This window comes from Chromobacterium subtsugae (genome assembly GCF_035919665.1).
Lineage (GTDB): Bacteria > Pseudomonadota > Gammaproteobacteria > Burkholderiales > Chromobacteriaceae > Chromobacterium > Chromobacterium subtsugae.
Genome location: NZ_CP142381.1, coordinates 3,559,590 through 3,616,452, shown reverse-complemented (window position 1 = coordinate 3,616,452; position 56,863 = coordinate 3,559,590). Strand labels below are relative to the sequence as shown.

49 protein-coding genes and 1 riboswitch (2 of these 50 only partly in view) are annotated in these 56,863 nt (G+C 67.8%); of the genes, 17 read left to right on the top strand and 32 right to left on the bottom strand.

Annotation, left to right across the window (positions count from 1 at the left end; all coding sequences use genetic code 11):
* From putA to U6115_RS17210, 6 genes are all read left to right on the top strand, one after another.
* Positions 1–1,041, top strand: partial view of a trifunctional transcriptional regulator/proline dehydrogenase/L-glutamate gamma-semialdehyde dehydrogenase gene (gene putA, locus U6115_RS17235; RefSeq protein WP_043574141.1) — the end only. Its footprint begins 2,553 nt before the window's first position; the window shows 1,041 of its 3,594 coding nt (coding positions 2,554–3,594); the start codon falls outside the window, past its left edge; it ends in the stop codon at positions 1,039–1,041.
* Positions 1,042–1,157: 116 nt separating this feature from the next.
* The gene (locus U6115_RS17230) at positions 1,158–2,381 is read left to right on the top strand and encodes a branched-chain amino acid ABC transporter substrate-binding protein (RefSeq protein ID WP_043574138.1); all 1,224 of its coding nucleotides are present in this window, start codon (positions 1,158–1,160) and stop codon (positions 2,379–2,381) included.
* Positions 2,382–2,493: 112 nt separating this feature from the next.
* On the top strand, positions 2,494–2,847 hold the full coding sequence (locus U6115_RS17225) for a DUF1289 domain-containing protein (protein ID WP_230623347.1): 354 nt from the start codon (positions 2,494–2,496) through the stop codon (positions 2,845–2,847).
* A 182-nt stretch (positions 2,848–3,029) separates the two neighbouring features.
* The gene (locus tag U6115_RS17220) at positions 3,030–3,497 is read left to right on the top strand and encodes a GNAT family N-acetyltransferase (protein WP_043574133.1); all 468 of its coding nucleotides are present in this window, start codon (positions 3,030–3,032) and stop codon (positions 3,495–3,497) included.
* Between the two features lie 59 nt (positions 3,498–3,556).
* Complete coding sequence (locus tag U6115_RS17215; RefSeq protein ID WP_043574128.1) at positions 3,557–4,339, top strand: enoyl-CoA hydratase/isomerase family protein; 783 nt, start codon at positions 3,557–3,559, stop codon at positions 4,337–4,339.
* 16 nt (positions 4,340–4,355) lie between these two features.
* Positions 4,356–4,778 carry a VOC family protein gene (locus U6115_RS17210; protein WP_043574126.1) on the top strand — a complete coding sequence of 141 codons (423 nt, stop codon included), beginning with the start codon at positions 4,356–4,358 and terminating at the stop codon, positions 4,776–4,778.
* A 46-nt stretch (positions 4,779–4,824) separates the two neighbouring features.
* On the opposite strand, the gene U6115_RS17205 is transcribed toward U6115_RS17210, so the two are convergent.
* The 22 genes from U6115_RS17205 to cbiB all read right to left on the bottom strand — a co-directional run bounded on the left by U6115_RS17205 (position 4,825) and on the right by cbiB (position 30,770).
* Positions 4,825–5,916 (bottom strand): SGNH/GDSL hydrolase family protein, encoded by a 1,092-nt coding sequence (locus U6115_RS17205; protein WP_160310674.1) that lies wholly within the window; start codon positions 5,914–5,916, stop codon positions 4,825–4,827.
* A 96-nt stretch (positions 5,917–6,012) separates the two neighbouring features.
* Positions 6,013–6,657 (bottom strand): 5,6-dimethylbenzimidazole synthase, encoded by a 645-nt coding sequence (gene bluB / locus U6115_RS17200; RefSeq protein WP_043574124.1) that lies wholly within the window; start codon positions 6,655–6,657, stop codon positions 6,013–6,015.
* Positions 6,654–7,946, bottom strand: coding sequence for a cobyrinate a,c-diamide synthase (locus U6115_RS17195; RefSeq protein ID WP_043574122.1), 1,293 nt, complete (start codon positions 7,944–7,946; stop codon positions 6,654–6,656). Before U6115_RS17195 ends, bluB begins: the two co-directional genes overlap by 4 nt.
* Position 7,947: 1 nt before the next feature.
* The gene (gene cobO, locus U6115_RS17190; RefSeq protein WP_043574118.1) at positions 7,948–8,550 is read right to left on the bottom strand and encodes a cob(I)yrinic acid a,c-diamide adenosyltransferase; all 603 of its coding nucleotides are present in this window, start codon (positions 8,548–8,550) and stop codon (positions 7,948–7,950) included.
* Between the two features lie 34 nt (positions 8,551–8,584).
* Entirely contained in the window at positions 8,585–9,616 is a 1,032-nt protein-coding gene (locus U6115_RS17185) for a FecCD family ABC transporter permease (protein WP_062961530.1), read from the bottom strand.
* Positions 9,613–10,581, bottom strand: a complete 969-nt coding sequence (locus U6115_RS17180; RefSeq protein ID WP_043574117.1) for an ABC transporter substrate-binding protein — start codon at positions 10,579–10,581, stop codon at positions 9,613–9,615. Before U6115_RS17180 ends, U6115_RS17185 begins: the two co-directional genes overlap by 4 nt.
* Entirely contained in the window at positions 10,571–11,371 is an 801-nt protein-coding gene (locus tag U6115_RS17175) for an ABC transporter ATP-binding protein (protein WP_043574115.1), read from the bottom strand. The genes U6115_RS17180 and U6115_RS17175 overlap by 11 nt, the downstream gene beginning before the upstream one ends.
* Before the next feature lie 3 nt (positions 11,372–11,374).
* Positions 11,375–12,481: a CobW family GTP-binding protein gene (locus U6115_RS17170; protein WP_043574113.1), complete on the bottom strand. Its 1,107-nt coding sequence runs from the start codon at positions 12,479–12,481 to the stop codon at positions 11,375–11,377.
* Complete coding sequence (gene cobJ, locus U6115_RS17165; protein ID WP_043574111.1) at positions 12,478–14,022, bottom strand: precorrin-3B C(17)-methyltransferase; 1,545 nt, start codon at positions 14,020–14,022, stop codon at positions 12,478–12,480. Before cobJ ends, U6115_RS17170 begins: the two co-directional genes overlap by 4 nt.
* Positions 14,023–14,682: 660 nt before the next feature.
* A complete protein-coding gene (locus tag U6115_RS17160; RefSeq protein WP_043574108.1) occupies positions 14,683–15,429 on the bottom strand; it encodes a cobalamin biosynthesis protein in 747 nt (248 codons plus the stop codon).
* Positions 15,426–16,229 (bottom strand): precorrin-4 C(11)-methyltransferase, encoded by an 804-nt coding sequence (gene cobM, locus U6115_RS17155; RefSeq protein WP_043574106.1) that lies wholly within the window; start codon positions 16,227–16,229, stop codon positions 15,426–15,428. The genes U6115_RS17160 and cobM overlap by 4 nt, the downstream gene beginning before the upstream one ends.
* Entirely contained in the window at positions 16,226–16,954 is a 729-nt protein-coding gene (gene cobI, locus U6115_RS17150; RefSeq protein WP_043574104.1) for a precorrin-2 C(20)-methyltransferase, read from the bottom strand. The genes cobM and cobI overlap by 4 nt, the downstream gene beginning before the upstream one ends.
* Positions 16,951–18,084: a cobalt-precorrin-5B (C(1))-methyltransferase CbiD gene (gene cbiD, locus U6115_RS17145; protein ID WP_043574100.1), complete on the bottom strand. Its 1,134-nt coding sequence runs from the start codon at positions 18,082–18,084 to the stop codon at positions 16,951–16,953. Before cbiD ends, cobI begins: the two co-directional genes overlap by 4 nt.
* Positions 18,081–19,649 carry a precorrin-8X methylmutase gene (locus U6115_RS17140; protein ID WP_043574098.1) on the bottom strand — a complete coding sequence of 523 codons (1,569 nt, stop codon included), beginning with the start codon at positions 19,647–19,649 and terminating at the stop codon, positions 18,081–18,083. The genes cbiD and U6115_RS17140 overlap by 4 nt, the downstream gene beginning before the upstream one ends.
* Positions 19,646–20,347, bottom strand: a complete 702-nt coding sequence (locus tag U6115_RS17135) for a cobalt-precorrin-7 (C(5))-methyltransferase (RefSeq protein ID WP_043574095.1) — start codon at positions 20,345–20,347, stop codon at positions 19,646–19,648. Before U6115_RS17135 ends, U6115_RS17140 begins: the two co-directional genes overlap by 4 nt.
* Entirely contained in the window at positions 20,344–21,105 is a 762-nt protein-coding gene (gene cobA / locus U6115_RS17130; protein ID WP_043574092.1) for a uroporphyrinogen-III C-methyltransferase, read from the bottom strand. The genes U6115_RS17135 and cobA overlap by 4 nt, the downstream gene beginning before the upstream one ends.
* Before the next feature lies 1 nt (position 21,106).
* Positions 21,107–23,023, bottom strand: coding sequence for a putative cobaltochelatase (locus U6115_RS17125; protein ID WP_043574091.1), 1,917 nt, complete (start codon positions 23,021–23,023; stop codon positions 21,107–21,109).
* Positions 23,020–27,144, bottom strand: coding sequence for a cobaltochelatase subunit CobN (locus U6115_RS17120; RefSeq protein ID WP_043574089.1), 4,125 nt, complete (start codon positions 27,142–27,144; stop codon positions 23,020–23,022). Before U6115_RS17120 ends, U6115_RS17125 begins: the two co-directional genes overlap by 4 nt.
* Positions 27,141–27,470 (bottom strand): (2Fe-2S) ferredoxin domain-containing protein, encoded by a 330-nt coding sequence (locus U6115_RS17115; RefSeq protein WP_043574087.1) that lies wholly within the window; start codon positions 27,468–27,470, stop codon positions 27,141–27,143. The genes U6115_RS17120 and U6115_RS17115 overlap by 4 nt, the downstream gene beginning before the upstream one ends.
* Positions 27,467–28,513, bottom strand: coding sequence for a HoxN/HupN/NixA family nickel/cobalt transporter (locus tag U6115_RS17110; RefSeq protein WP_043574084.1), 1,047 nt, complete (start codon positions 28,511–28,513; stop codon positions 27,467–27,469). The genes U6115_RS17115 and U6115_RS17110 overlap by 4 nt, the downstream gene beginning before the upstream one ends.
* Before the next feature lie 112 nt (positions 28,514–28,625).
* Positions 28,626–28,810: riboswitch (cobalamin riboswitch) on the bottom strand.
* 42 nt (positions 28,811–28,852) lie between these two features.
* Complete coding sequence (gene cobD / locus U6115_RS17105) at positions 28,853–29,839, bottom strand: threonine-phosphate decarboxylase CobD (protein WP_043574082.1); 987 nt, start codon at positions 29,837–29,839, stop codon at positions 28,853–28,855.
* Positions 29,832–30,770 (bottom strand): adenosylcobinamide-phosphate synthase CbiB, encoded by a 939-nt coding sequence (gene cbiB / locus U6115_RS17100; RefSeq protein WP_043574080.1) that lies wholly within the window; start codon positions 30,768–30,770, stop codon positions 29,832–29,834. Before cbiB ends, cobD begins: the two co-directional genes overlap by 8 nt.
* A gap of 133 nt (positions 30,771–30,903) precedes the next feature.
* Here cbiB and U6115_RS17095 point away from each other — a divergent pair, with 133 nt between their 5' ends.
* Positions 30,904–32,370 (top strand): cobyric acid synthase, encoded by a 1,467-nt coding sequence (locus U6115_RS17095; protein WP_043574177.1) that lies wholly within the window; start codon positions 30,904–30,906, stop codon positions 32,368–32,370.
* 1 nt (position 32,371) lies between these two features.
* Here the strand turns inward: U6115_RS17095 and U6115_RS17090 are convergent, their stop codons facing one another.
* Positions 32,372–34,516 (bottom strand): putative bifunctional diguanylate cyclase/phosphodiesterase, encoded by a 2,145-nt coding sequence (locus tag U6115_RS17090; RefSeq protein WP_043574077.1) that lies wholly within the window; start codon positions 34,514–34,516, stop codon positions 32,372–32,374.
* Positions 34,517–34,657: 141 nt separating this feature from the next.
* On the opposite strand from U6115_RS17090, the gene U6115_RS17085 reads away from it, so the two are divergent.
* From U6115_RS17085 to U6115_RS17075, 3 genes are read left to right on the top strand one after another with little or no spacing between them, the layout of a single operon-like run.
* Positions 34,658–38,359 carry a response regulator gene (locus U6115_RS17085; RefSeq protein WP_043574074.1) on the top strand — a complete coding sequence of 1,234 codons (3,702 nt, stop codon included), beginning with the start codon at positions 34,658–34,660 and terminating at the stop codon, positions 38,357–38,359.
* On the top strand, positions 38,356–40,056 hold the full coding sequence (locus U6115_RS17080) for a chemotaxis protein CheB (RefSeq protein WP_146008459.1): 1,701 nt from the start codon (positions 38,356–38,358) through the stop codon (positions 40,054–40,056). The genes U6115_RS17085 and U6115_RS17080 overlap by 4 nt, the downstream gene beginning before the upstream one ends.
* Positions 40,053–42,515: a response regulator gene (locus U6115_RS17075; protein WP_052257999.1), complete on the top strand. Its 2,463-nt coding sequence runs from the start codon at positions 40,053–40,055 to the stop codon at positions 42,513–42,515. Before U6115_RS17080 ends, U6115_RS17075 begins: the two co-directional genes overlap by 4 nt.
* A 10-nt stretch (positions 42,516–42,525) precedes the next feature.
* Here the strand turns inward: U6115_RS17075 and U6115_RS17070 are convergent, their stop codons facing one another.
* The 3 genes from U6115_RS17070 to U6115_RS17060 form a co-directional block, all read right to left on the bottom strand.
* Positions 42,526–43,284, bottom strand: coding sequence for a 3'(2'),5'-bisphosphate nucleotidase CysQ (locus U6115_RS17070; RefSeq protein ID WP_043574072.1), 759 nt, complete (start codon positions 43,282–43,284; stop codon positions 42,526–42,528).
* 109 nt (positions 43,285–43,393) lie between these two features.
* Entirely contained in the window at positions 43,394–44,407 is a 1,014-nt protein-coding gene (locus U6115_RS17065; protein WP_043574070.1) for an alpha/beta hydrolase, read from the bottom strand.
* Between the two features lie 30 nt (positions 44,408–44,437).
* Positions 44,438–44,863, bottom strand: coding sequence for an organic hydroperoxide resistance protein (locus U6115_RS17060; protein WP_043574068.1), 426 nt, complete (start codon positions 44,861–44,863; stop codon positions 44,438–44,440).
* A 111-nt stretch (positions 44,864–44,974) separates the two neighbouring features.
* Here U6115_RS17060 and U6115_RS17055 point away from each other — a divergent pair, with 111 nt between their 5' ends.
* Positions 44,975–45,823, top strand: coding sequence for an AraC family transcriptional regulator (locus U6115_RS17055; protein WP_043574065.1), 849 nt, complete (start codon positions 44,975–44,977; stop codon positions 45,821–45,823).
* Positions 45,824–45,910: 87 nt separating this feature from the next.
* Here U6115_RS17055 and fabI read toward each other — a convergent pair whose 3' ends face one another.
* Positions 45,911–46,696, bottom strand: a complete 786-nt coding sequence (gene fabI, locus U6115_RS17050) for an enoyl-ACP reductase FabI (RefSeq protein WP_043574063.1) — start codon at positions 46,694–46,696, stop codon at positions 45,911–45,913.
* A gap of 214 nt (positions 46,697–46,910) precedes the next feature.
* Here fabI and trxA point away from each other — a divergent pair, with 214 nt between their 5' ends.
* The 4 genes from trxA to U6115_RS17030 all read left to right on the top strand — a co-directional run bounded on the left by trxA (position 46,911) and on the right by U6115_RS17030 (position 49,952).
* Positions 46,911–47,240 (top strand): thioredoxin TrxA, encoded by a 330-nt coding sequence (gene trxA, locus U6115_RS17045; protein WP_197465998.1) that lies wholly within the window; start codon positions 46,911–46,913, stop codon positions 47,238–47,240.
* Between the two features lie 129 nt (positions 47,241–47,369).
* Positions 47,370–48,626: a transcription termination factor Rho gene (gene rho / locus U6115_RS17040; RefSeq protein WP_043574056.1), complete on the top strand. Its 1,257-nt coding sequence runs from the start codon at positions 47,370–47,372 to the stop codon at positions 48,624–48,626.
* A 90-nt stretch (positions 48,627–48,716) separates the two neighbouring features.
* On the top strand, positions 48,717–49,328 hold the full coding sequence (locus U6115_RS17035; RefSeq protein ID WP_043574174.1) for a trimeric intracellular cation channel family protein: 612 nt from the start codon (positions 48,717–48,719) through the stop codon (positions 49,326–49,328).
* A 12-nt stretch (positions 49,329–49,340) separates the two neighbouring features.
* Positions 49,341–49,952, top strand: a complete 612-nt coding sequence (locus tag U6115_RS17030) for a CoA pyrophosphatase (RefSeq protein ID WP_043574054.1) — start codon at positions 49,341–49,343, stop codon at positions 49,950–49,952.
* A gap of 10 nt (positions 49,953–49,962) precedes the next feature.
* On the opposite strand, the gene U6115_RS17025 is transcribed toward U6115_RS17030, so the two are convergent.
* On the bottom strand, positions 49,963–51,840 hold the full coding sequence (locus U6115_RS17025) for a sensor domain-containing diguanylate cyclase (protein WP_052257998.1): 1,878 nt from the start codon (positions 51,838–51,840) through the stop codon (positions 49,963–49,965).
* A gap of 78 nt (positions 51,841–51,918) precedes the next feature.
* The gene (nadC, locus tag U6115_RS17020) at positions 51,919–52,776 is read right to left on the bottom strand and encodes a carboxylating nicotinate-nucleotide diphosphorylase (protein ID WP_043574051.1); all 858 of its coding nucleotides are present in this window, start codon (positions 52,774–52,776) and stop codon (positions 51,919–51,921) included.
* A gap of 130 nt (positions 52,777–52,906) precedes the next feature.
* On the opposite strand from nadC, the gene U6115_RS17015 reads away from it, so the two are divergent.
* Positions 52,907–53,581: an energy-coupling factor ABC transporter permease gene (locus U6115_RS17015; RefSeq protein ID WP_043574048.1), complete on the top strand. Its 675-nt coding sequence runs from the start codon at positions 52,907–52,909 to the stop codon at positions 53,579–53,581.
* Between the two features lie 12 nt (positions 53,582–53,593).
* Positions 53,594–53,977: an MAPEG family protein gene (locus U6115_RS17010; protein WP_043574046.1), complete on the top strand. Its 384-nt coding sequence runs from the start codon at positions 53,594–53,596 to the stop codon at positions 53,975–53,977.
* Positions 53,978–54,014: 37 nt separating this feature from the next.
* On the opposite strand, the gene U6115_RS17005 is transcribed toward U6115_RS17010, so the two are convergent.
* From U6115_RS17005 to U6115_RS16995, 3 genes are all read right to left on the bottom strand, one after another.
* Entirely contained in the window at positions 54,015–54,623 is a 609-nt protein-coding gene (locus tag U6115_RS17005) for an HAD family hydrolase (protein ID WP_052257997.1), read from the bottom strand.
* Positions 54,624–54,706: 83 nt separating this feature from the next.
* Positions 54,707–55,732, bottom strand: a complete 1,026-nt coding sequence (gene murB / locus U6115_RS17000; RefSeq protein ID WP_043574043.1) for a UDP-N-acetylmuramate dehydrogenase — start codon at positions 55,730–55,732, stop codon at positions 54,707–54,709.
* Positions 55,729–56,863 carry the 3' portion of an MATE family efflux transporter gene (locus tag U6115_RS16995; RefSeq protein ID WP_043574040.1) on the bottom strand. The gene runs 263 nt beyond the window's last position, so only the last 1,135 of its 1,398 coding nucleotides appear in the window; the start codon falls outside the window, past its right edge; the stop codon is at positions 55,729–55,731. Before U6115_RS16995 ends, murB begins: the two co-directional genes overlap by 4 nt.

Genomic DNA, 56,863 nt, shown 5'->3' with positions numbered 1-56,863 from the left:
CCGGCCAAGCTCACCACCGATGTCGGACCGGTGATCGACGCGGAGGCGCAGGCCGGCTTGCTGGCCCATATCGAAAAGATGAAGAAGTCCGCGAGGGCGGTGCATCAGACCAGGCTGTCCAGCGAGTGCGAGCAGGGCACTTATGTCGCGCCGACGCTGTTCGAGATCGACAATCTGTCCGAACTGAAGCGCGAGGTGTTCGGCCCGGTGCTGCACGTGCTGCGCTTCGCCGCCAGCGATCTGGACCAGGTGGTGGCCGAGATCAACGCCACCGGCTACGGCCTGACCCACGGCATTCATAGCCGCATCGACGAAACCATCGCCGACATCTGCGGCAAGATCAAGGCCGGCAACGTCTACGTCAACCGCAATATCGTCGGCGCGGTGGTCGGCGTGCAGCCGTTCGGTGGCGAGGGCAAGTCCGGCACCGGCCCCAAGGCGGGCGGTCCGTATTACTTGTATCGCTTGAGCCGCGCCGCCTGGCAGCCGAAGCTGGCCGCCGTTAACGCTGCCGTCGAGCTGCCGGCGCTGGAGGCGTTGGCCGCCGCCGCCAAGGCGCAGGGGCTGGCGTTGGATGGCGCTATCGCCGCGGCGCGCAAGGAAAGCCCATTGGCGCACAGCGTGGCGCTGCCGGGGCCGACCGGCGAGAACAACACGCTGGGCTTCGCCGGCCGCGGCCGCATCGGCTGCGTGGCGGACGACGCGCAAGCACTGGCTGAACAGCTGGCCGCGGTGTTCGCCGCCGGCAACCGCGCGGTATTGGCCAAGGACGGCGCCGGCGCCAAGCTGGCTGCGCAATTGGGTAGCCATGTCGAACTGGCGGCGGACGTGCTGGCCGCCGACGTGGACGCGGTGCTGTTCGCCGGCTCTGGCGCGGAGGAGGCGCGCCGCCGCCTAGCCGCCCGCGACGGCGCGCTGGCGCAACTGATCCTGCGCGACGCGCATGGCTATAATATTCACCGGCTGGTGGTGGAGCGCGCGCTCAGTGTCAACACCACGGCGGCGGGCGGCAACGCCAGCCTGATGAGCATGAGCGAATAATCAACTTGCCAGGCTCCGGCCGCGTTGAAATAATGCGGCCAGAGTTTTTACTTTAAGAGCAAGACTGGAGCCGGCCTGCTGGCTGGTTGTGTTGAAGCAAGAGAGGAACTGAAGAGATGCAAGTATCCAAGCTGTCTACCCTGACTCTGGCGGTTGCCGCCGCTGTCGCCCTGTCCGCCTGCGGCAAGAAGGAAGAAGCCGCTCCGGCAGGCGCCGCTTCGGCTCCGGCCCAGGCGAGCGCTGGCGGCGACGTGGTCAAGATCGGCTTCGCCGCCCCCTTGACCGGTCCGCAATCGCACTACGGCGAGGAATACAAGAACGGCGTGACCCTGGCGATCGAAGACGCCAACGCCGAGAAGCCGACCATCGCCGGCAAGCCGGTCACCTTCGAACTGGACGCCCAGGACGATCAGGCCGATCCGAAAACCGCCACCCAGCTGGCGCAGAAGTTCGTCGACGAGAAAGTCGCCGGCATCGTCGGCCACTTCAACTCCGGCACTTCGATCCCGGCCTCCAAGATCTACTCCGACGCCGGCATCCCGATGATCGCGATGGCGACTTCGCCGGTATTCACCGCGCAAGGCTTCAAGAACACCTTCCGTTCGATGACCTCCGACACCCAGCAGGGCGGCGTGATGGGCAAGTTCGTGGTGCAGAACCTGAAGGCGAAGAAGATCGTCATCGTCGACGACCGCACCGCCTACGGCCAGGGCCTGGCTGACGAATTCGAGAAGTCCGCCCGCGCGGCCGGCGGCGAAGTGGTGAAGCGCGAGTTCACCAATGACAAGGCCACCGACTTCACCGCCATCCTGACCAGCATCAAGGGCGCGAACCCGGATGCGGTGTTCTACGGCGGCGCCGACGCGCAGTCCGCCCCGATGACCAAGCAGATGAAGCGCCTGGGCATCAAGGCGCCGCTGATCTCCGGCGAAATGACCAAGACCCCGACTTTCCTGCAACTGGCAGGCAAGGAAGCCGACGGCACCATCGCCTCGCTGGCCGGCCTGCCGCTGGAGCAGATGCCGGGCGGCAAGGACTACGAATCGCGCTACAAGGCCCGTTTCAAGTCCGATGTGGCCACCTACTCGCCGTACGGCTACGACGCCGCGCGCACGCTGATCCAGGCGATGAAGGACGCCAATTCGGCCGATCCCAAGGTCTACATGCCGGTGCTGGCCAAGATCACCCACAAGGGCGTGACTTCCAGCAACTGGACCTATGACGACAAGGGCGACCTGAAAGACGGCGGCATCACCGTTTACAAGGTGGAAAACGGCCAGTGGAAAGTGCTGGAAACCGTCGGCGGCGGCGTGGCCAAGGACGCATCCGCAGCCAAGTAAGCCAGCTTTCTCCATGACGAACGGCGCGGACTTCCGCGCCGTTTTTGTTTGCGCGCACAAACGGCCAGACGCGCGCTAATATCGACTACGACAATTTCAATGGGAGAGGCGAATGAAACGGACAAGCATGGAAACGCCGCCGCCATCGCCCTGTATCGGCATCTGCCGCCTGGACGAGAGCGGGCAGGTGTGCGTCGGCTGCCGCCGCACGCTGGACGAGATCGCCGGCTGGTCCAGCTATGGCAAGGAAGAGAAGGAGCGGGTCTGGCAGCGCCTGTTGGCCTTGCCTGTGCCGGTGCAGGCCAAGACCTGCGCCCGTTGCGGCGGTGGCTTCACCTGCGGGGGGGGCGGCGAGGCGGGCGGCTGCTGGTGCGCGGATCTGCCGCGGCGCTTGTCGCCAAGCGCGGCGGACAGCGACTGCCTGTGCCCGGCGTGTCTGCAGCGGCAACTGCGCGTCGAGAATTGAAGCCGCCGGGCGTCCGGCGGCGGGATGGCGCATGCTCGCCGGAGGGGGCCGCAGGTTTTGCCGCGTGGTCGTGACGCCGCTTTCTTCATCCGGACGATAAAGATAGTCTGGCCTATCACGCCTATGCTCATGTGCTATTCTGGCGGTGGATCATATCGTCGGCCAACGCGCCGCTTCCCTTCATGCCCGCCATCATCCGCCAAGCCCTTCCTTCCGATCTGGAAACCATAGTCCTGCTACGCATGCGGCTGTTCGACGACGCGGCCGCGCTCAACGGCGTCGGCCCCGACGAAACCATCCGCGCCGCCACCATCGCGTATTTCCGCCAGGCGCTGCAAGGCGGCGATTGCGTCACCTGGGTGGCGGAGGAGGCCGGCCAGGTGGTCGCCATCGGTTCGCTGGCGGTGTTCGCTCGGCCGCCTTATCCGGGCAATGCTGCCGGGCGGGACGCGTATTTGCTGAATATGTACACGCTGCCGGATCATCGCGGCCAGGGCCATGCGCGGGCGATCGTGCGCAGCGCGCTGGCGCTGGCGCAGCGGCGGGGTTACGGCAAGGTCTGGCTGCATGCGACGGAGGCGGGGCGGCCGCTGTATCGGCAGGAAGGCTTTCTCGCGTCCGCCGATTACATGGAGTGGGCGGCGGGCTAAGCGCCGCTTCCGGTTTGACTGACGGCGGATTGGCCGCCGCTTTGCTGCGAGGAGGGCTTATGTTCGAGCAGGATGTGGTGCGTTACCAGGTGGAAGATGGCATTGGCCGGATCACGCTGAACCGGCCCGACTGCCTGAACGCGATGAACCGCCCGCTGCTGCGCCAGCTGCTGGCGGCGCTGGAGCTGGCCGCGGTGGATGAATCGGCGCGGGCACTGATCCTTTGCGGCAGCGGCCGGGTGTTTTCCGCCGGCGCGGACATCCGCTTTCTCAGCCAGGCTCCGGCGGCCGAGGTGAGGGAGCTGGCGCGGCTGGCGGTGGCTGTGACAAGCAGGATAGAGGCGCTTGGCAAGCCGGTGCTGGCCGCGATCAACGGCGACGCGCTGGGCGGCGGCCTGGAAATCGCCGAAGCCTGCATGTTGCGTCTGGCCGCGCCGCATGCCCGTTTCGGCCACCCGGAAGTGAGGATAGGCGCGGTGGCCGGTTTCGGCGGCACCACGCGGCTGCCCAGGCTGATAGGCAAGGGCAGAGCGGCGGAGCTGCTGCTGACCGGCAGGCTGATCGATGCCGAGGAGGCGTGCCGGCTGGGCCTGATCAATCGGGTGGTGGCCGCCGCGGATTTGCTGGCGGAATCGGAGGCTTTGCTGCGCGAGGTGATGGCGCAGTCGCCGGTGGCGGTGCGGCTCACCTGGGAGGCGTTGCACCGCGGCCTTAGCCTGACGGAAGACGAGGCGGCGCGGCTGGGGGCCGATTATTTCGGCCTGGCGGCGCAGAGTGAGGATTTCCGCATCGGCACCCGCGCTTTTCTCGACAAGCAGGCGCCGCATTTCAAAGGACGCTGATCCGGAGGGTAGGCTTATGAAGCCGCGCATCACTTTGCTGACGCTGGGGGTGGACGATCTGCAGCGCGCGCTGCGTTTTTACCGCGACGGTTTGGGGCTGGCAAGCGAGGGCATAGTCGGCGCCGAGTTCGAGCATGGCGCCGTCGTCTTTTTCGAACTGGAAGGCGGTTTGAAGCTGGCGTTGTACCCGCGCGCCAGCCTGGCGCATGACGCGGGCCTGCCTGAGCCGCGGGCCGCCGCCGCCGGCGTGTCGATCGGCCACAATGTTTCCTCCCGGGGGCAGGTAGATGAAACGATGGCGCAGGCGGCGCGCGCCGGCGGCACCATCGTCAAGCCGGCCATGGACACGTTCTGGGGCGGCTATGCCGGCTATTTCCAGGATCCGGACGGCTATCTGTGGGAGGTGGCCTGGAATCCGCAGTGGGAGGTTCGGGATTGACGACGCGCGGGGAGGGCGGGACTGGCCTGCGCTCCCGGGCAGCGGCTTACTTGTCCCAGATATTGCCCAGCGTGCGGATGGCGGCGTCCATCTGGTCGGCCATTTTGGCGTGGTCGGACAAGTTGGGGTGCCAGTTGCAGCCGGTCAGCTCTATGTTTTGCCAGTCCACGTAGGCCACCGTCGTCCCTTGCTGTCTTTCCTCGTCGGCGATGCGGCTGACCAGCGGCCGCATCCGGTCGGCTGGCCAGAGATAAGTGGCGGCCAGCAGGAAGGCGGGGTTGTCGTAGCGCTGCTTCAGGCGGGCGATCAGGCCGTGATAGGCCTGGACGTAGTCGTCGGCCAACTGCTGCTGGCTGCGCTTTTCTCCAGGGCCGACATCGGTGCCGAAATCATTGACGCCGAGCGCGATCACCACCAGCTGCGGCCGCCAGTTGTCGCGATGCTCGGCGTTGTTGCCTGGCGCGCTGGCCGGCAGGTTCTGCAACAGCCGCGGATGATAGCTGCGGTAGTCGACTTCCGGCATATTGCCGCCCCAGTTGCGCACCATGCCCATGCCGGACATGCCGTCGTTCTGAATTTGCGCGCCGTGGCGTTTGCCCAGATAAGCGGCGAAGCTCTGGCTGGCGTCGCTGCGCTCGACGATTTGCTGATCGGTGCAGTCGCGGGTGGTGGACAGGTTGCCGTAGGCCACGGTCCAGGAATCGCCGATGAATTCAATCTGGCGGCGCGGCTTGGGCGGCTGCTCCAGCACTTGGCCCTGGCGCAGCGAAAATCCTTTGAACCAGCCGGGATTGTCCGGAGACTGGGTCAGCTTGAACAGGCGCACGATGTGCGGGCGGCGGTCCGGCAGGTCTTGCCAGAGCGTGCGCTCGCCGGCGGCCGGGCCGATTTTTTGCACCGCCTTGCCATCCACTTCCAGCGCATAGTAGTTGACCGCGTCGTCCAGCGTGACGCCCACCGCCTGGGCGGCGACGCGGACCTGCCAGTTGACGCCGGGCCAGGTGGCCTGCCAGCCGTCGGCGTGGCGGACTTGCCGCCCTTCGGCTTGCACCGCCCAGCGCGGCACCGTCGCATCGGCATGCGCCAGATGGCCGATGGCCAGCAGCCATAGCGCCGCCATTGTTTTTGCAGTTTTCATCGTCTTCTCCATTTAAATGCCATTTGAATTATTGTGCGGTATTAAATAAATTCAATGGATATTTTCATGGGGCGATGGCTGCAATGGCGGGCGCGCTCAGGCCTGGCCGGGCCAGCGGTCGTCGTAGACCAGGTCGGCCAGGTTTTGCCGGCGGGCCCAGTTTTCCTGCTCCAGCATCGGCTTCTCGTAAAACGCCTCGACATGGCCGATGCACAGTATCGCCACCGGCCGCGCGCCGGCCGGTATGGCCAGCAGCGCGGCCAGCTTGGCCGGATCGAAGATGGATACCCAGCCCAGGCCCAGGCCTTCGGCGCGGGCGGCCAGCCACATGTTCTGGATCGCGCAGGCCACCGAGGCCAGGTCCATCTCAGGCAGCGTGCGGCGGCCGAACACGTGCCGCTCGCGGCCGTCCATCAGCGCCGCCACCAGCACTTCGCCGCAATCCAGCAGGCCTTCCACCTTCAGTTTCATGAACTCGTCTTCGCGCTCGCCCAGCGCGCGGGCGGTCTGGATGCGCTCTTGCTCCACCAGCGCGTGCAGCTGGCCGCGCAGTTCGGCGCTGCGGATGCGGATGAAGCGCCACGGCTGCATGAAGCCGACGCTGGGCGCGAAGTGGGCGGCGGCCAACAGCCGCCGCATGGTTTCGGAATCGATCGGGTCCGGCAGGAAGTGGCGCATGTCGCGGCGTTCGCGGATAGCGCGGTAGATGGCGTCGATGTCGGCTTGCGGATAACGGTTCATGACAGGAACAGGCTCGCGGTGGCAAGGGGATTGGACGGAAAGTAGGCGTGGAAATAGCTGGCCAGCAGGCTGCCGCGGCGATACAGCGCCTCGCCCTGGCCGGCGCCGCTGGCGCGCTCGGCGCGGGCGATTGGCTCCAGAGCCGTTTCCAGCCGGGTGTAGTGGAAGGTATGGCCGCGCAGCGCGCCGCCGGGGAAGTCCATTTGCTGCAGGCCCAACCCGCACAGCCGCGCTTGCAGCGTGGCGTGGCCGGGCAGCAGCCCCAGCATCGCCGCGTTGTCGTTATCGCGGTTGGTCAGCCTGTCCAGCAGGTAGAGCATGCCGCCGCACTCGGCGTACAGCGGCTTGCCGGCTTCGACGTGTCCATGCAGATCCGCTTTCAGCGCCGTGTTGGCGGACAGCGTTTCAAGATGCAGCTCCGGGTAGCCGCCGGGCAGGTAGACGGCGTCGCAGTCCGGCAGCGCGGCGTCGGCCAGCGGCGAGAAGAAGGCCAGTTCGGCGCCCAGCTGGCGCAGCGTTTCCAGATTGGCTGGATAGACGAAGGCGAAGGCGGCGTCGCGGGCGATGGCGATGCGCTTGCCCGCCAGCTGCCTGGGCACGGCAGGCTGCGCGATGGCGGGAAAGGCGGCTGGCGGCGGCAGCGCGGCCAAGGCGGTGCCCGCGATCTGCGCCGCCGAACGCTCCAGCCTGGCGTCCAGATCGGCGATCTCCTGCGCCTGCACCAGGCCCAGGTGGCGTTCCGGCAGCCGCGCCGCCTCGTCGCGGCGCAGCGCGGCCAGCAGCGGCAGATGGACGGGCAACTGCTGGGCCAGCATTTCGGCATGGCGCTCGCTGGCGACGTGGTTGGCGACCAAACCGTGCAAGACCAGGCCGGGACGGAAGCTGGCCAAGCCGTGGGCGACGGCGGCGAAGGTCTGCGCCATGCCGGCGGCGTCTATCACCGCGACCAGCGGCACGCCCAGCAACTCGGCCAGGTCGGCGCTGCTGGGGGTGCCGTCGAACAGGCCCATGCTGCCCTCGATCAGGATCAGGTCCGCTTCCGCCGCGGCCTGATGCAGCCGGGCGCGGCAGTCGTCCTCGCCGTTCATCCACAGGTCCAGGCCGTAGACGGTGTGGCCGCTGGCCTGCTCCAGGATGTAGGGGTCGAGAAAGTCCGGGCCGGTCTTGAACACCCGCACCCGGCGGCCCTGCTTGCGGTGATGCCGCGCCAGCGCCGCCGTCAGCGTGGTCTTGCCCTGGTGCGAGGCGGGCGCGGTGAGAAACAGCGCCGGGCAGTGGCGGGTTTCCATCTCAGAATTCCACGCCCTGTTGCGCCTTGATGCCCTGTTCGCGGTAGGGGTGTTTGACCAGCCGCATTTCGGTCACCAGGTCCGCCGCTTCGATCAGCGCTTCCGGCGCGTGGCGGCCGGTGACCACCACGTGCAGGTCGGCCGGGCGGGCGGCGAAGGCGGCCAGCACTTCGTCCAGCGGCAGGTATTCGTATTTCAGCACCACGTTCAGTTCGTCCAGGATCACCATATCGTATTCGCCGCTGGCCAGCATGCGGCAGGCTTCGTCCCAGCCCTTGCGTGCGGTGGCGATGTCGGCGTCGCGGTTCTGGGTGTTCCAGGTATAGCCTTCGCCCATGGTGTGGAAGTCGCAGTTGGGAAAGCCGCCCAGCAGGTCGCGCTCGGCGGTGTGCAGCGCGCCCTTGATGAACTGCACCACGCCCAGCTGCATGCCGTGGCCGACGGTGCGCAGCCCCATGCCGAAGGCGGCGCTGCTTTTGCCCTTGCCGGTGCCGGTGTGGACGATGAGCAGGCCTTTTTCCTTGGTGGCGGCGGCTTTTTTCTTTTCAAAGCCCGCCTTGCGCTTCTCGGCCATGCGTTGGTGGGATGCCGGATCGGTTTTCATGTTTGGCTCCTTGAGGGAATGGCGAAGCGGCGGCTCAGCGCGCGCGCATCAGCCAGATGAAGAAGGCGCCGCCTATCGCCGCGGTGCCGACGCCTACCGGGATGTCCTCCGGCGCGATCAGCGTGCGCGCGGCGGCGTCCACCCAGATCAGGAAAATGGCGCCGGACAGCGCGCACACCGGCAGCAGCCGGCGGTGGTCGGCGCCGACGAAGCGGCGGGCGATGTGCGGAATCATCAGGCCGACGAAGCCTATCGCGCCGCTGACCGCCACCATCACGCCGGTCATCAGCGAGGAGACGGCGAACACCGCCAGGCGCAGCCGCGACACCTGTATGCCCAGCGTGACGGCGGTCTGTTCGCCCGCCATCAGCGCATTGAGCGGGCGGCCCAGCGCGGCCAGCGCCAACAGGCCGGAACCCAGCGCCAGCGCCGGCACCGGCAGCAGTTCCCAGCGCGCCTGGCCCAGGCCGCCCAGCATCCAGAACAACACCGACGAGGTGGAGCGGTGGTCGCCCAGGTAGATCAGCAGATTGGCCAGCGCCATCATGAAGAAGGACACCGCCACGCCGGCCAGCAGCAGTCGTTCGGCCTGCAGCCGGCGCTGGCGCAGCGCGACCGCCATCACCAGCGCGGTGCTGAGCAGCGCGCCGGCGAAAGCCGCCAGCGGCAAGGTGAGGCTGCCGGCCAGGTTGCCGGTGAACAGCAGCACCGACACCGCGCCCAGCGTGGCGCCGGAGCTGACGCCCAGCAGGTGCGGGTCGGCCAGCTTGTTGCGGGTGGCCGCCTGCAGCACCGCGCCCACCAGCGCCAGGCCGGCGCCGACCAGGCCGCCCAGCAGCACCCGCGGCAGCCGCAGCTGCCAGACGATCAGGTCCTGGCCCGGCTGCCAGGCGGGGGCGACCGGCGCGCCCAGCTGATGCAGCAGGATGGACCAGCTATCGGCCAGGCCGACCGGCGCGGGGCCCAGGCCCACGGTCAGCAGCACCGAGGCGGCCAGCGCCGCCAGCAGCGCCAGCAGAATGGGCGGCAGCGGCGCCGGGCCGCGCGCGAAAGCGGGGACGCTCACCGGGCGAAAGCCTGCGGGTGCAGGCCGCGCGCCAGCGCCACCACCGCGTCGGCATTGGCGATGCCCGGCGTCGCGCTGTCATAGGGCAGCACGATGAAGCGCTGGTTCTTCACGCCGTCCAGCTTGCCCAGCGCCGGGTGGTTGCGCAGGAAGGCGATCTTCTGCTGCGCGGTCACCTTGCCGTAGTCGATGATGATGATGGCCTGCGGGTTGCGGGCGATCACCGTTTCCCAATTCACCCGGGTCCAGCTGGCGTCGACGTCGTCCAGGATGTTGCGGCCGCCGGCGGCCTGGATCAGCGCGTTGGGCATCGCCAGACGGCCGGCGCTGAAGGGGCGGTCTTCGCCGCTGTCGTAGACGAAGACCGACGGCGTGGCCTGGCGCTTGGCGACGCGGGCGGACGCGCTGTCCACTTTGGCGCGCATCTCGGCGATGACTTTTTGCGCGCGCGGCTCCACGTCGAAGATGCGGCCGAGGTTGCCGATGTCGCGGTAGACGTCGGCAAGGCTGGCCGCCGGGCGCTTCATCACGTGGGCGCAGGATTCGCTCAATTCATAGACATTGATGCCCAAGGGCGCCAGCGAAGCCGGCGTCACCGGGCCGCCGACGCGCATGCCGTAATCCCAGCCGGCGAAGAAGAAGTCGGCGCGGCGCGCCAGCAAGGCCTCGGCCGACGGGTAGTCGCCGGCCAGCTCCGGCAACGCGCCCAGCGCCTGCTTCAATGGGGCATTCAATTTGTTCCAGGCGCTGATGCCGCTATAGCCGGCCATGCGTTTTTGCAGGCCCAGCGCCACCATCATCTCGGTCATGTTGATGTCGTGGCTGACCGCGCGTTCGGGCGCGCGCTGGAAAGTCACCTGGCGGTTGCAGCTCTGGACGGTCAGCGGGTAATGGCCGGCGTGCGCCTGGACGGCGGACAGGGCGGCGAGGCCGGCGGCCAGCAGCAGGGGAAAGTCAAATCTCATGGCTATGCTCTTCGGTGATCAGGGTGATGCGGGGGTGGCCGGCCAGCGGGTGCGCGTCTATCAGCGCCCGCACGCCGAATACCTCGCGCAGCAGGTCGGCGGTCAGGACTTCGGCCGGACTGCCGCTGGCGACGATGCGGCCCTCTTGCAGCGCGTACAGGCGGTCGCAGAAGGCGGCCGCCAGGTTGAGGTCGTGCAGGGTGGCGACGGCGGCGATGCCCAGCCGGCGCACCAGGCGCAGCAGCGACAGCTGGTGGCGCAGGTCCAGGTGATTGGTCGGCTCGTCCAGGATCAGCAGTTCCGGCTGTTGCGCCAGCGCCCGCGCCAGCAGCGCGCGTTGCTTCTCGCCGCCGGACAGCGTGGCGAAGGGCTGGTGTTGCCGCTCCAGCAGCCCCACCTGGCGCAAGGCGTCGTCGACGATGTCGGCATCGTCCGCTGGCGCGCCGCGCAGCAGCGACTGGTGCGGGATGCGGCCCATCTCCGCGGCCTCGCGCACGGTCAGGCCGAAGTCCTCCGGGAACTCCTGCAGCACCACCGCCACGCGGCGGGCGAAGGCGGCGGCGGACTGGCGCCAGATGTCGGCGCCGTCCAGCCTGGCCTCGCCGGCCAGCGGCTGGTTGAAGCGGAAGGCGCAGCGCAGCGTGCTGGTCTTGCCGCTGCCGTTGGGGCCGATGACGCCGACGAACTCGCCGGGCCGGACGGTGAGCGCGATGCCGCGCAGCAGCCGCTCTTCCGGCGCGCAGCGCGGATCGGGCGACCAGTCCAGGCCGCATAGTTCCAATGCGCTCACCGCCTAGCTCCAGTGCGCGCCGGTGATGTCGCGCAGCAAGGCCACCACGCGCGGGCGGCTGGGGTGGTAGCCGATGAACACCAGCTGCGCCTGGCGCGGCGCGGCCAGCGCCTCGTCGCGGCTCAGTTCGATGCGCTTGCGCACGCCTTGGGCCAGCAGCCGGCCGGGGCCGTCGGCGCAGGCGGCGAAGCCCTTGATGCGCAGCAGCGGCTCCTCGCGGGCGATGGCCTCCAGCGCCGCCGCCAGCTTGTCGGCATGCTGCGGCTCCTTGCTGCGGATCATGAACGATTGCCAGCCTGGGTCCTGCTCGTGGAAATGCTTGTGGGTGGACAGGCCGTGGCTGTGCGCGGCCTGGCCGCCGTGGCTATGGCCATCGAGCAAAGTTTGGTTGGCCAGCGGCCGCATCGCCAGCCCCGGCATGCTGGCCACCGGGCCGTAATGGCGGTGCGCGGCCGGCGCGGCCTCGTGCAGATGCAGGCCCAGCGTCAGCCGGGTGTCCAGCCTGGCTTGATAGGCCAGTTCGATGAAGCGGATCGACGGCGCCTGCCGGCGCACGGCTTCCTCCGCCGCCAGCAGTTCATCTGCGGACAGCGCGTCTATCTTGTTCAGCACCACGATGTCGGCGTGGCCCAGCTGCTGGTCGAACAGTTCCGCCACCGCGTCGGCCTCGCCGCCGTTGCCGGCCGGGGAGAAGTGTCCGGCCAGCAGCAGCGGGGTGTCGACCACCGCCAGCGTCGCGTCCAGCACGAAATAGGGCGCCAGCGCCTCGCTTTGCAGCTGCGCCATCACCGCGCTGGGCAGCGCGAGGCCGGAGGTTTCGATCAGCACGTGGTCGATCTGCTGGCGGCGCTGCCACAGCGCCAGCATGGTGGGCAGGAAGTCGGCGTCGTCGTCGTAGGCCACCAGGCCGTTGGCCAGGTCGTGGATTTCCACGCCGCCGGCGTCGGCGTCGCGCAGCAGGCCGCCGTCTATCGACACCTCGCCGAACTCGTTGACGAGTATCGCCAGCCGGCGTTGCTTGTTGTTTTCCAGCAGCTTGGACAGCAGCGTGGTCTTGCCGGCGCCGAGGAAACCGGTCAGCACGGTGACGGGAAGGCGCGGCGCGCTCATGCCTGGCCTCCCTGCGGCAGGGCCGCCAGAACGGACTCGAAATCGTCGAAAGATTGCGGGTAGTCCAGTTGCGGCCGGTCGATGACGATGAACGGGATGCCCAGCGCCGCCGCGGCCGTGGCCTTGGCGTCGAAACCGCCGGCCTCGCCGCCGTCCTTGCTGATCACGCAGTCGATTCCCCAGTCGCGCCACAGCGCCTCGTTGGCGGCCTGCGAGAACGGGCCTTGCATCGCGCAGATGCGCGAACGCGGGAGTCCTAAGTCCAGCGCCCGCTGCAGGTGCTGCGGGTCCGGCGCCAGCCGCACGAACCATTGATGTTTGTGCTCCGCGTCGGCGGCGAGGAAGCGGTGCAGCTCCTTGCTGCCGGTGGCGAGAAATATGCGGTGTCCTTTCGCCATCGCCAGTCTGGCGGCTGCGTCGCTGTCGGCGCAGCGGATCACCGGATGCGCGCTGCCGCTGGCCGGCCTTTCGTAGCGCAGATAGGGCAGGGCCAGCTCCTCGGCCAGCGCCATCAGCTGCTGCGACATCTCTCTGGCGTAGGGGTGGGTGGCGTCGACGATGGCCGAAGCCCGGCTGCCGGACAGCAGCTCGCGGCGGCGCTCCACGCCCAGCCGGCCGCTGACGGTGGCGACGCCGGGCACGGCCTGCTGCGCTTGCTCGTTGCCGTAATCGCTGGCGCTGCTGACCACCACCGCGCGGCCGGTTTCGGCGATGGCGCGCGACAGCGCGTTGCCGTCGCTGGTGCCGGAAAACACCCAGGCCGCGCCGGCGGGCAGCGCGTCGGCCTTCACCGTGTCGCTGGTGTTGTCCCAGTTGAAGTAGCCGCGCGGGGTGAACATCCAGTTGCGCTTGCGGCGGGTGAAGCGGTTGCCGATGACGATGCTGGTCAGCATGTCGAAGCGGCGGGTGCGCAGCTCGGCCAGGGTGACGATTTCCACCGCCTGGTCTTCGCGGTAGGCGTTGCGGACGATGCCGCACAATGTCTCAGGCTTTTTGTGCTCCAGCATGATGTCCAGGATGCGGTAGACGCCCTCCTGGCGCTGGCGGCTTTGCACGTTGTAGAACACCACCGCCAGGTCTGCCTGGGCGATGTGGCGGGCGCGGGTTTCGATCCACTCCCACGGGCACAGCAGGTCGGACAGGCTCAGCGTGGCGAAATCGTGCGACAGCGGCGCGCCGAGCAGCGACGCGCAGGAGTTGGCCGAGGTGATGCCGGGGATCAGCTGCACGTCGAAGCTATCGTCCTCGCGCATGTCTTCGTAGGCCAGCGTGGCCATCGCGTAGACGCCGATGTCGCCGCTGGACAGCAAGGCCACGGTCTTGCCGGCGCGGGCTTCGTCCAGGGCCAGCTGCGCGCGTTCGCGCTCCTGGGTCAGCGGCAGCGTGCGGATGTCCTTGCCGGCGATCCATGGTTGCACCCAGGTCAGGTAGAGGTCGTAGGAGACGATCACGTCGCTCGCGGCCAGCGCCTGGCGGGCAAGGTCGGGGATCAGTTCGGCGCGGCCGGGGCCGACCGAGACGAGGTAGAGTTTGCCGGTCATGGATGTGTTCTCTTGATTTTGCATTCTGTAATTGTTTTGGCGCTGTTGATGTGTGGTTCCGCCCGGTGGGCGGGTAAGGGGGCTGCGCGGCCAGCCCCCTTACAACCCCAGGCCGCCCCTGCGTCGCGCGAATTTCCGGCAAACATCAGGCTGGCAAGGCGCTGCCGAACTCGCCGCGCGCTAGCGTCGCACGGCTCAAACAAGCGGCAGCTTAAAACCTTGCCAGCCTGATTTTTACCGGCGCGCGCCAAAGGGGAGTGGGGGTGCGCCACCGACATTTCATCCTTTGCTAGGATTGCTACCGTTGCATTTATTTGTGACGCATGAATAGATAAGCGCTGGGTTTGCCCATGTGGACTGCGCCATTGATAACCTTCTGGTTGCGCAAAACATTGACGATACGCCGAGTCGTCCCCTTCGGGACGCGCCGGGAAAAACGCGGTCGGCAAGGTTTTAAGCCGCCGTCTGTTTGAGCCGCGCGACGCTAGCGCGCGGCGAGTTCGGCGGTGCCTTGCCGACCGCGTTTTTCCTGGGGGTTCGCGGCACGTAGGGGCGGCCTGGGGGCTGCAAGGGGGGCTGGCCGCGCAGCCCCCCTTGCCCCTGGCGGTGGAACTGCCCCTAAATGATGCCTGCAAAGTAGGCACAGCTTGTTTTTTGAACTCAAACAATTGGCCCATCCTCCACTACCGCCACCGTCACCCCATCCAATGCCATCTTGGGCACGATCAACCTCCCCCGCGGGCTGGCGATCAGCGCGCACGGCTCGCACACGCCGTCGACGCCGACGTTCCGCCGAACCCAGTCCGACGGCGCGCCGGTCCAGCCGCGGGCGGCGACGTTTTCGCGGGCGATGACGCGCAGCGGCAGCGCGTGGCGGGCGCAGAATGCCAACAAGCCGGCTTCGTCGGCCTTCAGGTCTATGGTCGCCACTTCGCGCACGTCGGACAGCGGCCGGCCGGCCAAGGCTTGCGATACCGCTTGTTCGATGGCCTCCATGCTTTTGCCGCGGCGGCAGCCGATTCCCAGCGTCAGCGGCTTGATTGCTTCTGTCGCGGTGGTGATAGTCGGCACCGCGCCGGTCAGCCGCGCCGCTTCGTAGGCAAGGTCATTCGCTCCGCCTTCGTGGCCGGACAATAGCGGGATGGCGAAGCGGGCGGCTTCGTCCATCACCACCACTGCCGGATCGCTGTACTTGCTTTGCGGCAGGCCGTCCAGGTAGCGGACGGCGATGCCGCTGGCCATCACCAGCACCCAGTGGCTGTGCAGGTGGAAGGCGGCGCGAAATTGCTCGCGGCCGCTGGCGCCGGGCTGCAGCCACGGCTGGTACAGCCGGGCGCCCAGCGCAGCCGCCAGCTTCTGCCCCAAGGGCAGCGCTTCGGCGCGCACCAGCCACACGGCGCGGCTCATGCCTGGTTTTCTTTCCGCAGGCTGGCCCGCTTGGTCTTGCGTTCGTCGCCGTCGCGGAAGATGTGGGTGAAGCCGGCCGCGTACAGGCTGGATTCGACGCCGCCTTCGCGCGACAGCGCCTCGCCCACCAACAGCAGCGTGGTCAGCAGCCAGTCTTTCTGCTTCACCTCGGACAGCATCTTGCCCAGCGTGGAGCGGTGGACGGACTGGTCCGGCCAACTGGCCCGGCGCACCAGCGCCACCGGGGTGCTGGGCGGGTAGTGCAGTGCCAGGTCGGCGACGGTCTGCTTCAGCCGCTGGCCGGACAGGAAGATGCACATCGTCGCGCGGTGGGCGGCGAAGCTGCCGATGGACTCGGTCTCCGGCACCGCGCTGGCGCGGCCGCTGGTGCGGGTGAGGATGATGGATTGCGACACCTCGGGCCGGGTCAATTCGCTGCCCAATGCGGCGGCGGCGGCGGTGAACGAGGACACGCCGGGGACGACCTCATATTTGATGCCCAGCGCTTCCAGCCGGCGCATCTGTTCGTTGGTGGCACCGTAGATGGCCGGGTCGCCGGAGTGCAGCCGCGCCACGTCTTTGTCCTCGGCCTGGGCGCGGCGGTACAGCGCTTCCTGCTGGTCCAGGTTCAGCTCGGCGGTGTCGTGGATTTCGGCGTCCGGGCGGCAGTGGCTCAGCATCTCGGCCGGCACCAGCGAGCCGGCGTACAGCACCATGGGGGCTGAGCCCAGCAGGCGGCTGCCGCGCAGCGTGATCAGGTCGGCGGCGCCGGGGCCGGCGCCGATGAAATACACTTTCATGAATGGCGTCTTTCTCTGGCTGTCTTGCGGATCAGCATGGTGGCGAGGTAGCCGCTGGCGTCGGCCGTCAATTGCGAGGCGTCGGCGCACAGCACTTCGCCGGGCAGGCCGATGCGGCGGGCGAAGGCGCACAGCTGGGCGATGCCCATCTGGTCCAGCAGCGCCAGCACGTCGGGCAGCCGCTTGCCTATCTTCATCAACACCACGATGTCGTGGCTGTCGATATCGGCTTGCAGCTCCGCCATATCGTCGGGGCAGGGCAGGATCAGGATGCGTTCCTTGCCTTCGCCCAGCGGCCAGGACAAGGCCGACGCGGTGGCGGCGAAGCTGGTGACACCGGGGAAGGTCTGCGTCTCCAGCTGCGGCAGCATTTCGCGCAGCGCCGCCAGCAGGTAGCCATAGGTAGAGTAAGTCATCGAGTCGCCTATGGTCAGGTAGGCGACGTTCCGGCCGGTTTTCAGTTCGTCGGCCAGTCGCTCGGCCAGCGCGCCGTAATGGCGCGACAGCGCGCCGCGGTCCGGATTCATCTCGAACTCGATTTCGCAAAAGCGGCTTTCGTCGAGGTCCAGTCCGGCCAGGCATTGGCGGGCGACGGAGACTTCGCTGGAGGTGGCGCGCGGCAGGTAGACGATGTCGGCCTCGCGCAGCGCGGCCAGCGCCGCCACCGGAATCAGCCCGGCCGGGCCGGGGCCCACGCCTATGCCTATCAATCGTCCCAACTTCATGCGGCCTCTCCCAGCGGCGTGCCGTCCATGCTGAACAGGCGCACCGCCACTTGCCGCACGCTGGGCACCTTGGCCGCCATCCGCGCCGCGGTGCGGCGTTCTATTTCCATCCAGTAGCCGCGCGCGTCCGGCTGGCTGCTCATGATCTGCACTACGTTCTCCACGGTATTCGCTTGTTTGATTTGCGCCACCAGCCCGGGCGCATGGCCCAGGTCGGCGGCGACGCCGGCGACGGCGTCCATCGCCATGCCGCTCTTGCCGGAGTGGGTGTCCCAGACGCCGTCCAGCAGCTTGGCGATCTTGCCGGGGTGGCCCAGCACCCACAGCGTGTCCAGGATGCGGCCCTGCTCGATCAGCACCGATTCGGCGAAGTCCAGCGAGTCGCCGACGAAGTTGGCGATCTGGACGACCTGTTTCTTGGTCAGCCCCAGCGTGTCGGCGGCGTAGCCGCGGCCTATCTTGCCGGGGGTGAAGGCGATGGCAGTCGGCAGCTCGCCCAGCGCCACCCGAACATAGACTTCGATCGACGCGATCCACGCCGCCTGCGACATCGGCTCGACGATGCCGCTGGTGCCCAGGATCGAGATGCCACCGACGATGCCCAGCATAGGGTTGAAGGTGCGCTTGGCGATCTTGTCGCCGTCGACGCAGCCTATCGCCAGGTCGATGCCGGGGTCGGGCCGGCCGGCCAGCACTTCAAGGACCGCCATCCGCATCATCTGCCGCGGCACCGGGTTGATCGCCGGCTCGCCGGGCGGGATGCGCAGGCCGGGCTGGGTGACCATGCCGACGCCGGGCGCGGCCAGGAAACGCAGCGCGCCGCTGCCGTTTATCCTTACCTCGGCGAAGATCGTCGCGCCGTCGGTGTTGTCGGGGTCGTCGCCGGCGTACTTCAGCACTTCGGCGCGCACGGTGTTTTCGTCCAGCCAGGCCACGTTCTCTACCGGCACCGCCAGGTAGAAGTCCGGGTCCGGCAGGCTGATGAAGACCTCGTCGGCGTCGATGCCGTCCAGCAGCAGCATCAGCGCCGCCTTGACGGCGGCGGTGGCGCAGCTGCCGGTGGTGCGGCCGCGGCGCATGCCGTTGGGCGCGGGGGCGGCGAGGTCGTAGGGCTGGCGCACCGGGCTCATTCTTCCCGTTGCTGCTGCTGATGATGAACGTGTTCGATCGCGTCTATCATCAGCGCGTTGACCACGGTGGCCGCCCACGGCGAGCCGCCGCGGGTGCCGCGGTTGGTGATGCGCGGCACTTGCAGCAGCGCGCGCAGCTCTTCCTTGCATTCGCGGGTGCCGACGAAGCCCACCGGCAGGCCGACGACCAACTGCGGCCGCCAGCCGTGATCGCGCACCAGCCGCACTACCTCGCGGATGGCGGTCGGCGCGTCGCCTATCGCCACCACGCAGTCGTTGCCGAATTTCTGCCACGCCCGGCGGATGCCGGCGGCGGAGCGGGTGAGGCCGCTGGCTTCGGCCAAGAGCCGGGTTTCCTCGTCGTGCACGCCGCACCAGGTTTCCACTTCCAGCTGGCGCAGCACCTCGCGCTTGAGGCCGGTTTCCACCATGGTGACGTCGGTGACCACGCGGCGGCAGCGCAGCAGCGCGCGCATGCCGGTTTCGCAAGCGCCGGCCGAGAAGAACAGGTCGTCCACGCTGTTGAAGTCGCCGGTGGTGTGCACCAGCCGCATCAGCGCGGTGCGCTGCTCGGCCGGGAAGGCCGACCAGTCGCGGCCCTCGGCTATGATGCGCATGCTTTCGGCTTCGATAGGATGCGGGGTGTAGCGTTTCCAGGCCGGCGGTTGGCTAGCGTTTGGCTCGCGTTCCAGCAGGCCGCGCACCTTGCCGTGGTGGCCGCGCTGCGGCTCGCCCACCTGCTGCTCGAAGCCGACGATCTGCACCCGGTACTTGCACAGCGCGCAGTTCATCGCCGCGCGTCCTTCCACGCCTTCCTGCGCGCGCTCCAGGAATACCTCGGCCACTTGCGGGTCCGGGCCTAGGTAGCCGGCGCTCAGCACCTCGATTTCCGGGTGGCGCGCCGCCAGGTCCGCCGCCGCGCCGTAGATGCGCTTGACCAGCACGCCGTCGAACAGGAAGTAGGGCAGCACCACGATGCGGCGGTAGCCCAGCATGGCGGCGGCGCGCAGGCCGTCGGCCACCAGCGGCTTGGCGGTGCCGGAGTAGCAGACGAAGGAGGCGGCGAAGCCCAGGCCTTCCTCCAGCATCCGCGCGAGCTTGGAGATTTCGGAGTTGGCGTCCGGGTCCGAGGTGCCGCGGCCGACCACGACCAGACAGGCGTCGTTGCGCGAGATTGTGTGCGGCGACGCCGCCTCGGCCTCGACGATGCGCTGGCGGCACAGCGCCAGCAGCCGCGGATGCAGGTCCAGCGCCGCGCCGAAGTGGAAATCGACGCCCGGATGCGCCTGTTGCAGCGCCAATAGCTCGCTGGGCATGTCGTTCTTGGCGTGGGTGGCGGCCAAGAGCACGCCGGGCACCATCACCACGGTCTTGGCGCCGGCGGCGATCACCTGGCCCACAGCCTCGTCTATGGTCGGGCGGGCGAACTCCAGAAAGCCGTGGGCGACGGGGCGCGCGCCGGCGCGCGCCTTCAGCGCGTCCACCAGCTGCATGAACTCGTTCACCCCGTCCGGGTCGCGGCTGCCGTGGCCGGCCAATACGATGGCGTAGTCTGATTGGCTCATTTGTGGGTCGGCTCGATCTGGCTGTCCATCGGCGCGAGCGTGCGGATCAGCATGATGCTCATGTCGGAAAAGCGCTGCTCTGCGCACTCGGCCAGCGTGCCGCGCCATTCCGCCTCATTGCGGGTCAGGTTTTCCCACACCTCCACCTGCTGGCCGGCCGGGATGCCGTTTTCCAGCAGATAGGCGGCGATGTGCCAGGGCATGAAGGAGCGCGCCTCATCCCACGGGCAGGGGATGACGATGGCGTTGCGGCCGTCTTGAAGCACGTGAACCAGGTGGCGCTTGAACGGGGTCAGGTCGCCGCGGCGGTGGAAGGTGATGAAGCTGGTTTCGTCGAAGCACACCTTGCCGCGCGAGGCCAGGATCTGCGCCGACGAGATGCCGGGTATCGTTTCCACCGAGTGGCCGCAGGCGCGCTCCACCCGCTCCAGGTACTGGAAGCCGCTGAAGTGGATGTCGCCCATGAACACCACCACGCACTTTTTGCCGGCATGGTGGCGCTCGGCGACGATGTCCAGCTGGGCCACCTGGTCGCGGTAGCCCATCTGGATCACTTCGGCGCTGTCGGGGATCAGCGGGCGGACCACGTCCACCACCGCGTTGAAGCCGGCCACCACGTCGGCCTCGCGTATCAGTTGGGCCGAACGCTGCGGCAGGTAGCCGATGTCGCCGGGGCCGGCGCCTATGCAGATGATCATGCGTATTCCTTGGTTGTTTCATTGGCGGCGGACGGACTACAGGACGCCAGCGCCACCGTCGGTCCGATGACGATCAGCGCTGGGCTGTGGATGCCCGCCGCGCGCATGTCTTGTTCCAGCGCGTCCAGCGTGCTCAGCACCTGGCGCTGCTGCGGCAGCGTGCCGTTTTCTATCGCCGCCGCCGGGGTGTCGGGTTTCAGGCCGTGGCGCAGTAACTCCGCGCGGATCCAGGGCAGCCGCTTGACGCCCATATAGATCACCAGCGTCATGCCGCTTTGCGCCAGCGCCTGCCAGTTGGGCTCGTCGCCGTCCTGGTGCGGATGGCCGGAGACGAAGGTCACGCCGTGGACGAAATGGCGATGGGTCAGCGGGATGCCCAGCGTGGCCGGCACCGCCAGGCCGGCGCTGAGGCCGTTGACGATCTCCACCTCGATGCCGGCCGCTTGCAGCGTCAGCATTTCCTCGCCGCCGCGGCCGAAGACGAAGGGGTCGCCGCCCTTGAGGCGCGCCACCGTCTTGCCAGCGCGGGCCTCGTCTATCATTCTTTGCTCGATGGCCGCCTGCGGCGTCGACGGACAACCGCCGCGCTTGCCGACCGGCACGATTGCGGTATCCGGCCGCAGCAGGGTGTGGATGTCGGGATGCACCAGATCGTCCACCAGCGCCACGTCGGCCAGTTGCAGGCAGCGCGCGGCCTTCAGCGTCAGCATTTCCAGGTCGCCGGGGCCGGCGCCTATCAGGTAAACCTTGCCCGTCATCTCAGCGGCCCAGTCTTTGTTGAATCGTCAATGTCAGCTGCTCGCCGGTGAGGGCGTCGCAAGCCAGGTATTCCGCGCCCAGCGCCTCGGCCAGCTCGCGGGCGCGGCCCAGGCGGACGAAGTCCTGCTCGGTGTCCAGCACCAGCGCCGGCGCGCCGGCCAGCTGGCCGGCCAGGTCCAGCGCCTGCCGCCACGGGTCGCCGTCTCCGTCCAGCGCCACATTGGCGCGGCCGTCGCTGAGTATGACCAACAGCGGCGCCGGGCCGCCGAGCTGGCGGGACAGCGTGTCGGCGGCCAGCGCCAGCGCGTGCGCCAGCGGCGTGCGGCCGCCGGTGGGCAGCTCGCGCAATGCCAGCTCGGCCTGTTCGACGCGGTTGCACGGCGGCAGCAGCAGTTCGGCTTTCTGGCCGCGGAAGGCGATCAGCGCCACTTGGTCGCGGCGGCGGTAGGCGTCTTCCAGCAGGCTCAGCACCGTGCCCTTGACCTGCTCCATCCGCTGGCGGGCGGCCATCGATCCGGACGCGTCGACCACCAGCAGGATCAGATTGCCCTGCTTGGCGACGCGGACCTTGTCGTGCAGGTCGGCGCGGGTGACGGAAAAATTGTCCGGATCGCGCAAGATCGCGTGGCGCAGCGTGGCGTCCACCGCCAGCTGGGCCGGCTGCGGATTGGCCTCTGCGCGCACGTAATGGCCGCGCTGGCGGCTGGCGCCGTCGCTGCGGCGGCCGGCCGCATCGCCGGACGAGGGCGCCTGGACGAGGATGCGGGCGATGTCGCCGGCCGGCGCGGCGGCGAAGATTTGTTCCGAACCATGGCTGGCAGGATTCGGCTCCTGCTCGCCGTCTGCGTCCGGCGGCGGCTGGGTGTGATTCTGTTCCTGCGGAGAAGGAGGCGGCGGAGGGGGCGGGTTGGACGCCTGCCGCGTCATCTGCTCCAGCTTGTCCTGGTCCAGCCCGCTTTGCTCGAACGGTTTGCGGCGGCGGCGGTGCGGCAGCACCAGCCGGGCGGCGTCGCGGATGTCTTCGGCGCTGGCGTCGGCGCGGCCGTCCAGCGCGGCCAGCGCGCGGGCGGCCTTGTTCAGCACGATGTCGGCGCGCAGGCTGCTGACGTCGAATTCGCAGCACAGCTCGCTGACGAAGTGGAACAGGCTATCGCTGAGCCGGGTTTGCGGCAGCAGCGCGCGCGCGGCGGCGATGTTGGCGCGCAGCGCTTCGCTGTCGGTTTGCCATTGGGCGGCGAAGCCGGCTGGGTCGGCCTCGAAGGCCAGGCGGCGGCGCACCACCTCGGCGCGCAGGGCGGGCTCGCGCGGCGCGGCCACGTCCACCATCAGGCCGAAGCGGTCCAGCAACTGCGGCCGCAAATCGCCTTCTTCCTGGTTCATGGTGCCAAGCAACGTCACCCGCGCCGGGTGGCTGACCGCCAGGCCCTCGCGCTCGACGGTGTTGACGCCCATCGCGGCGGCGTCCAGCAGCACGTCGACCAGGTGGTCGGCCAGCAGGTTCACTTCGTCGATGTAGAGCATGCCGCGGTGGGCCGCCGCCAACAGGCCGGGCTTGAACGCCTGCTTGCCGCCCTGCAGCGCCTTTTCGAAGTCCAGGCTGCCCAGCACGCGGTCCTCGGTGGCGCCCAGCGGCAGGTTGATGAAGGGCACCGGGCCGTCATGCAGCGCGCGCGCGTCGCCGGAGCACACCGGGCACAGCGGCAGCGGATGGTCGGGCTCGCAGTTGTAGCCGCAGCCGGTCGCCCGGCGTATCGCCGGCAGCACGGCGGCCAGGCCGCGCGCGGCGGTGCTCTTGGCGCTGCCCTTGTCGCCGCGCACCAGCACGCCGCCGACCGTCGGGTCGACGGCGCAGATCAGCAGCGCCTGCTTCAGTTGTTCCTGGCCGACGATGGCGGCGAAGGGGTAAATCGGGCTCATGCTTTGTTTTCTCCGCGCGCTTCCAGCAGCGCTTCGCTATCCAGGTGCAGCTGGCGCAAGGCGGCCAGCGTGTCCGGGTCCGGCTCCGCCCACAGTTGGCGCTGCGCGGCTTCCAGCAGGCGGTCGGTGATGGCGTTCAGCGCCCACGGGTTGCTGTCGGCGAAGAACTGCTGCATCGCCGGGTCCAGCGCGTAGCTTTGCGCCAGTTGTTCATAGACCCAGTCGTCCACCACCTGGGCGGTGGCGTCGTAGCCGAACAGGTAATCGACGGTGGCGGTCAGCTCCAGCGCGCCCTTGTAGCCGTGCTTCTGGATGCCGGCTATCCACTTCGGGTTGGCCACCCGCGAGCGGAACACCCGCAGCACTTCCTCTTTCAGGCCGCGTACTGCCGGCACTTCCGGATTGTGGCTGTCGCCGAAGAAGGCGCGCGGCTGGCGGCCGCTGAGGCTGCGTATCGTCGCGATCATCCCGCCGTGGTATTGCAGGTAGTCGTCGCTGTCGAAGATGTCGTGCTCGCGGTTGTCCTGGTTGTGCAGGGCCACTTCCACGCCCGCCAGCCGATGGCGCAGCGCGTCGCGGGCGTCGGCGCCGTTGGCCTCGCGGCCGTAGGCGTAGCCGCCCCAGTTGACGTAGGCGGTGGCGAAATCGGCGTCGTTCTGCCAGTTCTGCTCGTTGATCAGCGGCAGGATGCCGGCGCCGTAGCTGCCCGGTTTGGCGCCGAACACGCGGTACAGCGATTGCGCGTCGGAGTCGGGCAGCTTGCCTAAGAGTTCGTTCTTCAGGTCGGCCAGGTAGTGCTTGCGCAGGAAGTTCTGCTCCGCCGGCTCGTCCAGCCGCGCCACGGTGTGCACCGCCTCGTCCACCAGTGAAATCAGGTGGGGGAAGGCGTCGCGGAAGAAGCCGCTGATGCGCACGGTGACGTCGATGCGCGGCCGGCCCAGTTCGGCCAGGGGGATCACTTCCAGGCCCTGCACGCGGCGGCTTTCCTGCTGCCAGCGCGGCTTGACGCCGAGCAGCGACAGGATTTCGGCGATGTCGTCGCCGTGGGTGCGCATCGCGCTGGTGCCCCACACGCTGATGGCCACCGATTCCGGATATTGGCCGGTTTCCTTCAGATGGCGGGCCAGCATCTCGCGCGCCAAGCCGTCGCCTATGCGCCAGGCGGCTTGCGAGGGCAGGCTGCGCGGGTCCACCGAATAGAAATTGCGGCCGGTGGGCAGAATGTGGGCCATGCCGCGCGTCGGCGCGCCGCTGGGGCCGGCCGGCACGTAGCCGCCTTCCAGGCCGCGCAAGAGATTGTCTATCTCCTCGGCGGTGCGGGCGAGCTTCAGGCACAGTTCGGCGCAGACGAAGTTCAGCACCCGCTCCAGATCGGCATGCGGCTCGATGCCGGGCAGGATGTTTTCGACGGCGGCCGGGATGGCGGCGGCGTGGTAGCCGCGCGCGGCCAAATCGGCGATCAGCGCGCGCGCCAGCTTCATCACCGCGTCATGGGCGTCGGCGCGGGTGACCAGCGCCTGGCCGGCCAACGCTTGCAAGGACGCGGGGGCTTCGGCCAGCCGCTTGCCCTGGTCCTGCTGCCACAGCGGCCAGTCGCCGCCGCAGGCCGCCGCCACGCTGGCGGGCAGGCCGGGGATGCCCAGATTGGGCAGCCGGGTCAGCGCCAGCAGCATGTCGACCAGCGCCTCGCCCTGCGGCGCGTTGCCGAGCACGTGCAGGCCGTCGCGGATCTGCGCCGCGCCCAGTTCGCACAGATAGCCGTCTATGTCCTCGATCAGGTGGGCGACGTCCACGCCATCCATCTTGGCCAGGCTCAAGGGCACGCCGTCCTCGTTCAGCGTGTCGTCCCAATCGTGGTCATGGTCGTGGTGGTCGTGGCTGTGGCTGTGATGATCATGATGATGGTGGTCATGGTGGCCGTGGTGATGGTCGTGGTCGCCATGATGGTGATGATGGTGTCCATGATCGTGGCTGTGCGCGGCCTTGGCTGGGCGGTATTTCGCCGCCGCGGCCGCCGCCGGCTTCATCGCGGCCGCCGGCTTGGCCGCCTGCGCCCGGTACTTGCCGTGGACGGCGGCGGGCGCGTGCTGGTGTCCGCCATGCGGGTGGTCGTGGCTATGGTCATGATCGTGGTGATGCTCGTGATCGTGATCATGGTCGTGCTTCAGCATCGCGGCCAGGTCGGTGTCGAGCTTGGCCTCCTTGATCAGGTCCCAGATCTGCTGCTGCAGCAGCGGCAGCTTGTTCGGGTCCAGCAGTTCCACCTGGTAGTACTCATCCACCAGCTGGGTCAGCTGCGCCAGCGGGCCGTAGCTGTCGGCGGTGGTCATCGTCGGCGTCAGGTGGTCGATGATCACCGCGTGGCCGCGGCGCTTGGCCTGTGAGCCTTCGCCCGGATCGTTGACGATGAAGGGGTAGAACAGCGGCATGTCGCCCAACAGCGCGTCCGGGAAGCAATTCTGCGACAGGCCCACGCCCTTGCCCGGCAGCCATTCCAGCGTGCCGTGCTTGCCGACGTGGACGATGGCGTCGGCCCGCCAGTCGTCGCGCAGCCAGCGGTACAGCGCGTAGTAGTGGTGAGTGGGCGGCAGGTCCGGCGTGTGGTAGATGGCGTCCGGGTCCATGCCGTAGCCGCGCGGCGGCTGCAGCGCGACGAAGACATTGCCGTAATCCAGGCCAGAGAATACCAGTTCGTCGCCGTCGACGTAGGCGCCGCCCGGCGGCTGGCCCCAGCGCTGCAGCATCTTGTCGCGCAGCGCCTCAGGCAGCTCGTCGAACCAGGCCTGGTAGCGCTGGGCCGGCACGCGGGCGGCGGCGTTTTTCATCTGCTCGGCGCTCAGGTAGTCCTGATCGTAAGCGCCGCGGTCTATTAGCTCGTGCATCAGCGCGTCGCTGTCCGGCGGCAGCGGATCCATCCGGTAGCCGCGGCCTTGCATGCCGCGCAGCATAGCGTATAGAGACGCGGGCGAATCCAGGCCCACTGCGTTGCCTATCTGCGAGGCCTTGCTGTTGGAGTTGGTGAAGATGAAGGCGATGCGCTTGCCGGCATTTTCCAGATGGCGCAGCCGCGCCAAGCGCGCGGCGATGCCGGCCAGGCGGCGGGCGCGGTCCGGCAGCGGCGCGTATTGCTCGGCCTGGCCGGCCTCGGCCGGCTGCTTGAAGCTCAGCGGCACGCCGATGATGCGGCCGTCGAATTCAGGCAGCGCGACGTTCATCGCTGTGTCCAGCGGGTTGAAGCCGCGGTCGGACGCTTCCCATTGCTCGCGGGTCATGCTGCTGGTGATGGCTTGCAGCACCGGCAGATCCAGTTGGTCCGAAGCCTCCACCGCCCAGCCGGGCTGGGTGGGGCCGTCGTTGTTGATGTCGCCCATCGCGAACGAGGTGGTGTTGATCAGCAGCGAAACATTCGCGCGCGGATCGGCTAGCAGCGTCAGCGCCGCCGGCAGGCCGCCCTGGTCTATGGTCCGCAAGGACGAGGTGAACACCGGCAGCGCGTTGACGCCGCGCTCGGCCAAGCAGTCCACCAGCAGATCGATGAAGCGGGTGTTGCCGGACAGCCAGTGGGCGCGGTAGAAGCACAGGCCGACGGTGGGCCAGTCCGGATGGCGGATTTCGAGCCAATCTTCCAGCGAGCAGGGCGCGGCCAGCTCCGGGTGGTAGACGCCGTGCTCGGGCAGCGGCTGCGGGCTCTGGTAGCCAAAGCCGGTCAGCAGCAGCCTGTCGGCCAGGCAGCGCATCATCTCGCCCAGGTTGACGCTGCCGCCGGCCTGCAGATAGGCGTGGACGTCCTGCTGCAGCGATACCGGCGCGCTGCACAGCGCTTGCAGCTCCGGGTCCGGCTCGCCGGTGCCGCTGACCACGATGACCGCGGCCTGCAGCCGGCGGGCGTGGGCCAGCAGCCGCTCCAGGCCGGGTATCGCGTCGGCGCGGCCCAGCACGCGCAGCACGATGGCGCGGGCGCTGGCAAGCTGGCCGTCCAGCAGCGCCCGCATCGCGGCCTCGTCGGTTATGCCTTGCAGCGCGATGCCGGTGACCGCGGGGAAATCCTCAGGCCAGCGCGCGCGCGACAGCGCGGCGAGGTCGGTGCCGGCGTGGCTCAATAGTGCGATTTCGGCGCTCATGCCTGGGGTTCCGTTTCGATGTCGCCGCTGCCGGTTTTATGGAACACCAGCTCTTCAACCGGGACGCCGCCCTTCAGATGCTGGCAGACGATGCGCTCGACGTCGGCTTCGCTGACTTTGCGATACCAGACGCCGTCCGGGTACACCACCATCACCGGCCCCTCCTTGCACACGGCGAAGCAGTGGCTGCGGGTACGCTTGGCGCGCAGACCGTCGCAGGCGTCTATCGTGCGGCCCAGGTGCAGGAACATCGCCTCCGAGCCCTCGCCGTCAGGGGTGCAGCGCGGGCCGGTGCACATCAGCACGTGTTTGTCGTGCGTTCTCATTGCGCCTCCGGGGCCATTTGGTCGAAGCGCTTCCATTTGTAGATGGCGGCGGAAGCGAGCCAGGTGAACAGGAACACGCCGACCACGAAATAGCCGAAATGGGCCAGGTCGTCGTTGAGGGCGGCAATCACATCCCACAGGCCGCCGCTGAGCTGCAGCTTGTCCACCAGCAGGCCCAGGCCTTCCAGCCCGCCGATGCCGACTGCCACCACGACCGAGACGAAGGTGATGGTCAGGTTGTACCAGAGCTTGCGCACCGGGTTGATGAAGGCCCAGCCGTACACTTCCACCATCATCATGCTGTCCAGCGTGTCCACCAGCGCCATGCCGGCGGCGAACAGCACCGGGAACACCATGATGTGCCACAGTGCCACGCCGTTGGCGCTTTGCGAGGTGGCGATGGCGAACAGGCCGATCTCGGTGGCGGTGTCGAAGCCCAGGCCGAACAGGAAACCGATGGGCAACATATGCCAGCTTTTGGTCACCATCTTGAACAGCGGGCGCAGCATGCGCGCGATCAGGCCGCGGTTGTTCAGCAGCAGGTTCAGTTGCTCGTCGCAGATGGGCTCGCCGGCGCGGGCGCGGCGGAAAGCCGCCCAGACCGCGCGCAAGGACGACAGATTGATCAGCGCCAGCGCCAGCAGGAAGAAGGCCGACACGCTGGTGCCGATGACGCCGCCTATCTCCTTGAAGCCGGTGACGCGGCTTTGCAAGGCGCTGGCGGCGAACACGATCAGCGCCACGGCGATGACCACCACCGCGGAGTGGCCGACAGAGAAGAACAGGCCCACCGCCGACGGGTGGCGGCCTTCCTGCATCAACTTGCGCACGGTGTTGTCGATGGCGGCGATATGGTCGGCGTCCACCGCGTGGCGCAGGCCGAACAAATAGGCGAGCAGGGCGGTGGCGAGCTGGGCCGGGTGGTCGGCGAAAGCGGCGAAGGCCCAGGCCCAGGCCAACAGATTGGCCAGGATCAGCCCGGCGAGTATGGGAGCGTGGCGCGCCAGACGGCGGCCCGCGGACAGCGTGGTGGATGGATGCATGGTGCCCTCGTAGACGATACTCGTCGCGCAAGCGAGGGCACATCCTTCCGTCTTCTTATCCATGAGCGGAGCTTGTGCGTATCCCCCGGTACACCCCGCCCGGTTTCTGCTTGCGTCGACACGTATGACGGCCGGTCTCCTGGCTCGCGCGTCGCCGTCCGGGCGCCGCCTTCCCGACCTTGCTAAGGGCCAGTGGCGTCAGGCGTGGACTCTGCGCTTACAGTTGCGGGGGCAGCCGCGGTTTTTCACCGCGTTCCCGTTTCACCCTCTAGGGGCACCGTCATGATGGAATCGGATGATACGTGACAAAAACCGGGCTGTGAACATCAGTAGTTTTGATTAAAACCGATTCCAGTCCGCTAGCGCCTGTTCCAGCCGCACCCAGTCCTGATCGGTTTTGGGCAGGCCGAAGCGCAGGCTGGGGATGGATTCGAAGTAGCGGGTCAGGATGCCGCGGCCGGCCAGGTAGCGGTGCGTCGCCAGGCTGTGCGCATCCGGCACCCATTGAAACAGCTCGGAGCCGCCGGCCGGCGGCAGGCCGTGCCGCTCCAGGCAGCGTTGCAGTCTTGAGCTGTCGCGCTGCAGCTTGCTGGCCATGTCCCGCTGCCATTCCACATCTCGCAGCGCCAGCTTCACCGCCTCGCGCGCTGGGCCGGCCACCGTCCATGGCCCCAGCTCCTCGGCCAGCGCCTGGAGCAGCTCCGGCCAGCCGAAGACGAATCCGGCGCGCGCGCCGGCCAGGCCGAAGAACTTGCCGATCGAGCGCAGCACGATCAGTCCCGGCTTGCCGATGTGCGGCAGCATGCTGTCCTCCGGGGCCGCGTCCAGAAACGCCTCGTCCACCACCAGCCAGCCGCCGCGCGCGGCCAGCCGCTGCCGCCAGCTTTCCAGCAGCGCCGCATCGAAGCGGTCGCCGGTGGGGTTGTTGGGATTGCACAGCAACACCACGTCCAGTTGGTCTATGCCGGCGGCCAGCTCATCCGGCGACAGGCGGAACAGCTGGTGCCCGCGCTTCTGCCAGTGGTGGGGGTGCTCGGCGTAGCACAGCGCCAGCATGCCGACGCGGCAGGGCGCGCGCAGCCTGGGCAATAACTGGATGGCCGGCTGGGAGCCGGCCACGGCCAGCAGCTTGTCGCTGCCGTAATAGTCGGCGGCCGCCGCTTCCAATCCGTCGCCGTTCTGCGGCAGCCGCAGCCAGCTGTCGGCCGACAGCGGCGGCACCGGCCAGCCGTTGGGATTGACGCCGGTGGACAGGTCCAGCCAGTCGCCGGCCGGAATGCCGTATTCGGCCGCGGCGCGCAGCAGGCCGCCTCCGTGTTCAAGCATGGATCGCTCCGATCAAGATGGCGGCCGCCAGCGACAGCCCGGCCCACAGCCACATGCCCCGGTTGACCAGCCGCACCGCGCGGCCGATGTCTTCATGCGTGGGGGTGGGACCGCAACCGAGCGGCGGACGTTCCTTCCATTGGCCGTGATAGCGCGCGCCGCCGCCCAGGCTGACGCCCAGCGCGCCGGCGCCGGCCGCCATCACCGGGCCGGCGTTCGGGCTGTACCAGGTCGGCGCCTGGGCGCGCCAGCAGCGCCAGCCGTCGGCGGCACGGCCCAGCAGCAGGTAGGTGAGGGCGGCCAGCCGAGCCGGGAGATAGTTCAGCACGTCGTCGAAGCGGGCGGCGGCCCAGCCGAAATGCAGGTAGCGCTCGTTCTTGTAGCCCCACATCGCGTCCAGCGTATTGGACAGCCGGTACAGCACCGCGCCCGGCGCGCCCAGAACCAGAAACCAGAACAGCGCGGCGAAGACGGCGTCGCTGCCGTTTTCCAGCACCGACTCGATCGTTGCGCGCGCCACGCCGGCTTCATCCAGCTCGCTGGTGTCGCGGCTGACTATCCAGCCCACCCGTTCACGGGCCAGGGCCAAGTCGCCGTCGGCCAAGGCTTTTCGCACCACTTCGGCGTGCTGGGCCAGGCTCCGAGCGCCGACGGCCAGATACAGCAGGGCGATGGGAACGATGGCGCCCAGCCACGGCAGCCTCGCCAGCCCCCAGGCGATCAGCGTGGGCGGGGTCAGCAGCAGCGCGATGGCTGCAGCGCCGCGCAAGCGCATCCGCCAGACCGGCTCAGCCTGTGGCGCGGCCGGGTAGGCCAGCCGCTCCATGGCTTTGACCAGCCGGCCGAAGCCGACCAGCGGATGCCAGCGCGGCGGCTCGCCCAGCAGACGGTCCAGCAGCAGCGCGATCGGCAGAAACAGTGCGGAATTCAACGAACAGCCCTATATAATGGCCGGCCGCCGCTCAGTATTATCCAATGCGCAATTCTGTCGCGCTTTGGGCGGCCGGAATGAATCAAGCCGCCATTCTAAGCGTTGTCAGCCATCCATGCGCAGGGAGATCGCCATGACCGCCAAAACCATCATGATCCAGGGCGCCACGTCCGATGCCGGCAAGAGCGCGCTGGCCACCGGCCTGTGCCGTTTGCTGGCCCGGCGCGGCGTGCGGGTGGCGCCGTTCAAGCCGCAGAACATGGCGCTCAACAGCGCGGTGACGGCGGACGGCGGCGAGATCGGCCGCTCGCAGGCGGTGCAGGCGCTGGCCTGCCGCGTGGAGCCGCACACCGACATGAACCCGGTGCTGCTCAAGCCCAACAGCCACACCGGCTCGCAGGTGATCATCCAGGGCCGCGCCATCGGCAATATGGAGGCGCGCGGCTATCACGGCTACAAGCCCGTCGCGATGAAGGCGGTGCTGGAGTCGCACGCCAGGCTGGCGGAACAATATCAATGCATCGTCGCCGAGGGCGCGGGCAGCCCGGCGGAGATCAATCTGCGCGACGGCGACATCGCCAATATGGGCTTCGCCGAGGCGGTGGACTGTCCGGTGATCCTGGTGGCCGACATCGAACGCGGCGGCGTGTTCGCCCACCTGGCCGGCACGCTGGCGCTGCTGTCCGAATCGGAGCGCGCCCGGGTGGTCGGCCTGGTGATCAACCGTTTCCGCGGCGATCCGTCGTTGCTGAAGACCGGCGTCGACTGGCTGGAGCAGCACACCGGCAAGCCGGTGCTGGGCGTGCTGCCCTATCTGTACGACCTGCACCTGGAGGCCGAGGACAGCATGGGTCTGGACAAGCTCGGCGGCGCATCGGGCGGCGGCGACAAGCTGCGCGTGGCCGCGCCCGCCGCGCCGCGCGTCAGCAATCACACCGATTTCGATCCGCTGCGCCTGCATCCGCAAGTGGAGTTCACCCTGGTGCGCGCAGGCGAAACCATTCCGCCGGCCGACCTGATCGTGCTGCCCGGCAGCAAGAACGTGCTGGCGGACCTCGCCTGGCTGCGCGCCCAAGGCTGGGAGGAGGCGATACGCCGCCATCTGCGCTACGGCGGCAAGGTGCTGGGCATTTGCGGCGGCCTGCAGATGCTGGGCAAGAAGCTGCACGATCCGGATGGATTGGAAGGCGAGCCGGGCAGCGGCGACGGCCTGGGCTGGCTGGACATGGAAACCACGCTGGCGCCGGAGAAGCGGCTGACGCGGATGCGCGGCCGGCTGACATTGGGCGACGCCGAGGCCGCCGGCTACGAAATCCACATGGGGGTGAGCCAGGGGCCGGCCCTGGCGCATCCCGCCGTTCGGTTTGACGATGGCTCGGTGGATGGCGCGCGCTCGGAAGACGGCCAGATCTTCGCCACCTATCTGCACGGCGTGCTGGACGAACCGGCCGCCTGCCAGGCCATCCTGCGCTGGGCGGGGCTGAAAGAGCCGGAAGCGTTGGACTATCCGGCGCTGCGCGAGGCCAATATCGACAAGCTGGCCGACATGCTGGAGAAGCATCTGGATCTGGCGCTCATCCGCGACTGTCTGCCGCGCTGAGCTAGAAGTATTCGACGCCGGGCCGCGGCGACTGGTCCGGCCTTTGCAGGATGAAGGCTTCCACCTGCGCCGCCGGCAGCGGCTTGCACAGCAGATAGCCTTGCACCACGTCGACGTGGATGCTGGTGAGGAAGGTCAGCTGCTCATCGGTTTCCACGCCTTCGGCCACCACCTGCAGGCCCATCCGGTGCGCCAGATAGGCGATGGTGTCGCACAGGGCGGTGTCGCGTTCGTCGCTGGAAATATTGCGGATGAACGATTGGTCTATTTTAAGCGTGTCCAGCGGGAAGCGGGTGAGGTAGGCCAGCGACGAATGGCCGGTGCCGAAATCGTCTATCGAACTGAGCACGCCCATCTGGTGGAATTGCCGCATCATGTCTATCGACTGCTGCGGCGACAACATCGCGCAGGACTCGGTGATTTCCAGCTCCAGGCTGCTGGGCGGGATGCCGGTTTGCTTCAGGATGCCGGCGACGAATTCCGGCAGCTCGTGGTCGGTGAATTGCGCCACGCTCAGGTTCACCGCCATGCGGATGCGGGTTGGCTCCTTGGCCTGCCAGCGGCTGAGCTGCCGGCAGGCTTCCTGCAGAACCCAGCGTCCCAGCGGCAGGATCAGGCCGGACTGTTCGGCGATCGGGATGAACTGGGCCGGCGGGATCATACCCTTCCGCGGGTGTTGCCAGCGCACCAGCGCCTCCACGCCCACCACCCGGCCGCTGGCCAGCTCGATCTGCGGCTGGTAGTGCAGCACCAGCTGGTTTTCCTCGATGGCGTGGCGCAGCTCCTTTTCCAGCTCCACCCGTTCCCGCATCTGCTGGCTGAGGGCCGCCTCGAACACCTGGACGCGGCGCTTGCTTTGCTGCTTGGCCTTGTACAGCGCCATGTCGGCGTTGCGCAGCAGTTCCTGGCCGCTGGCGCCGTGTTCCGGACCCAGGCTGACGCCTATGCTGACGGTGATGTTCAGCGTCATCTCGTCGATGATGAACGGGCGGGACAGGGCCTCCAGCGCCTCGTCGGCCGCCTGTTCCGCTTTTTCGCGGCTGTGGATCCCGCTGAGCACCGCCACGAATTCGATGCCGGCCAGCCGCGAGATCAGATTGCCGGCGCCGGCCAGCCGGCGCAGCCGTTCCGCCACTTCGCACAGCAGCAGGTCGCCGACGCTGTTGCCGTAGACGTCGTTGATGGACTTGAAGTCGCCCAGATCGATCAACAGCATGGCGAAACCCTGCAGATTGGCTTCCTGGCGGATGTTGAACAGATTGTCCAGCTTCTCCAGCAGGCCGCTCTGGCTCAGCAGGCCGGTCAGCGCGTCGAAATAGGCCAGGCGGTTGATCTTTTCCTGAGCGGCGACGCGGGGCGAGATGTCGATGTAGCTGACGCGCAGCAGGCGGCCGGTTTCGCTGGGCAGCTTGCTCAGCCGCACTTCGCAGGGCATGTTGCTGCCATCGGGCCGGGCGATGACGCGCTCGAAAACCTGCACCTCGCCTTTCATCGCCCTGGCGGCGTGCAGGCGCACGCTTTCGGCAGTAGGCAGTCCGTCCGGTTGTTCCGGCGAATACAGCTGCACCGGCGTCATGCCGATCAAGTCCTTCTGCTGCCGGCCAGTCAGCGCCTCGGCCTGCTGGTTGGCGTCGACGTAGCGGCTGCTGTCCAGGTCGTACACCATGATGGCTTCCGGCGCTTGTTCGATCATCGCGCGAAAGCGCTGCTCGCTCAGCCGCAGCGACTCGGTTTTTTCGTCCACCAGCTTGCTCAGGCGCTTTTTCAGCCGGGCGAGGTCCAGGTGGGTGTTGACGCGCGCCAACAGCTCGCTGCGCTCGAACGGCTTGCCGATGAAGTCCACCGCGCCGGCGGCGAAGCCGTCCACCTTGGCCTGGGTGTCGGCGATGGAGCTGAGGAACAGGATGGGGATGTCGCGGGTGCGGGAGCTGGCCTTGAGCTGGCGGCATACCTGCAGCCCATCCATGTCCGGCATGCTGAAATCCAGCAGGATCAAATCCGGAGGATGCTTGCGCACCAGTTCCAGCGCCTCGGCGCCGCTCTGCGCGGAGCTTGCCTGATAACCCTCGGTGGACAATAGCGCCAAGAGCATCATCAGGGTTGTCATGGTGTCGTCAACCACCAGAATGTCGCCTGGCGCCGGCATCGGCTTCCTCCCTGTTCATGCTATTCCGCTTAACAGCCTGCCTCCAGTCTAGTTCCTTTTTAAAGCCTTAGTAGTTTCGCTGATTGTCTAAACTGCAAAATTGAATGCGGCGCCGCGCAGGCCTTATCCGGAGAGACTCGCATGAAACTCACTGTCGGCAAGAATATGGCCTTGCTGGTGGCCACCGCTTTGCTGGGATTGGCCATGCTCACCGCGCTGGAGCAGTATTTGCTGGAGAAAGTCTACGACGGCGCCAATTTCGGCAATATCAACGCGGTGCCCAGCTTGAAAGTATTGGGCGAGCTGCGGCGCGCTTTTCTGGAAGTCAATATCCAGGTCGGCCGCCTCGATTACGACGAGGACCGGGCTTTGCGGCTGAAGATAGAGCAGCGGCTGCAAACCGCCCGCGAACAAGTCAGCGACGCCATCCGCAGTTATGAAACCAATGGCTGCGATGGGGGCAGCTGCTTTGCCGACGCGACCGACAAGGATTGGCTGGAGCGGGAAAAACCGGTGTGGCAGAAATTCCAGTCCGTTCTGGAGCCCATTCTCGCCATTCGCGGCAACGACGCGCAAAGCGTCGCCAACGTTCATCAGATGCTGCTGGCGCTGGACCCGCTGTCCATCCAGCTGCAAAAAATGATAGACGGCCATATCGACTACAACATGGTGATCGCCCGCAAGTTTTCCGATGAGGCGGCGCAGACCAAGCGCGGCGCCATTCAGCTGACGCTGGTCATCAGCGCGGCGATGTTGCTGGCGATTGGTTTGTTGGGCTGGCTGACCAGCCGTTCCATTCTCAGCCGGCTGGGCGGCGAGCCGACCGAAGCGGCCGATATCGCCTCCCGCTTGGCTGAAGGCGACCTGAGCATGGACATCCGGCTGCGGGAGGGCGACGGCAACAGCCTGATGGCCAGATTGCAGGAACTGGTCGACGCGCTGGACAGGCTGGCCAGCCGGGCTTACGCGATCGGCCAGGGCGACCTGAGCCAGGAGGTGCAGCTGGCGTCGAACCAGGACAAGCTCGGCATCGCCATCAACGAGATGATACGGATGCTGCGCGGCGCCCGCAGCGAGGACGAGCGCCGCAACTGGCTGAAGGACGGCTATGGCCAGATATCCGCGGCGCTGACTGGGGACCTGACCACCGAGCAGCTAGCCGACTCGGCCATCGGCATGATAGGCCGCTACCTGGACGCCGGCCGCGGCGTGTTCTACCTGTACCAGGAGTCTGAACAGGTGCTGCTGCTGATCGGCAGTTATATGTATACCGAACGCAACCACATCGGCGCCAGCTTCCAGCTGGGCGAGGGCGCGGTGGGGCAGGTGGCGCGCGAGAGAAAGCCCATCATCCTCGAGGTGTCGAATGAAGACGTGGCGCCCATCGTCACCGGCACCCTGCTGGAGACGCCGCGCTTTACCTACACCTACCCGCTGCTGCACGAAAAAGAGCTGGTCGGCGTGATAGAACTGTCCAGCTTCGAGCGTTTCGACGACAAAAAGCAGGAGTTCCTGGCCAATGTCGGCGGCATGCTGGCGTCTTTCCTGTTCGTCGCCGAGCAGCGCGCGCACATCCGCAAGCTGCTGGCGGCCAGCGAAGCGTCGGAAAAGGAAATGCGGCAGCAGAGCGAGCAGCTGCGCGAGAGCAACGCCAGGATGGAGGAGCAGCAGCAGTTGCTGCAGCAGCAGGCCGAGGAGATGCAGCAGACCAATGCTCAGATGGAAGAAGCGCAGCAGCTGCTGCGCCAGCAGACCGAGGAGCTGCAGCAGACCAACGCGCAGATGGAGGAGTCTCAGCAGCAGCTGGAGCAGCAAAACCTGGAGCTGGACGAGGCGCGGCGGCAGCAGGAGGCCAAGGCCAGGCAGCTGGACCAGGCCAGCCAGTACAAATCGGAATTCCTGGCCAATATGTCGCACGAGCTGCGCACGCCGCTCAACTCCATCATCCTGCTGTCCAAGATGATGGTCAGCGACGAGGACGGCAAGGTGGAGGGCGAGGCGCTGAAGTGGGCGCAGGTGATCCACCGCTCCGGCGAAGACCTGCTGCGGCTGATCAACGACGTGCTGGACCTGTCCAAGGTGGAGGCCGGCCGCATGGACGTGCACCTGTCGCCGGTGAGCAGCCGCGATCTGTGCTCGGAATTGCAAGGCATGTTCGAACACGTGGCGCGGGACAAGGGCCTGAGCTTCACAGTGGAGGACGAGCTGCGGCGGCACTTCGTGTCCGACCCCGACAAGCTGTCGCAAATCCTGCGCAATCTGCTGACCAACGCCATCAAGTTCACCCGCCAGGGCGGCGTCACCTTCCGCCTCAGCCATCATCCCGACCAGCCGCTGCCGATCCGGCTGAGCGTCCGCGACACCGGCATCGGCATCCCCGAGGAAAAGCGCAATGTGATCTTCGAAGCCTTCCAGCAGGCCGACGGCTCCACCTCGCGCGAGTTCGGCGGCACCGGCCTCGGCCTGACCATCAGCCTGCGCTTCGCCCAGATGCTGGGCGGCACCATCGAGCTGCTGAGCGCGCCGGGCGAGGGCAGCGAGTTCATCGTGCTGTTGCCGGAGGCCGGCGCGGCGGCCGAGCCGCAGCCGGGCCACGCGGCCAGCCATCCGGCAGCCGCGCCGCGCCCGCGGCTGGACGCGCCGGGCGACGACCGCGGCGCGGTGAGCCCCGGCGACCGCATCATCCTGCTGATAGACGACGACCCGGTGTTCGGCCAGATGCTGGTCGGCATGAACCGCCGGCTGGGCTACAAGACGCTGCTGGCGCAGAACGGGGCCGATGGGCTGGCTCTGGCCGGACAGTACCGGCCGCACGGCATTCTGCTGGACCTCGGCCTGCCTGACATGGACGGCGCGCAGGTGCTGCATGAAATCAAGACCCGGCCGGCGCTGTCCAGCCTGCCGGTCTACATCGTTTCCGCGCGCGACCGCGACGAAGCCTTGCTGCAGCAGGGCGCCATCGGCTTCTTGAGCAAGCCCGCCGCCGACCACCTGCTGGCAGCCGCCGAGGCGACGCTGATCAGCGCGGTGGGCAGCAAGGGCGGCGAGCGCATCCTGGTGGTGGAAAACGGCGGCATCCGCGGCGACGAGGTGCAGTCGCTGCTGGGCCGCGACGGCGGCGCCATCGTGGCGGCCGCGCCGGACGCCGACTGGCCGGCGCTGTTGCGGCAAAAGCCCTGCCAGCTGGCCATCATCGACTTGGGCGCCGGGCCGGCGGCCGACGCGCTGGTGACGGCGGCGGCGCTGCGCGAAGCCGACGCCGCGATCTCGCTGGTGTTTTACGCCGACAGCCATCCCGGCGACGAGGAGGAGGCGGCGCTGCGCGCCTATTCCGATTGCGTGATCGTCAAGGCGCCGCAGGCCGGCCAGCGGCTGATGGAAAACGTGGAGCGCTTTTTGCAGGACGTGCCCAGACAGCACGCGGCGCGCAAGACGCCGGCGGCGGGCGGCGACAGCAAGCTGCTGTCCGGCAGGCGGATCCTGGTGGTGGACGACGACCCGCGCAATCTGTTCGTGATCACCGCCGCGCTGGAGCGGCACGGCGCCAAGCTGTTTTCCGCGGTCAACGGCCGGCGCGCGCTGGAGTTTCTGCCGCAGCAGCCGGTGGACCTGGTGCTGATGGACATCATGATGCCGGAAATGGACGGCTACCAGGCGATCGCGGCCATCCGCGCCGACCCGGCGCTGGCCGCCATCCCGGTGGTGGCGATCACCGCCAAGGCGCTGCCGGCCGAGCGCGAGAAGATCCTGGCCACCGGCGCCGACGACTACCTGTCCAAGCCGGTGGATTACGACGTGCTGGTGGCCAAGGCGGCGCAGTGGTGCGCGGGGCGCAAGACGTGAGCGTCAATCTCCAGCATCAGGGCGAACTGTGCCGGGCGGCGATCCTGGGCCGGCTGGACGCCGCCGACGAGCGCGCGGCCTTGCAGGAGCTGCTGCGCGGCCCGGCCGACGACATGCTGGAGCTGTGCTTCTACGACGCCGACCTGCTGCCCGCGGAATTGATCGCGGCGTTGGCGGCCAGGCTGGACTCGGGCGGCAAGCTGAAGATCGTCGCCTACCACGCGCTGCTGGCGCACAGCCTGATGCGGCTGGGGCTGCCGGTGCGGCAGGTGTCCGCCCAGCCGCCCGCGGCCGGGGAGCGGCCGCCGCTGCGGGCGCTGGCGCTGGCGGGATCGGCGCTCAGCCTGGAGCGCATCCTGCACATCGTCGAACATCTGCCCTTGTCCGATATGGTGGTGTTCGTCGCCCAGCATGTGCAGGAAAACCAGATCAATCTGCTGGATCAGCTGCTGAAATCGCGCACCGAATACCGGGTGCTGATGCCGCAGCATCTGACGCCGGCGCAAGCCGGCACGCTGTATGTGGCGCCGCCCGGCCACCACATGCGGGTGGCGCACGGCCTGGTCTACCTCACCCGCGACCGGCAGATCCAGTTCGCTCGGCCGTCGATAGACGCGTTGTTCGAATCGCTGGCCGGCGAATACGGCGACGGCGTGCTGGCGGTGCTGCTGTGCGGCTACGGCAGCGACGGCGTGGACGGCTGCGCCGCCTTGCGCGCCGCCGGTTCCTGCGTCATCGTCGAGGACGGCGACGAATGCGCGCCGGCGCGGGTGATGCCGGACAACGCCCGCAACGCCGGCCATTACGATTTCCTCATGAAGCTGCCGGCCATCGCCAGCGTGGCGGCCGCGGCGGCGATGGGCGACGCCGCCAGGCCCGACGGCGCGCTGCTGGAATTGTTCCTGCAGGCGCTGGTCAGCCATTACGGCTACGATTTCCGCCATTACCAGCGCGAAAGCCTGAAGCGGCGCATCGTCAATCTGATGGGGCAGTTCAATCTGCGCGGCTTCGCCGAATTCCAGCGCGCGGTCTTGTGCGACGCCGCCCTGTTCGAGCGGTTGTGCGCCGAGCTGCCGGTGGGCGTCACCAGTTTTTTCCGCCACCCGGCGCAGTTGAAGCAACTGCGCGAGGAGATCCTGCCCTATCTGGCCAGCTTTCCGATGATCAAGCTGTGGTCGGCCGGCTGCTCCACCGGCGAGGAGGCGTATTCGCTGGCCATCGTGCTGGACGAGCTGGGCCTGCTCGACCGCAGCCATCTGTTCGCCACCGACCTGAATCCCTATCTGCTGGAGCTGGGAGCGAGCGGGCTGTTTCCCAGCGCGCCGCTGGCGCTCAACCGCCAGCACTACCTCGCCAGCGGCGGGCCCAGGCTGTTCGACGCCTATCTGGCCGGCAACGGGCGCTACCTGGCCATGGACGACAGGCTGCGCCAGCGCATTCTGTTCCACCGCCATTCGCTGACCGACGAAGGCATCTTCAATGAATTCCAGCTGATACTGTGCCGCAATGTGCTGATCTATTTCGACGCCGAACTGCAGCGCCAGGTGCTGCGCCGCTTCGCCCGCTCGCTGCACGCGGAGGGTTTTCTGGCGCTGGGGCCGCAGGACGGCTTGCACCGGCTGGCGCTGGAGGAGGGCTTCGAGCCCTGCCGCGGCGGCAGCCATATCTATCGCATCGGCAGGAGCGCGGAAGCATGAGCAAGCGGTTTGCCATCCTGGTGGTGGACGACAACGAGAGCAACCGGGTGACGCTGCGGGCGCTGCTGTCCCGCCTGTCCGGCTGCGAGGTGCTGGAGGCGGGGTCGGGCGAGGACGCGCTGCTGCGCACGCTGGAGCGCGATGTCGACCTGATTTTGCTGGACGTTCAGATGCCCGGCATGGACGGCTTCGAGACCGCCAGCCATCTGCAGATGACGGAACGCACGCGGGGCATTCCCATCGTCTTCGTCACCGCCATCTTCAAGGCCGAGGAGTTCATCGGCCGCGGCTATGGCCTGGGCGCGGTGGACTACCTGATGAAGCCGCTGGACGACAACCTGCTGCTGAACCGGGTGCGGATGTACCAAACCCTGCACGACCGCGAGGCGGCGCTGGAAAAACGCCGCCTGGCGCTGGAAGAGGCCAATGGCCAGCTGCAGCAGGCGCTGGGCGAACTGCGGCGCCAGTCGGTGGCGCTGTCCGAGGCGCGCGACGCCTCCGAGGCGGCCAATCGCGCCAAGAGCGAATTTCTGGCGGTGATGAGCCATGAGATCCGCACGCCGCTCAACGGCGTGATCGGCATGGCCGACCTGCTATTGAAAACCCGGCTGGACGAGCGCCAGCGGCATTACGTCAACGTGGTCCACCGCTCCGGCGAAAACCTGCTCAGCATCATCAGCGACATCCTGGACTTTTCCAAGATCGAGGCCGGCAAGTTCGAACTGGACCGCCAGCCTTTCTGCCTGAGCCTGTTGGTGGAGGAGATCGTGGAGCGGCTGGCCCCGGTGGCTTACGGCAAGGGGCTGGAGCTTTTGTGCGCGCAGCCGGCGTCGGCGGTGGAGGTTATAGGCGACAGCAAGCGGCTTGGACAGGTGCTGACCAATCTGATCGGCAACGCCATCAAGTTCACCCAGGCCGGCCAGGTGGTGGTGCGAGTGGCGCTGGAGGAGCGCGGCGAGCGGGAGACGACCTGCCTGGCCAGTGTGGAGGATACCGGCATCGGCATCACGCCGGAGCAGCAGAGCCGGCTGTTCCAGCCCTTCACTCAGGCCGACAGCTCCACCACGCGCCGCTTCGGCGGCACCGGCCTCGGGCTGGTGATCTCGCAGCGGCTGATGGCCATGATGGGCAGCCGCATCGAGCTGGCCAGCCAGCCGGGCGTGGGCACCCGCTTCCATTTCCGGCTGACCCTGCCCAATGGCCCGCAAACCCAGCCGCCGCCGCCGCCGGTCGAGCGGCTGAGCCGGCTGCGGGTGCTGGTGGTCGACGACAACGCCACCAATCTGGAAATCCTGGAGCAGCAGCTGACGGCCTGGCATTGCCGGGTATGCGCGCTGCAAAGCCCGCTGGCGGCGCTGGACCGGCTGGCCGAAGCGAAGGGAGAGCAGCAGTTCGACCTGGTCTTGTCCGACATGATGATGCCGGAGCTGGACGGGTTGATGTTCCTGTCTCAGGCGCGGCAGCGGCTGGGCGAGGCGATGCCGCCCGCCATCATCCTCAGCTCGGCGGCCGATGACTTCCAGCAACTGAAGGACGCCGCCAGCCTGGCGCGCCAAGTACTGACCAAGCCGCTGCGGCGCTCGGAGCTGTACAACGCGCTGATCCAGGCGCGCGAGCCCGACGCCCAGCCGGCCGGCCGCGAGCCGGCGCGCCAGGAGCGCGCGTTCGGCAAGCTGAGCGGCCATGTGCTGCTGGTGGAGGACAATCTGGTCAACCAGGAAATGGCGCAGGCGATGCTGCAGAACATGGGCTGCAGCGCCAGGGTGGCCAGCAACGGGCAGGAGGCGCTGGCTCTGCTGGGCGAGGAAAAGTTCGACCTGGCGCTGATGGACTGCGAGATGCCGGTGATGGACGGCTGGCAGACCACCCGGGCGATACGCGACAAGGAGCGAGGCGCCGACGCGCGCCTGGCCATCGTGGCGCTGACCGCCAACGCCGGCCTGGGCGACAAGGAGCGCTGCCTGCAGGCGGGCATGGACGATTACCTGGCCAAGCCGTTCACGCAGCGGGAATTGGCCGCCACGCTGGCGCGCTGGCTGCGCGCGGCGGGCGAAGAGGCCGCGCCGGAAGTCGAGGCGCCGGCCGAAGCCTCGGTGGCCGGCGGCGAGTGGATAGAGCCGCAGGTGTTGCAGGCGATACGCGACATCCGCGCCGGACTGCTGCCCAGGATGCTGGAGGCCTGGATGCAGGAGTGCCCGGGCATTCATATGGCGGTGCACGAGGCGGTGAAGAAAGCGGACGGCGGCGAGCTGTTCCGCACCGCCCATTCGCTGAAGAACAGCGCCAGCAGCGTCGGCGCGCTGCAGCTGGCGGCGCTGTGCGCGACGCTGGAGCAACTGGGCCGCGCAGGCGATCTGCCGGCGGCCGCCTGCCTGATCGACCAGCTCGACCAGGCTTTCTATTACTCGATGGAGGCGTTGAAAAAGCTGCTGGCGGCCGATCCGCCGCCGTCCGCCTGAGCGGCGGCGCTCAGGCGGATTCGGCCTGGGCGCGGGCGATGGCGTCCAGCAGCGCCGGCGCCAGTTCGCGCCGGCAGATCAGCAGGTCGGGCATGAAGGGATCGGGCTGGTTGTAGCGGCAGGGGCTGCCGTCCAGCCGCGACGCGTGCAGGCCGGCGGCCAGCGCCACGCCGACCGGCGCGCAGGAGTCCCACTCGTATTGCCCGCCGCTGTGCAGATAGGCGTGGGCTTCGCCGCGCAGCACCGCCATCGCCTTGGCGCCGGCCGAGCCCATCGGCGCCAGTTCGGCGCCCAGCATCCCGGCCACGCGCTCGGCGATGGCCGGCGGCCGGCTGCGGCTGACCAAGATCCGGATCGGACCCGGCGGCGCGCCGGCCAGCGCCGGCGCGGCGGTGGAGAACAGCTGGCCCAGCGCCGGCAGGGCCACCGCGCAGGCGGTGGGCAGGCCGTCTTCGGTCAGCGCCACATGCACCGCCCAGTCGGAGCGATCGCGCTCGCGCTCGCTGTATTCACGGGTGCCGTCCAGCGGGTCGATGACCCAGACCCGGCGCAAGCGCAGCCGGGCGTCGTCGGGCGCCGACTCTTCCGACAGCAGGCCGTCATCGGGCCTGGCCTGGCGCAGCAGATGCGCGATCAACGCGTCGGATTTGGCGTCGCCCAGCGCGCCCAGCGCCTTGTCGCCGGCGGTGTTGCCTTGCCGCAGCTGGTTCAGCAGCTCGGCAGCCTGGGCCGCGATATCGGCGGCCAGCTGATGGTCGTTGTCGGGCATGTCGTCTGTCGGTGATCCATTCCAGGGTTGGCCGGCGGGAAAATCCGGCGCGCGGCGATGTAGTGATACACCGCTTCGCGCCGCCGGGCAATGCCAACGTGCTGGGTTGTCAGCGCAGGCGCATTTTCAACTCCTCGCTGGCCTGGTGCAGCGCCGCGCGGGTGGCCGGCAGGCCGGACAGCGCGTTGAGCAGGCCGAAGTCGTGGATCATGCCGTTGTAGCGGGTGGCGACCACGTCTACGCCGGCGGCGTCCAGTTGGCGGGCGTAGGCCTCGCCCTCATCGCGCAGCACGTCCTTTTCCGCGGTCTGGATCAGCGCCGGCGGCAATCCGCGCAGTTGCGCCGGCGCCGCCCGCAGCGGGGAGGCATAGATGTCGCTTCGCTGCCGCGGGTCGGGCGTGTAGGCGTCCCAGAACCATTTCATCATGTTCCGGGTCAGGAAGTGGCCATCGGCGAATTCGCGATACGAGGCGTCTTCGAAGTCGGCATCGGCCACCGGCCAGAACAGCACCTGGGCGCGCAATGCCGGGCCGCCGCCGGCTTTGGCCATCAGGGCGACCGCCGCCGCCATATTGCCGCCCACGCTGTTGCCGGCCAGCGCCAGCCGCTTGCCGTCCACCTGGATTGCCGCGCCGTGTTCCGCCACCCATCGGGTGGCGGCGTAGGCTTGGCGGATGGCCACCGGGTAGCGGGCCTCCGGCGACGGCGTGTAGTTGACGAAGACCGCGGCGGCGCCGGAGTCGGCCACCAGGTCGCGGACGAAGCGCTCGTGGGTGGGGTAGTCGCCCAGAATCCAGCCGCCGCCGTGGAAGAACATGAAGGCGGGCAGCGCGCCGCGGACGCCTGCCGGGCGCACCACGGTGAGCTTCAGCGGCTGGCCGTCGACGGAGATGATTTTCTCGCTGACGTCCGCCGGCGCCAGTTTGGCGCCTTTTTGCGCGCGGGCCAGCGCATCGCGCGCCTCGGCCGGCGACAAGGTTTCCAGCGGCTGGCCGCCGCCTTGGGCCAGGGTTTCGAGAAAAGCCTGGGTATGGCGTTCCACTCCGGGGCTGCCGGCGGCCAGCGCGGAGCCGGCGCAAAGCGCGGCGAGCGACGCCGCGACGATATGGAGCTTGGTTTTCATGAGGGTTCTCCGCTTGGGGATGGGCGCGGCTCAGGCGAGGCGCAGGCGCACGTCGAGGTTGTTGCGGGTAGCGTGCGAATAGGGGCAGACCACATGGGCCTTTTCCACCAGCGCCTGCGCGGTTTCCGGCGGCAGGCCGGGCAGCGAGATCAGCAACTCCGCCTCGATGGCGAAGCCGGTGGGCACGGTGCCGATGCCGACAGAGGCGGCGATGCTGGCGGCGGCTGGCAGCGCGACTTTCTCCCTGGTGGCGACGAATTTCAGCGAGCCGAGGAAGCAGGCGGCGTAGCCGGCGGCGAACAGCTGTTCGGGATTGGTGCCGGGGCCGCCGGCGCCGCCCAGTTCGCGCGGCATGGACAGCTGGACGTCCAGGGCACCGTCGGAAGAGGCGGCATGGCCTTCGCGGCCGCCGGCGACGGTGGCGTGGGCGCGGTACAGGATGGTGTCGATCGACATGGGGTGCTCCTTTGCATGTTGGCGAATGGCTGGTGCCGGTTGGCAGAACGAACTTTACGCTTGGGTTGAGTACTAAAAGTCACGTAAAGTATCGAAAACTTGATATGGAGTATGAATGTGGCCGACGCATGCACCGATAGGCTGGAGGCTTTGTTGAATCACTTTCCGGTGCGCGCGCGGATGTTCCATTCCGGAGCCTTGTGCGGCGTCACCGATTTCGCCGCGCCGGGCGAGGGCGGCCAGTTGCACCTGATCCGCTCCGGCGCGCTGGAGATCATGCGCGCCGGCCAGCCTGCGCTGCGGGTGGACGTGCCCAGCCTGCTGCTCTACCCCCGGCCGGTGGCCAGGCGTTTCGTCGCGGACGCCGGGCGCGGCGCCGATCTGGCTTGCGCGGAGCTGAGTTTCGACGGCGGCGCTGACAACCCCATCCTCGGGGCGCTGCCGGAAATGGTGTGCCTGCCGCTGGCGGCCATCGCCGGCGCCGACAGCGTGCTGGCGCTGCTGTTCGAAGAGGCGTTCGGCGCCAACTGCGGCCGCCACGCGTTGGTGGACAGGCTGTTCGAGGCGGTGCTGATCCTGGTGCTGCGGCAGTTGATGGAAAGCCGGCAGGTACAGGGCGGCATGCTGGCCGGGCTATCCCATCCCCGGCTGCGCAAGGCGCTGGCGGCGATGCACGCGCAGCCGGGGCGGGCGTGGCCGTTGGAGGCGCTGGCGGAGCTTGCCGGAATGTCGCGCAGCGTTTTCGCCGGCGCGTTCCGCGACGTGGTGGGCAGCACGCCCGGCGCTTATCTGCAGGCCTGGCGCGTCCGGCTGGCGCAGCAGGCGCTGCTGCGGGGCCGGCAGTTGAAGATGATCGCGAGCGAGGTGGGGTATGGCAGCGAGGCCGCGCTGTCGCGGGCGTTCAAGGCGCAATGCGGTTTGACGCCGCGGGAGTGGCGGCAGGGGCGGCTGGCGGATTGAGCGGGAGCCGCGGGCAATGCGAAGCGGGGCAAACCCTGATCCAGGATTGCCCCGCTTCGCATCGCCATCCGCCGGTTGGCGGGAAGCTTATTCCGGCACGTTCAGCGCGTTGATGCTGTAGCCGGCGTCCACGTAGGTGATTTCGCCGGTGATGCCGGACGACAGGTCCGACAGCATGAAGGCGGCGGCGTTGCCGACTTCCTCAGTGGTCACGTTGCGGCGCAGACAGGCCTGGCTGGAGGCCATGTTCAGCAGCTTGGAGAAGCCGGAGATGCCGGAAGCGGCCAGCGTTTTGATCGGGCCGGCGGAGATGCCGTTGACGCGGATGCCTTCCTTGCCCAGGCTGGCGGCCATGAAGCGCACCGACGCCTCCAGGCTGGCCTTGGCCAGGCCCATCACGTTGTAGTTCGGGATCGCGCGCACCGCGCCCAGGTAGGACAGGGTCAGCAGCGAAGCCTTGCGGCCCTGCATCATCGGGCGCGCGGCCTTGGCCAGCGCCGGGAAGCTGTAGGACGATACGTCGTGGGCGATCTGGAACGCTTCGCGGCTGAGCGAATCCAGGAAATCGCCTTCCAGCGCCTCGCGCGGGGCGAAGCCGATCGAGTGCACCAGGCCGTCCAGGCCGTCCCACTCCTTGGCCAGCTCGACGAAGAGCTGGTTGATTTCGTCGTCATTCTGCACGTCGCAGCGGAACACCAGCTTGGAGCCGAAGTCGGCCGCCATTTCGCGGACGCGGTCCTCCAGTTTGTCCACCACGTAGGTGAACGCCAGCTCGGCTCCTTGCCGGTGACAGGCTTGGGCAATGCCGTAGGCGATCGAGCGGTTGGAGATCATGCCGGTGATCAGGATTTTCTTGCCTTGCAGAAAGCCCATTTGGAGTCCTTCTCATATAAACAGTGGGGCATTATACCGAATGATGGCCGTTTTCAGCACTTGCCGAGTGGGAGGCGGCGCGGACCCGGAGGCCGCTGCGGCGCGCAAAGCCCCTTGGCGAGCGGGGATTTTCGCCGCGGTTTGACCGGTTGCCGCGGCCGCCGCCGCTTGTTACCATCGGGAATTAAGCAGGCTTGAATCCATTAGCGAGGAAATCATGAGCGATCTCATCCACCATGTAAGCGATAACTCTTTTGAACAGGAAGTGCTGCAGTCCGATCTGCCGGTGCTGGTTGACTACTGGGCGGAATGGTGCGGTCCGTGCAAGATGATCGCCCCGATCCTGGACGAAGTCTCCAAGGAGTACGAAGGCCGCCTGAAAGTCGCCAAGCTCGACATCGACCAAAACCAGGCCACGCCGCCGAAATTCGGCATCCGCGGCATCCCCACCCTGATGATCTTCAAGGGCGGCCAAGTGGTGTCCACCAAGGTCGGCGCGCTCACCAAGAGCCAGCTGACGGCCTTCGTTGACAGCAACATCTAAAGCGTCTATTCTCCACGCACAATCTTCAAGACGGGTGGCATAAAATTCAGGCCGCCCGTTTCGTTTCCGCTTCCACACCCTCAAATTAGCGTTCCGCCTAATTGTTACCGAGTCGACCTCACGACCGCTATGCACTTATCTGATCTCAAACATCTTCACGTATCCGAACTCGTTGAAATGGCCATTTCCAACGAGATTGACGGGGCCAGCCGGCTGCGCAAGCAGGATCTGATTTTCGCGCTTTTGAAAAACCAGGCCAAGAAAGGCGAGAGCATTTTCGGCGAGGGTACGCTGGAGGTGTTGCCGGACGGTTTCGGTTTCCTGCGCAGTCCGGATACTTCGTATCTGGCGGGGCCGGACGACATCTACGTCAGCCCGTCGCAGATCCGCCGCTTCAATCTGCATACCGGCGACTCCATCGAGGGCGAGATCCGCACCCCGAAGGACGGCGAGCGCTATTTCGCGCTGGTGAAGGTGGACAAGGTAAACGGCGAGGCGCCGGAGAATTCCAAACACAAGATCCTGTTTGAGAACCTCACTCCGCTATTCCCCACCGAACAATTCAAACTCGAGCGCGACATCCGTGCCGAGGAAAACATCACCGGCCGCATCATCGACCTGATCGCGCCGATCGGCCGCGGCCAGCGCGCGCTGTTGGTGGCGCCGCCGAAGTCCGGCAAGACGGTGATGCTGCAGCATATCGCCCACGCCATCACCGCCAACCATCCGGACGCGGTGCTGATCGTGCTGCTGATCGACGAGCGTCCGGAAGAAGTGACGGAAATGCAACGCTCGGTGCGCGGCGAAGTGGTGTCCTCCACCTTCGACGAGCCGGCCACCCGCCACGTGCAAGTGGCGGAAATGGTGATCGAGAAGGCCAAGCGCCTGGTCGAGCACAAGAAGGACGTGGTGATCCTGCTGGACTCCGTCACCCGCCTGGCCCGCGCCTACAACACCGTGGTGCCGGCTTCCGGCAAGGTGCTGACCGGCGGCGTGGACGCCAACGCGCTGCAACGCCCGAAGCGCTTCTTCGGCGCCGCGCGCAATGTGGAAGAGGGCGGCAGCCTGACCATCATCGCCACCGCGCTGATCGACACCGGCAGCCGCATGGATGATGTGATCTACGAAGAATTCAAGGGCACCGGCAACTGCGAAATCCACCTGGACCGCAAGATGGCGGAAAAGCGCATCTTCCCGGCGATGAACATCAACCGCTCCGGCACCCGCCGCGAAGAGCTGCTGATCCCGCAGGACCAGCTGCAACGCATCTGGGTGCTGCGCAAGCTGCTGTACCCGATGGACGACCTGGAGGCGATGGAGTTCCTGCAGGACAAGATCAAGGCCACCAAGTCCAACCAGGCCTTCTTCGACTCGATGCGCCGCTGAGCGCCGTAGTCGCGAAACATGCCAGACCATGCCGGTCTGGCATTTTTTTTGGTACATTGAGGCATGGAATGGAGCGGCCGGTTTTTCCAGATGGAGTGGTTTTCGGCGATCGGCACCGCGGCTTTCGCCTTTTCCGGCTACCTGGTGGGGATACGCAAGCGGCTGGACCTGCTCGGCGTTTCCATCGTGGCGCTGGTGACGGCTATCGGCGGCGGCGTGATCCGCGACCTGCTGGTCGGACGGGTGCCGCTGGTGTTCTACGATTACACCAACCTGTTCATCATCGCCGGCGCGGTATGGATCGCCTGGCTGGCCGGCCTGCACCGGCGCAAGAGCCGCACGCTGGAGCGGCTGTTCATCGTCGCCGATTCGCTGGGGCTGGTGGCCTTCAGCCTGGCCGGCGCCCAGGTGGGGCTGCTGTTCGGCCTGAACGCCTTCGGCGTGGTGTCGTTGGGTTTCGTCACCGCGGTGGGCGGCGGCGTGGTGCGGGACATGATGGTCAATGAAGTGCCCTTCATTCTGCATCGGGATTTCTATGGCACGGTGTCGATACTGGCGGCCGCCGGATTGTTTCTGGCCGACCGGCTGGGCTGGGTCAGCGTCGCGTCGTTGCAGGCGCTGTTCTGGTCCGGACTGGCGCTGCGCCTGTTGGCGCACCGAAATGAAATGACCTTGCCGACGCTGGGCGGGCGCGGGCGGTAAAAGGATAACGATATGTGGTCGATGGAGGCAGACGCTGCCGCCGCGCTGATTGCCCGGCGGCTTGAGTCCTATGATTTCACCGGCAAGGTGGCGGATCTGCCTTGCCGGCCGGCGGGGCCGGAATTGCGGCCGGCGGCGGTGCTGCTGCCGCTGGTGTGGCACGACGATGGCGCGACGGTGCTGTTCACCCGCCGCACCGAACATCTGTCCAGCCATCCGGGCCAGGTGAGCTTTCCCGGCGGCAAGGTGGAGAGCGGCGACCGCTCGACGCTGGACGCCGCCTTGCGCGAGGCGAGCGAGGAAACCGGGCTGGACCCGGCCGGCGTGCGGGTGTTGGGGCGGCTGCCCGACTACGTCACCATCACCGGCTACGTGGTGACGCCGGTGGTGGGGATGCTGACGCCGCCGCTGGCATTGGCACCGGCGCCGGACGAGGTGGCCGAGGTGTTCGAGGTGCCGCTGCGCCTGTTGCTGGATCGCGCCGCTTACAGCCGGCACGACTATGTCCGCGACGGCATCGCCGGGCGCTACCTGTCCTTCGAGTGGCAGCGCTACACCATTTGGGGCGCCACCGCGGCGATGATGTGGATGCTGGCCGACGCGCTGGCGGCCGGCGGCGCCTAGCGACGGCGTTTCAGGGCGTTTCCTGGTCGCACAGGATGATGTTGCGGCCCGCCAGCTTGGCCTCGTACAGCAGCTTGTCGGCGCGCGACGCCATCTGCGACGGCGTGTCGCCGGGTCGCCAGTCGGTGATGCCGCCGCTGAAGGTGATCGGCTGCTCGACCACCGACACGGTGGAGCGGGTCAGCGCCATCTGCATGCGGCTCATCACTTTCTGGGCGTCGCGCAGGCGGGTGTAGGGGAAGATCACCATGAATTCCTCTCCGCCGATGCGGGCGTTGATGTCGGTGTTGCGGGTGGTGTCGCGCAAGGCGTTGGCCACCGCCACCAACACGTTGTCGCCGGCCTGATGGCCATGCTGGTCGTTGAATTTCTTGAAGTGGTCGATATCGAACACCGCTATCGCCATGGTCTGGCCATAGCGTTCGCAGCGGCTGATTTCGTCGCGCAGCACCGTGTCGGCGTGGCGGCGATTGTAGAGGCGGGTCAGCGGGTCGGTCACCGCCATCTCGGCCAGCTGCAGATTGCTCTCGTGCAGTTGCTGCTCCAGCAGCTTGCGGCCCGAGATGTCATACAGCGCGATCAGCGACGACGGGTGGTTGCCGCGGCCCAGTTTCTGCAGCGAGACGATCGCCCACAGCCGGCTTTGGTCTTCCAGCTCCAGCTCCACCTCGCGCTGCATCACGTCTTCGTTTTCCGCCAGCCATTGCTCGACCGGCTGCAGCTTCAGCGGCAGGTTCAGTTCGTGGCTGGCGCTTTCGTCCGGCGCGCGCGGCGGCAGCCGCAGCAGCTCGCGCGCCGGCGCGTTGGCGTGCTGGATGCGGCAGGTGCGCGGGTTGACCAGCAAGAGCGCCAGCGGCGCGGTGTCCAGCACCAGCCGGGCCTGCTCCTCGCTGTCGCGGATTCTCTCGCTGCCGCGCAGCAGCTGCTGGTGCTGGCGCAGATTGGACAGGTGCTTGCGCAGCGCCAGCAAGGTCAGCGCGGCGACGAACAGCCAGCCGGGCAGGGCCAGCCAGGCCTTGTCCCAGACGTAGCGGGTGAAGTCCTGCCGCGAGATGCCCACCGCCACCTGGAACGGATAATTGCCGGTCTGGCGCATGCTGTACAGCCGCATCGAGCCATCGAAGCTGGACGGCGCGCTGAACAGGGTCTGGTTGGCGTCGTGCGACAGGATCATGTGCGCCTGCAGCGGGCGGTAGCTTTGCGGGTCGTGCCCGGCTACCTGCGGCCAGCGCGCCACGGTGAGCTGGCGCTGGTCCAGCACCAGGATTTCGCCATGCTCGCCCACCGTCAGCCGGCTGACCTCGTCCTGGAAGAAGTTGTGGTTGATCAGGCCGGTGGCCATGCCTATCAGGTTGCCGTCGCCGTCGTGCAGCTTGTTGGCCAGCACGATGCCGCCCTCGGTGGGGCTGTGCGTGACGGCGGTGTAATTGCTTTCCTGCGGGTCGATGCGGTGCAGCCAGCGGCAGAATTCGTTGTGGCGCGAGCGCGGCAGGCTGCTGCGGCTGCTGCTGAAGATGGTCTGGCAGGCGGTGTCGACGATCTCGATCTGGCTGAGGTAAGGCGCCAGCTGCAATTGCTGCTGCAGCTTCTGTTGCAGCTTCTGCTGCGCCTCGGGGCTTTGGCCGCCGCTGCGCAGCAGGTGTTGGACTTCCGGAATCTGGTTGCTGCTTTGCAGGATCAGCCCGGCTTCGTGGATGCCGGAGCTGAGTCGTTCCGCCAGCAGCTGGCTCAGGCCGCTGGCCTGGTGCCCGGCCTCGTTTTCCACCTGGCGGTAGCTGACGGCGAGATCGAGCAGCACCAGCCCGAGGGTGACCAGCAGAAACAGCGCCGCCCCCCACTTGGCATGGCGGGCGGAGCGTGAGCCGTGTTTGCGCGGGGTCAGGTCCATGGGCGGCGGCAGACGTATGCTTGGCTTGTGGAAGGCATCCCTTCAGTATGACAGCTAACGCCGCCGCTGCGTAGTCGCTTACAGGGTGAAGCGCATGGACAGGTCGACGGCGCGGATGTCCTTGGTCAGCTTGCCGACCGAGATGCGGTCGACGCCGGTGGCCGCGATGGCGCGCACGCTGTCCAGGTCGATGCCGCCCGAGGCTTCCAGCTGGGCGCGGCCGGCGCTCAGGGCGACGGCGGCGCGCATCTGCTCCAGCGACATATTGTCCAGCAGCACCAGCTTGGCGCCGTTCTCCAACGCGTCCTCCAGTTGCGCCAGCGTCTCGACTTCGATTTGCAGCGTCACGCCGGGCGGCAGGTCTTGCAGCGCCTGCCGCATCGCTTCGGCGACGCCGCCGGCCGCCATGATGTGGTTTTCCTTGATCAGGATGCCGTCGAACAGGCCGACGCGCTGATTGTGGCCGCCGCCGGCGGTCACCGCGTATTTCTGCGCCAGACGCAGGCCGGGAACGGTTTTGCGGGTGTCCAGGATGCGGGCGCGGTGGCCGGCCGCGGCCTCGACGTAGCGGCGGGTCTCGGTGGCGACGGCGGACAGCAGCTGCAGGAAGTTGAGCGCGCTGCGCTCGGCGGTGAGCAGCGCGCGCGCCGGGCCGGAGATACGGCACAGTTCGCTGCCGGCGGCGACCGACTCGCCTTCGGCCACCCGCCATTGCACAGCGCAGCGGCTGTCCACCTGGCGGAAGCATTCATCGAACCAGGCCTGGCCGCAGATCACCGCGTCCTCGCGCGCGATCACCCGCGCCGCGCCGGTCTTGTCCGCGTCTATCAGGCGGGCGGTCCAATCGCATTGGCCGATGTCTTCGGCCAGGGCTTGGCCAACTTGCTGGGCAATCAGGTGCTGAGCGGGTAGGTGCTGAGCGGGTAGGGCGGGCATGCGGGTCTCCATCCAAAAGCGTATTGTACCGGCCCGCGCGGCAAAAGGGAGGGCTTTGCGGCGACGAAGCGCGCCAGTTTGTCCGGCGGCTCTGTTATGCTGAAGGTAGTCTGATCGCAAGTGTATCGTCATGGATCTATCGGCTTTGCAGTTTGGCGCGTGGCCGCTCGGGCTGGCCAATGCGCTGGCGCTGGCGGCCCTGGCCTGGGCCGGCGCCGGGGTGCGCTGGCGCGAGCTGGAGCACGGCGCGCTCAACGCCTGGATGGGCGCCTGCGTGCTGGACCTGGCGCTGTGGCTGTTGCGCGCCGGCCTGCTGCCCGGCCTGTCCTTCCATCTGCTGGGCGGCGCCCTGTTCGCCTTGCTGATGGGGCCGCGGCTGGCGCTGCTGGCCCTGGCCGCGGTGCAGGCGGCGCTAGCGGCCGGCGGCCACGCCGACTGGCGGGCGCTGGGCTTGAACTGGCTGCTGACCGCGTTGCCGGCGGTGGGCGTGGCGGCGTCGGCTCTGGCCCTGGCGCGCCGTTTCCTGCCGCCGCATTTCTTTGTCTATGTGTTCGTCAACGGCTTCCTGGCCGCCGGCGCCAGCCTGTTCGCTGCCGCCCTGTGCGGCATGGCGGCCTTGGCGGCGGCGGGGGCGTATCCGTGGGAGACGCTGCTGGACGACGCCGTGCCTTACTATTTTCTGCTGTCGTGGTCGGAGGCCTTCACGACCGGGCTGCTGCTGGCGGTGCTGATTGTTTACAAACCGCAGTGGGTGGCGACGTTCGATGACGGCCGTTATCTCGGCGACAAGCCGGGCAATCGTTGAGGGAGGATCGCCATGCCGTTCGTATTGTGGAGTCTGTTGTTGGCGGCGCTGCTGCCGCTGATCTGGGCCGGCGTCGCCAAGGCCGGGGTGAAGTACGACAATCACCGGCCGCGCGAGGAGGCGGCGCGGGCCAGCGGCTACCGGCAGCGCGCCGGCTGGGCGCAGCAAAATGCCTGGGAGGCGCTGCCGACCTGGACCGCCGCGGTGGTCGCGGCCTGGCTGATGAAGGTGCCGGAGGCGGCGATGAACGCCGCCGCCGCCGTGTTCATCCTGGCGCGGGCGACGCATGGCTTGCTGTATCTGGCGGACAAGGCCTCGCTGCGTTCGTTGTCCTGGCTGATAGGCTTGCTGGCGGCGCTGTACCTGTTCCTGCGCGCGGGCGGCGTGCTGGGCTGAGGCCGGCGGCGGAGCGCGGGCCGCTCCGCCCGAAGCCTTACAGCCAGCCTTGCTCGCGCAGCGTGCGCTGCAGGCTGTCGAAGCCTATGGTGTGGAATGCCTGCCAGCCTTCGGCGCGGGCGGCCGCCACGCATTCGATGTTGTCGTCGAAGAAGGCGATGTCCGCCGGCGCCAGCCCCAGCGTCTGCTGCACGTGGCGGTAGATTTCCGGCTGCGGCTTGCGCAGGCGCAGCTGGAACGAGGCGAAGGTGTGGCCGAACAGGTCCAGCAGCTGGAATTCCTCGCTCACCTGCTGCCAGTGCAGGCTGTTGATATTGCTGAGCGCCGCCAGCTGCCAGTCGGCGGACAGCTTTTCCAGCAGCGCCCGCGCGCCGGGGAAGGCGCCGCGGTTCCAGCTGCGCAACTGGGCCTGCATCGCCTCGGCCGACAGGTCGAGCCGCAGCTCGTCCGCCATGGCGGCGCTGAATTCCAGCGGCGTGCATGCGCCCAGATCCAGCTTTTCCGTCCAGTGGAAATGCATCCAGAACAGCCTGGCCTCTTCGCGGCTGAGGCGGCCGCCGGACAGGCGGATCAGCGGATCGATGCCGTTCCAGTCGACCAGCACGCCGCCCAGATCGAACACCAGCACAGTCGGTTTTTTGCTCATTGCGTCCTGCTCTCCATTGCGTGGTTCACGGATACGTGTTGCTAGCTTGAGTGGCGCCGGCGCGGCATGGTTCCCGGCCGGCCTCAGAGTATCAAGGGCTCCGGCTCCAGCCTGACGCCGAAGCGCTGCGCCACGGTGTCCTGCACCTTGCGGGCCAAGGCCTCGATTTCGCTGCCTCGCGCCTGGCCGTAGTTGACCAGCACCAGCGCCTGTTTCTCATGCACGCCGGCGTCGCCATCGCGATAGCCCTTCAGCCCGCATTGGTCTATCAGCCAGCCGGCGGCCAGCTTCACCTGGCCGTCCGGCGCGGGGTAGTGCGGCAGCTGCGGGTGTTCGGCCAACAACGCCTCGGCGCGGGTCAGCGATACCACCGGGTTCTTGAAGAAGCTGCCGGCGTTGCCCAGCGCCGCCGGGTCGGGCAGCTTGCTCTGGCGGATGGCGATGACGGCGCGGCTGACGTCCAGCGGCGTCGGCGCGCTGATGCCTTGCCGCTCCAGCTGCTGCAGGATGTCGCCGTAGCCGGTGCGCGGCCGCGCCGCGCGGGAGAGGCGGAAGCGCGCCGCGGTCACCAGCAGCTTGCCGGCGGCTTCATGCTTGAACACGCTGTCGCGGTAGCCGAAGCGGCAGTCGGCGTTGGACAGCGTCAGCGCTTCGCCGCCGCGCTCCAGCTGCGCGCACGCCACTTCTTGCAGATGGTCCTTCACCTCGACGCCGTAGGCACCGATGTTCTGCACCGGACAGGCGCCTACGGTGCCGGGAATCAGGCTGAGGTTTTCCAGGCCGTACCAGCCTTGCGCCAGCGTGTGCAGCACGAAGTCGTGCCAGTTTTCGCCGGCGGCGGCCTCGACCAGCACATCGTCGCCGTTCTGTTCCAGCAGGCGAATGCCGGTCAGCGCCACTTTCACCACCAGGCCGGGGTAGTCGCGGGTCAGCAGCAGGTTGCTGCCGCCGCCCAGCCACAGCACCGGGCCCTGGCGGTAAAGCGGATGCGCCAGCAGCGCGGACAGGTCGGCCAGGTCGTCCAGCCGGCAGAAGTGCGCGGCGCGGGCGGCCAGGCCGAAGGTGTTGTGCGGGCGCAGATCGTAGTCGGCGCTAAACTGCAGGCTCATAGCAGGATTCCTTGGTCGCGGCGCAGCCGGCGGCGGCTGGCGCGGGCCAGATAATAGGTTAGCAGCAGGCCGGCCACGGTGAGGCTGATCACCAGCGCGGTCCAGAAGCCGTAAATGCCCATCCGCGGCACGATATGGTCGGTCAATCCCAGCAGGATGCCCAGTCCCAGGCCCACCACCCAGAACGAGGTGATGTGGATCAGCATCGGCACGGCGGTCACTTTGTAGCCGCGCAGCGCGCCGGAGGCGATGGTCTGCGCGGCGTCGGTCAGCTGGTAGACGGCGGCGAACAAGAGCAGCGTGGTGCCCATCGATATCACGCGCGGGTCGGCGCTGTACATCCACATGATGGGCGCGCGCAGCAGCAGCACCAGCACCATGGCCATGCCCGCCATCGCCAGCCCCATCAGCAGGCCGACGCCGGAAATGAAGCGCGCGGCCTGGTAATCGCCGGCGCCGGCGTGGTGGCCGACCCGCACCGACAGCGCGGTGGCCACGCTCTGCGGCAGCATGTAGATCAGGCTGGAGAAATTCAGCACCGACTGGTGGGTGGCGACGACGACGGTGCCCAGCTCGGCGATCAGCAGCGCGATGAAGGAAAACAGGCTGACTTCGACGAAGAAGGACAGGCCGATGGGCAGGCCCAGTTTCAAAAAGGCGGCGAAGCGGCGCCAGTCGGGGCGGGCGATGCCGGCGAGGATGCGGTTGCCGGCGAATTTCTTATGCCAGCTCACGTAGCCTAGCAAGGCCAGGCAGTTGAACCAGAACACCGCGCCGGTGGCCCAGCCGCAGCCGGCGCCGCCCATGCGGGGGAAGCCGAACAAGCCGTGGATCAGGATGTAGTTGAGCGGAATGTTCAGGGCCAGCGCGATCAGGCTGACCACCATGATGGCCTTGGGGTGGCCCAGGCTGGACGCGTAGGCGTGCAGCGCGCGGTGGGCCATCGCCGCCGGCATGCCGACGGCGGCGCCGGTGATGAACAGCATCACCTTGGCTATCACTTCCTGCGGCAGGTGCAGCCACTGGCGCAGCGCGGGTTCCAGCGCGATCATCAGCGCGCCGCCCAGCGTGCCCAGCAGCAGGCCGAACCACAGGCCCTGGCCGGCGTCGCGGCCGAAGCCGCGCGCGTCG

Bases quoted from the DNA above. Each gene is read 5' to 3' on its own strand.
- U6115_RS17075 (WP_052257999.1), top strand. From the start codon at position 40,053: ATGAGCAAGCGGTTTGCCATCCTGGTGGTGGACGACAACGAGAGCAAC.
- U6115_RS17210 (WP_043574126.1), top strand. From the start codon at position 4,356: ATGAAGCCGCGCATCACTTTGCTGACGCTGGGGGTGGACGATCTGCAG.
- cobO (WP_043574118.1), bottom strand. From the start codon at position 8,550: ATGAAAACCGATCCGGCATCCCACCAACGCATGGCCGAGAAGCGCAAG.
- U6115_RS17135 (WP_043574095.1), bottom strand. From the start codon at position 20,347: ATGATCATCTGCATAGGCGCCGGCCCCGGCGACATCGGCTACCTGCCG.
- U6115_RS17140 (WP_043574098.1), bottom strand. From the start codon at position 19,649: ATGAGCCAATCAGACTACGCCATCGTATTGGCCGGCCACGGCAGCCGC.
- cbiD (WP_043574100.1), bottom strand. From the start codon at position 18,084: ATGAGCCCGGTGCGCCAGCCCTACGACCTCGCCGCCCCCGCGCCCAAC.
- bluB (WP_043574124.1), bottom strand. From the start codon at position 6,657: ATGAACCGTTATCCGCAAGCCGACATCGACGCCATCTACCGCGCTATC.
- U6115_RS17010 (WP_043574046.1), top strand. From the start codon at position 53,594: ATGCCGTTCGTATTGTGGAGTCTGTTGTTGGCGGCGCTGCTGCCGCTG.
- U6115_RS17085 (WP_043574074.1), top strand. From the start codon at position 34,658: ATGAAACTCACTGTCGGCAAGAATATGGCCTTGCTGGTGGCCACCGCT.
- U6115_RS17120 (WP_043574089.1), bottom strand. From the start codon at position 27,144: ATGAGCGCCGAAATCGCACTATTGAGCCACGCCGGCACCGACCTCGCC.
- fabI (WP_043574063.1), bottom strand. From the start codon at position 46,696: ATGGGCTTTCTGCAAGGCAAGAAAATCCTGATCACCGGCATGATCTCC.
- U6115_RS17220 (WP_043574133.1), top strand. From the start codon at position 3,030: ATGCCCGCCATCATCCGCCAAGCCCTTCCTTCCGATCTGGAAACCATA.
- U6115_RS17225 (WP_230623347.1), top strand. From the start codon at position 2,494: ATGAAACGGACAAGCATGGAAACGCCGCCGCCATCGCCCTGTATCGGC.
- cobD (WP_043574082.1), bottom strand. From the start codon at position 29,839: ATGCTTGAACACGGAGGCGGCCTGCTGCGCGCCGCGGCCGAATACGGC.
- U6115_RS17205 (WP_160310674.1), bottom strand. From the start codon at position 5,916: ATGAAAACTGCAAAAACAATGGCGGCGCTATGGCTGCTGGCCATCGGC.
- U6115_RS17070 (WP_043574072.1), bottom strand. From the start codon at position 43,284: ATGCCCGACAACGACCATCAGCTGGCCGCCGATATCGCGGCCCAGGCT.
- U6115_RS17115 (WP_043574087.1), bottom strand. From the start codon at position 27,470: ATGAGAACGCACGACAAACACGTGCTGATGTGCACCGGCCCGCGCTGC.
- U6115_RS17005 (WP_052257997.1), bottom strand. From the start codon at position 54,623: ATGAGCAAAAAACCGACTGTGCTGGTGTTCGATCTGGGCGGCGTGCTG.
- U6115_RS17095 (WP_043574177.1), top strand. From the start codon at position 30,904: ATGACCGCCAAAACCATCATGATCCAGGGCGCCACGTCCGATGCCGGC.
- rho (WP_043574056.1), top strand. From the start codon at position 47,370: ATGCACTTATCTGATCTCAAACATCTTCACGTATCCGAACTCGTTGAA.
- murB (WP_043574043.1), bottom strand. From the start codon at position 55,732: ATGAGCCTGCAGTTTAGCGCCGACTACGATCTGCGCCCGCACAACACC.
- U6115_RS17035 (WP_043574174.1), top strand. From the start codon at position 48,717: ATGGAGTGGTTTTCGGCGATCGGCACCGCGGCTTTCGCCTTTTCCGGC.
- U6115_RS17090 (WP_043574077.1), bottom strand. From the start codon at position 34,516: ATGCCGGCGCCAGGCGACATTCTGGTGGTTGACGACACCATGACAACC.
- U6115_RS17195 (WP_043574122.1), bottom strand. From the start codon at position 7,946: ATGGAAACCCGCCACTGCCCGGCGCTGTTTCTCACCGCGCCCGCCTCG.
- U6115_RS17030 (WP_043574054.1), top strand. From the start codon at position 49,341: ATGTGGTCGATGGAGGCAGACGCTGCCGCCGCGCTGATTGCCCGGCGG.
- nadC (WP_043574051.1), bottom strand. From the start codon at position 52,776: ATGCCCGCCCTACCCGCTCAGCACCTACCCGCTCAGCACCTGATTGCC.
- U6115_RS17125 (WP_043574091.1), bottom strand. From the start codon at position 23,023: ATGAGCCCGATTTACCCCTTCGCCGCCATCGTCGGCCAGGAACAACTG.
- U6115_RS17015 (WP_043574048.1), top strand. From the start codon at position 52,907: ATGGATCTATCGGCTTTGCAGTTTGGCGCGTGGCCGCTCGGGCTGGCC.
- U6115_RS17060 (WP_043574068.1), bottom strand. From the start codon at position 44,863: ATGTCGATCGACACCATCCTGTACCGCGCCCACGCCACCGTCGCCGGC.
- U6115_RS17180 (WP_043574117.1), bottom strand. From the start codon at position 10,581: ATGAGATTTGACTTTCCCCTGCTGCTGGCCGCCGGCCTCGCCGCCCTG.
- cobJ (WP_043574111.1), bottom strand. From the start codon at position 14,022: ATGACCGGCAAACTCTACCTCGTCTCGGTCGGCCCCGGCCGCGCCGAA.
- U6115_RS17025 (WP_052257998.1), bottom strand. From the start codon at position 51,840: ATGGACCTGACCCCGCGCAAACACGGCTCACGCTCCGCCCGCCATGCC.
- U6115_RS17230 (WP_043574138.1), top strand. From the start codon at position 1,158: ATGCAAGTATCCAAGCTGTCTACCCTGACTCTGGCGGTTGCCGCCGCT.
- U6115_RS17160 (WP_043574108.1), bottom strand. From the start codon at position 15,429: ATGAGCCGCGCCGTGTGGCTGGTGCGCGCCGAAGCGCTGCCCTTGGGG.
- cobA (WP_043574092.1), bottom strand. From the start codon at position 21,105: ATGACGGGCAAGGTTTACCTGATAGGCGCCGGCCCCGGCGACCTGGAA.
- U6115_RS17170 (WP_043574113.1), bottom strand. From the start codon at position 12,481: ATGAGCGCGCCGCGCCTTCCCGTCACCGTGCTGACCGGTTTCCTCGGC.
- cobM (WP_043574106.1), bottom strand. From the start codon at position 16,229: ATGAAAGTGTATTTCATCGGCGCCGGCCCCGGCGCCGCCGACCTGATC.
- U6115_RS17110 (WP_043574084.1), bottom strand. From the start codon at position 28,513: ATGCATCCATCCACCACGCTGTCCGCGGGCCGCCGTCTGGCGCGCCAC.
- U6115_RS17065 (WP_043574070.1), bottom strand. From the start codon at position 44,407: ATGAAAACCAAGCTCCATATCGTCGCGGCGTCGCTCGCCGCGCTTTGC.
- U6115_RS17055 (WP_043574065.1), top strand. From the start codon at position 44,975: ATGAATGTGGCCGACGCATGCACCGATAGGCTGGAGGCTTTGTTGAAT.
- cobI (WP_043574104.1), bottom strand. From the start codon at position 16,954: ATGAAGTTGGGACGATTGATAGGCATAGGCGTGGGCCCCGGCCCGGCC.
- U6115_RS17215 (WP_043574128.1), top strand. From the start codon at position 3,557: ATGTTCGAGCAGGATGTGGTGCGTTACCAGGTGGAAGATGGCATTGGC.